Here is a 54516-nt window from a genome sequence, read left to right on the forward strand (position 1 = left end):
GCCATCAGGCAGACGATCAAAGCTGCCGGCGCCAGGCTTTGGTATCTGCCGCCCTACTCGCCGGACCTCAATCCGATCGAGCAGGCCTTCGCCAAGATCAAACACTGGATGCGACAAGCTCAGAAACGCACCGTCGAGGACACGTGGCGCCACATCGGCCACCTCGTCGAAACCATCGAGGCAGCCGAATGCAAGAACTACTTCGAAAACGCAGGCTACGCTTCCGTCAAAATATGAAACGCTCTAGCGCGGCGAGCTGACCCCCCAACGAAGAAGGCCGGCGAAACGCCGGCCTTCTTTTTACGGGATCCAAGGTCTGGACTATCGGCTCAGCCGACGATCTCGGTGTCCGAGAACCAGTACTTGATCTCTTCTGCCGCGGTCTCCGGTGCGTCGGAGCCGTGCACGGAGTTTTCGCCGATCGACAGCGCATGAACCTTGCGGATGGTGCCTTCGGCGGCGTTAGCCGGGTTCGTGGCGCCCATCACTTCGCGGTTCCTGGCAATGGCGTTCTCGCCTTCCAGCACCTGGACGACCGTCGGTGCCGACGACATGAATTCCACCAATTCGCCGAAGAAAGGGCGGTCCTTGTGGACGGCATAGAAGCCTTCCGCTTCGCGGCGGCTCATCCAGACCCGGCGCGAGGCGATGACGCGCAGGCCTGCCTCTTCCAGCATCCTGGTGATGGCGCCGGTGAGATTGCGCCGGGTTGCGTCCGGCTTGATCATGGAAAATGTGCGTTCGAGCGCCATGGGTCGTCCTTGTCTGAGAATGGAATTGAGAGTGGCGGGCTCTATACAAGCCGCCCGGCCCATTGCCAAGGGGTGAGGAACGGTCCGCGCGGCGGACGGAAAGCCAACTGCTTGGCTTTCCGAGTGACGAACGGTGAAAGCCCGGTCCGCCTTCGGGCGGATTGAAAGGTCCAGTGGACCTTTCAAAGGGTTTGAACGCCCGAAGGGCAGGGAGCGAGAGCGAAGGGCCGGACGGCTGCGCGTTTCTGCGGCAAGCCGGCCCCGTTCAGACGGCTGCACAGCAACGCTTTGCTTGCTATAGTCGCGTGTCGGCGCCGCGCTGAGGTCGGGCCGTATGGAGACACCATGACCATGACAGACGATCGTCAGGAACGCATTCGCAACCGCGCACACCAGATTTGGGTGCAGGAGGGCCAGCCGGCTGGCCATCATGAGCGCCATTGGCATCAGGCGGCCACCGATGTCGACCAGGAGGACGCCGCAGGCAAGTCGGCAGCCAAAAAGCCAACCAGGAAGGCAGCTGGCGCAGGCAAGGCAAAGGCCGCCCCCAAGGAGGCAAAGGCTGCCACGAAGGCCGGCAAGCCAAAGAAGGCGGCCAAGTAAGTTACTGCTTTACGGCGTCAAGCCGCGGCGGCGACCTTTCGTCCCAGCCCGCCATGCAGGTCGAGGCAGCGAACGAACCACTGCGCCACCACGTCGCCATCGTCGAGCAGTTGGTAGGGAGAGGCTATGCGCGCCCATTGCAAGGCGCCGAAGACGATATAGTCGCTAAACAGCGGCGACGCGCCGCCGATGAATGGCTGATAGCCGAGCATTGAACGCAGCGGCTCCAGCGCGGCGCGGAATGTCGCCAGCCCGGCGTCGCGCGCGGTGACGACGTCCTCCAGCGTCTTGCCAAAGCGTTGCTCGCGGCTCCGGCGGAAATAAGCGGCGTTCTCCTCGTCCTGCATGGTGTGGAGGTCGATGATCGCGGCGGTGGTCACGTAGGGATGGATGGTCAGTTGCGACCAGCGCTCGACGAAACGAGCCATCGCCTTGCCGCCTTCACCGCCAAACAGCGTCGGCCGGTCCGGATAGGCTTCATCGAGATAGAGGGCGATGGCGAAGGAATCCGCGAGGACCGTCTCGCCGTCGCGGATCACCGGGACGGTTTTCGAAACGCCGCCCTCGACAGCGGGCACCTCGAGAAAGCGCGTCGGCACGGTCGATATGTCGAGCCCCTTGTGGGCGACCGCCATCGCCACCTTCCAGCAATGCGGGCTGAACGGACGTGTGCTGTCGCGTCCGACGAGATCATAGAGCAGAATGGTCATTGGCGGCAGGCCCTTCAAGCGTTAGGTAGGCCCCGCATCGACGCGAGCCGAGGGGAAGCCATGAGACAGCATTTCATGATGTTTGCGGCCTATAATCAATGGGCCAATGGCCGCATCTATGAGGCCGCCGCCGAGCTCGATGATGAGGAATTCAACCGCGATGTCGGTGCCTTCTTCGGCTCGATGATGGGCACGCTCAACCACCTTTTGACGGCCGACCGCATCTGGATGAAGCGCTTCACCGGCGAGGGCGACGCGCCGACGACACTGGATGCCATCCTGCATCGGGGGTTGACCGGCCTGCGGGCGGCGCGTGAAGCCGAGGACAGGAGGATCATCGATTGGGTCGGCGGCCTCAATGACAAGGCGTTGACGGGCCGCTTCACCTACATGACCGTCTCGGATATGCGCACCGTCTCGCAAAGGCTGGCGCCGGCGCTGGACCACGTCTTCAACCACCAGACCCATCATCGCGGCCAGGCGCATACGATCCTGACCATCCTGGGACGGCCAAGCCTGGGGTTGGACCTGATGCTTTTCCAGCGGACCGAGGAGGGCAGGGCTTTCGCCTGATCCGGTGGCGTTTTGCGTAGTCGGTCCGGGGTTGAAGAGCTTGCGCCACTATCGCTGCATTTTGTGCTGCAGCATCGTCTTTACCTCGGGCCACTCGGAATCGATGATGCTGAACCGGACGGAATTGCGCTTCCGACCGTCCGGCATGATCCGCTCGTTGCGAACGATCCCTTCCTGCTTGGCGCCAATTCGCAGGATGGCTGCCCTTGACGCGTCGTTCAGTTCGTCTGTGGTGAATTGCACACGGACACATCCCATGAACTCGAATGCATGGGCCAGGAGAAGATACTTCGCCTCGGTATTGACCCCGGACCGCTGAACCGAACTGCTGAGCCAGCTATGCCCGATCTCCAGCTTTCTATTCGTGCGATCGATCTTCCAAAACCGCGTACTTCCGCAGATCACTCCCGTGCTGCGCATGACGATTGCATAAGGCATGACAGTGCCGGCCCGTCGTCCAGCCAGGGCATTGGCAATATATCCATCGATCGTGTCTGGCCCGGGGACCACGGTGGCCCTCAGGTTCCACAACGCACCATCCGCTGCCGCGCTCAGAAGCCCCGACGAATGTGCCTGCTGAAGTGGCGTGAGCTCAACAATCTTTCCGACCAAGGCGGGCTGTACGGATTGCACGTCCATTTCAGGCAGCCGTCGAAGCTTCGCCCCTGATTTCGCTGTCCAGCTGGCACTGCGTCAGAGCCGCTTCCGCCATCACCCACTGCTTGAACAACTGGACCTTGCGTGCGGCAAGGCCTTTCTGCGGAGAGACAAAATACCAGCCAGCCGTGTTGGGATGGTGGACGGCGAAGGGAGCCACCAGCCTTTCGGCGCGGATGTCGCTGGCCATATAGGCACGGTTGGCCACCGCAAATCCCATCCCGGAATTGGCTGCCTCGTAGGACATCATGCACGAGTCGAAATAGATGCTCTTGGTCTCGCTGAGCACGAAGCTGGCGCCGGCGAAACCAAGCCAGGATTGCCAATTCTGGGTGCAGGTGTCGGAATGCAGCAGGGTGAAGTGCTTGAGGTCGTCCGGTGTCACCTTCGACAGCCGCTTATCGCCGAGGACTTCGTGGAACAGCTTGCGGCTGCACACCGGTGTCAGGTCTTCGCGAAACAGCAGATCGGATTGCAGCCCGTGAAAGTGACCGTCGCCATAACGGATTTCGAGATCGAATTCCGAGGCCGTGAACTCATGCGTCGCGTAGGAGGTCGAGACCCGCATCACGATATCGGGATATTGCTGCTGGAACAGCGGCAGGCGTGGAAATAGCCAGCGTGCGGCAAAGGTCGGCAGCACCGATATTTTTAGCACATGCTCCTGCGATTGCCCGGTCGCTTCCATGCTGGCGGCGACGATTCGCTCCAGCGCCTCGCGAACGCGCGAGACATAGGTCTCACCCTCCGGCGTCAACGAGACCGCATTGCCGCCGCGCTGGAAAATCTTGAAACGAAGCTGATCCTCCAGGCTTTTCACCCGCTGGCTGACCGCTGAAGCGGTAATGAACTGTTCTTCGCCGGCACGCGTGAAATTACCGTGCCTTGCAGCACTTTCCACGATTTTAAGCGAATTGAGGTTGACCTGACTGAGCAGACGCACGGTTTCGACCTTAAGCTTGGCTTACACTAGCACCAGCATTCCTAATTTTACAGGGGTGGGTGAATTAATCGACTGTTTACCAAGTGTTGCCCCCATCCTGGAGAAGTACAATGAACGCCCATACCATTCCCGAACTGCGTTATGCGATGAGCCGCGAAGCCATTATAGGCCATGAAACCGCCTGGAAAGTGTCGAGTTTCGGTGTCGCGCAATATCTGCACGGCTATGACCCGGCACTGCTTGCCGCGATCGAGGAGGCTGCCCTGAAGCTCAAGGCCAGCCATGCCGTGCACAAGCACCTCGATCTGACCTTCATCACCGGGGCCGACCGTTTCATCCCCGAGATCAAGGAATTGCTGCATGACAAGCTGCGCCTGGAGCGGCTGTCCGACATGATGGGCACCAAGCTGGAGCCCTATCCGCTGTCGATCGTCGGCTCGACGGTCACCTTCATGAATCCCAAGGACGGCGCCGTGGAGTGGCATTGCGATGGCGTTCCGGTCACCGAGCTCATTCCATTGTCGATCAGCAATCCGCTGGTCGGCGGCCACCTCGAAATCTACTGCGACGACTCCGAAACCGGCCGCGCCATTCTCGAAGCCGGCCGCGAGATCCCGCGCAACAGTGTCATGCGCATCGATCACAAGATGAACTACGCGACGCTCGGGCAATTCCTGGGCGTCCTGCATCGCACCGCTCCGATCCGGTTCGGCGAGCGCGTCACGCTGGTGCTCAACCAGCGCTCGGTGGCCAAGCCCTATGTCGACGACAACAGAATGTTCTATCTCGCCGCCGACAATGACCACGACCGTGAGTGGGTCAGCGAACTGGCCGAAGATGTCTGGACCAACCAGTTGCCGGCCTATCGTCGGTTCGAGGCAGAGCATCCCGTGCCCGCGGCCGTCGATGCACCGGTTCCGGGCGGCGCCAGGGAATCATGGTAATGAACCAAGATCCCGAAAAGTCGGAACCGGTTTTCGGACAGGATCATGGTCGAACAGCAAAATAGAATCCCATGCCGATTGTTTCGGCAGGGATCCGGCTCGATATCCGCGTTGGTCTTCGCTGCCGGTGCGGTGGCGTTGTGGTCCACCAATGCGCTGGTCGGCAAATCCCTGCTGGCCAGCCACCCGGCGTCGCAGGTCCAGTTCCTGCAATTTGCAGGCGCTGCACTCGTCTTCGCCGCCATCCGATTGATGAGCCGGGAAAGAGTAGCACCGGTCACGGCCGGGGCGGCGCTCATCTCTGTCGCAGTCGGATTCATCGGTCTGGTCGGCACCATGGTGCTGCAATACATCGCCTTCGCTTCGATGCCGGTCATCGAGGCCAATCTGATGGCCTACACCTGGCCGTTGATGGTCGCGGTGGCAGTCATCGCCTTGGAAAATCCGCGGCATCCGGCCCTGTTGGGTCTCGCCACGGTGGTAGGCTTCATCGGCGTCGCACTGGTGATTTCGGGAGGGCGCAGCCAATCCTGGTTCCAGGGCGATCTGGTCGGCTATCTCGCCGCATTCGGGTCGGCGCTGTGCATGGCCTTCTACTCGATCATGGTGGGACGGGTCGCCACCCCAGCGGATCGCCTGTTGCTGCCATCGTCTTTGATTGGCGTCGCTTTGACGTTTCTATGGTGCGCTCGCGACGGTTTCACCTGGCCCGTCGGCGCGGACCTGGCTCTCGGCCTTTATCTCGGCGCCGGTCCGATGGGCTTGGGCTACTATTTCTGGTCGCGCGCCTTGAAGCTTGAAGGCAGCGGCAGGGTCGCGGTGGTCGCCTATCTCACGCCGATCGCCTCGACCCTGCTTTTGACCTTGTCCGGCGAGCGGCTGACGGTGACGGCCATTGTCGGAGCTATCCTCGTCATCGGCAGTTGTGTCGCGGTCGGTGTGGAACGTTCGGAGGCCGAAAACCATGTTTGACGAGAATGAGCGTCTGGCTATTCAGGAAGCGAATTGGCTGATCGATGAATTCGGCGCCGAGGCACCGCTTTACGCCGCGATGAGGGCCGAAAAGGCGATAGAACAAAAGGATTTCGCGCGTTGCGCCCGCTGGAAGCGTATTCTGGAGATATTGGACGAAAGTCCTGCCTCTAAGTCTGCTGGTTCCAAGTATTAGATTTTCTAATTTGCACAGCGTCGATTTTGCATGAATGCTATTTTTGCTGATTCTTGATTCTTTTATGAGGCTTGGCGGTCCGTTGGGGGACGCGGTTAAAGAGATACATCGACACAAGTCTTCGCTGGGGTGGATGATTTTGTCGCAAATAAGGTGAAAGAATTGTCAAATATCGATGATAAGACCGTTATCGAGCTGACGGCCGATATTGTCTCGGCCTATGTAGGCAACAATCCGCTTCCGGCTGCCGGCCTGCCCGAGCTGATTGCCAGCGTCAGCGCCTCGGTTCGCAAGCTGGCCGGTGCGGCTGTCGCGGAAGTCCCAAACCTGGTTCCGGCCGTCAATCCGAAGAAGTCGGTGTTTCCCGACTACATCATCTGCCTTGAGGACGGAAAGAAGTTCAAGTCGCTCAAGCGGCATCTGCGGACCGACTACGGCCTGAGCCCGGACGACTATCGGGCCAAATGGGGCTTGCCACCGGACTATCCGATGGTTGCACCAAACTACTCGGCGACGCGATCGGCGCTGGCAAAGTCGACGGGACTTGGCCGCAAGCCGGCAGCAGCGCCGGCCGCTGTCGCCAAGGCAACGAAGCGCAAGGCGACTGCCTGAGAGCAGGCAAGCCACTGTTCGGCTGCTTTGACGGCGCCCTAGCGGGCGTCGTTTCGAGGCCTTGTGCGGCCAACTGGCCCGCAAGGCCTTGCGAAGCGTTGATGTCCGGTGCAAAAGCGCGGCCATGCTGATCATCAACGACCTATCGCTCCGCATGGCCGGACGCTTGCTTCTCGACCATGCCTCGCTGACCTTGCCGGCCGGCACCAAGGCCGGCCTTGTCGGCCGCAACGGCACCGGCAAGACGACACTGTTCAAGGCCATCACCGGCGATTTCCCGTCCGAGACAGGATCGATCAGCCTGCCGAAGAGCACCCGCATCGGCCAGGTGGCGCAGGAAGCGCCGGGCACCGAGGATGCGCTGATCGAGATCGTGCTCAAGGCCGATCTCGAACGCACGGCGCTGCTCGAAGAAGAAAAGACGGCGACCGATCCGCACCGCATCGCCGACATCCATATGCGGCTGGCCGATATCGACGCGCACTCAGCCGAATCCCGCGCCGCCACCATTCTCGCCGGCCTCGGCTTCGACGACGCTGCCCAGAGGCGTCCGGCATCGTCCTTCTCCGGCGGCTGGCGCATGCGCGTGGCGCTCGCTGCGGTGCTGTTTGCCGAGCCCGACCTTCTGCTGCTCGACGAGCCGACCAACTATCTCGATCTCGAAGGCACGCTGTGGCTGGAAAACTATGTGTCGAAATACCCGCACACAGTGCTCTTGATCTCGCATGACCGCGACCTGCTCAACCGCGCCGTCAACTCGATCGTCCATCTCGACCAGAAAAAGCTGACCTTCTGGCGCGGCGGCTACGACCAGTTCGAGCGTCAATATACAGAGCAGAAGGAATTGCAGGAGAAGGGCCGGGTCAAGCAGGAGGCCGCCCGCAAGCACATGGAATCCTTCGTCGAGCGGTTCCGCGCCAAGGCCTCCAAGGCGAGACAGGCGCAGTCGCGCATCAAGGCGCTGGAAAAGATGAAGCCGATCGCGGCCCTCGTGAACGATTCGGTGCGGCCGTTCTCCTTCCCCGAGCCGGTGAAGACGGTGGCCTCGCCGATCGTGGCGCTGAACAACGTCAATGTCGGCTACACCGAGGGTCAGCCGATCCTCAAGAAGATGACGCTGCGCATCGACGCCGACGACCGCATCGCGCTGCTCGGCGCCAACGGCAACGGCAAGTCGACCTTCGCCAAATTGCTGTCGGGCCGGCTGAAGCAGGAGAGCGGCACCATGACGGTGGCGCCCGGGTTGAAGGTGGCGATCTTTGCCCAGCATCAGCTCGACGATCTCCGGCCGGACGAAAACGCCTACGAGCATGTCCGCCGGCTGATGCCGGAGGCCCCGGAATCGAAGGTACGCGGCCGCGTCGCCCAGTTCGGCCTCACGACAGAGAAGATGAACACCGCCGCCAAGGATCTGTCGGGCGGCGAGAAGGCGCGGCTGCTGATGGGGCTGTCGGCCTTCGAGGGCCCAAACCTGTTCATCCTCGACGAACCGACAAACCATCTCGACATCGACAGCCGCGAATCGCTGATCCATGCGCTGAACGAATTTCCCGGCGCCGTCATCCTGATCTCGCATGATCGCCATCTGCTGGAGGCAACCGCCGACCGGCTGTGGCTGGTCAAGGACGGCGCGGTCAACCCGTATGACGGCGACTTGGAAGACTACAAGTCGCTGGTCACCGGCGTCTCCGGCGACCGCCGCGGCAAGCGCGAGGCCGACAAGGCGTCAAAAGCCGACCGCCGCCGCGATGCAGCGGCACGCCGCGCCGCCTTCGAGCCGCTCGCCAAGGAGATCCGCGCCACCGAAGCGCTGATGGACCGCATTCGCAAGCGAATCGACGGCATCGAGGACGAACTGTCCAATCCGGCGGTGTACGAAAAGGATCCCTCGACGGCGACCCGGCTGGCCAAGGAGCGCTCGCAACTGGCCCAGACACTGGCCGGCCACGAGGAAAAATGGCTGACCATGTCGGCCGAGTATGAGGAAGGCACGGCGGAGTGAGCAGCCGGCTATGCAAGCGAATTCATCGTGCCAGCCGCACGATGAATTGCCTGTGAACGCCGGGACGGTGTAGAGTAGCGGCGGATCCGGCAGATGGCTGAAAGGCCTGTGGCACAGATGCACTTGCTGCGGCTATTTTGCTCGACCGGACGACGCTGCCCGGCATCTATTGCCGCCTTTGGCGTTTAGAAGCGGACCGCGGATCACAAACTCTTCCGCGACCATGCACGAGTTCCTGCTTTTTTCAGGCGGCTTTCCGCTCGTCTTTCCATGTCTCGTGCCGCTTTCCCCATGCCGACATAGCGGTGACCGCATCGTTCAGACTCATGCCCAGGGTCGTGACCGAGTATTCCACGCGTGGCGGTACCTCGTCATAGGCGCGCCGGCTGACGAGTCCGTCGGCCTCCATCTGTCGCAATTGTTGCGCGAGCATCTTCTCACTGATTCCAGGCAACCGCCGGTGCAGTTCGGCGAAGCGGTGCGGCCGCAGGTGCAATTCCCACAATAGCGAGGTTTTCCACTTTCCGCCGATTGCCTGCATCGCGGCGGCAAAGCCGCAACTGTCTGGCTCCTTGCTCCTCATGTGACAACTCCTGACATGATTCCAATAGCTTACCTCAAGGTGCGTACTTCTCAACACAGCAAGAATATATATCTTTGGATCAGCGCGCCAAACACAAACCAATCCCTCGTCGAGAGGGCTATCGGAGAAGTCACCATGAAATCCAATGTCTGCGTGCTCGGCGCGGGCCGCATGGGCTCGTCCATCGTTCGAACGTTGCTCGACCGAAATTATCCAACATCCGTGTGGAATCGCACTGCAGCCAAGTGCCAGCCCCTGGCTGCTCTTGGCGCGAGGTTGGCCTCTTCAGTAGAGGACGGAATCCGGTCGGCCGATGTCTTGATCATAAACGTTCTGCATTATGCCGCCAGCGATGCGCTGCTCAAGCAGCGCAATGTCGCTTCGGCGCTGGCCGGCAAAGCCGTCATACAACTCACCTCCGGCTCAGCGCGTTTGGCGCGGGAGGAGGCGCGCTGGATCGAAGCGCATGGCGCCGGCTATCTGGACGGCGCGATCCTGGCGACTCCGGATTTTATTGGCAAACCGGACACCGCATTGCTGTATTCAGGATCCCACGCCGTCTACGAAGCGAACAAGACCCTGCTTTTTGCCCTTGGTGGCGGCACGAGTTATGTCGGCGAGGTGCCTGGCCAAGCCTCCGCGCTTGACACCGCGCTGCTCACCCAGATGTGGGGCGGGCTGTTCGGCGCGCTCCAGGGCATGGCTGTCGCCGAGGCCGAAGGTCTCGATCTGGATACGTTCAGGAGCCATCTGTCCGCATTCAAGCCGGTTGTCGATGCCGCTTTGTTCGATGTGGTTGACCGGACAAAGGCGCGCCTCTTTGCCGGCGACGACGCAACGCTCGCGTCATTGGGCGCCCACTACAGCGCCTTCCGGCATCTTCTCGAAGCATGCCAGGAGCGAGGTCTTGACGCGGCCATGCCGCGCGCAATGGACGGGATTTTTCAGCAGGCGCTCTCGCGCGGGCGCGCGGATGATGATTTTGCATCTCTCTCACCCCTGTTTGGAAATGGCTCGCCCCGTCCGGGCAGGGAGCCCGCGAATGCGTGATGGCAAGACAGAGCGAAGGGCGACCTGCTCGTGTCGCGGCGCGGAACTGGTTCTCGCCGGAGAGCCTCGGCGCGTCTATGCCTGCAGTTGCCTGGAATGCCAGAGATGCACCGGGGCAGCGTTCTCATACCGAGCCATCTATGCCGACTCCGCCATAGTCGCCCAGAAAGGCGAGACGAAATCCTGGCGACGAACCGGTTCGTCGGGGCAATGGCTGGAGCAGTACCACATGCGGATCGATCGTCTTCATGCGTGCAGAAGGCCTGACGGAAGCGCTGTCGGTATCTGTCGGCTGTCTGGAGGACCTGGAATTTCCGGCTCCGGCAATTCTCCATTGGCCCAACAGGAAGCACAAATGGCTCTGCCTGGAAGGCGTGCCCCTGGCGGAAGTCTCCTGAAGCAGACTGCCCCAGCATTGAGTGGCCGATCGGCTTCTTCCAAAGAGGAGAAGGCAGGGGGCTTGCTCGCCGAGGCAAAACCGTGCGCCGCATCTGGCCCTACACGCGGCGTTCTGAACCCGTTAGTCTTGCAGAATGAACCAGCACGCGCACCTCCGCATCGGCCATTCGGCCTGTCCGCATGATTGCCCCTCGACCTGTGCGCTCGAGGTCGAGCTGCTCGACGGCAAGCGCATCGGCCGCGTCCATGGCGCCAAGTCCAACAGCTACACGGCCGGCGTCGTCTGCGCCAAGGTCGCGCGTTATGCCGACCGCGTCCACCACCCCGACCGTTTGCTGAAGCCGCTGATCCGCGCCGGCGCCAAGGGCGACGGCGCCTGGAAGGAAGCAAGCTGGGAGGCCGCGCTCGACCTCGTCGCCGAAAAATTCATCGCGGCCGAGGAGAAATACGGCTCGGAGACGGTCTGGCCTTATTATTATGCCGGCACGATGGGGCTGGTGCAACGCGACGGCATCGACCGGCTGCGCCACGCCAAGAAATACTCCGGCTTTTTCGGTTCGATCTGCACCAATCTCGCCTGGACCGGCTGGATGATGGGCGCCGGCGCCTTGCGCGGGCCGGACCCGCGCGAGATGGCGAAATCCGATTGCGTGGTGATCTGGGGCACCAATGCGGTGGTGACGCAGGTCAACGTCATGACCCACGCCATCAAGGCGCGCAAGGAGCGCGGCGCGAACATCGTCGTCATCGACGTCTACGAGAACGCGACGATGAAGCAGGCCGATCTCGGCCTGGTGCTGAAGCCGGGCACCGATGGCGCGCTGGCTTGCGCGGTCATGCATGTCCTGTTCAGGGAAGGCATGGCCGATCGCGCCTATCTCGAAAAATATACTGACGACCCGAAAGGGCTTGAAGCCCATCTCGTGACGCGCACGCCGGAGTGGGCGGCAGGGATCACCGGCTTGACGGTCGCCGAGATCGAGGCCTTCGCCCGCCTCGTCGGCACGACGAAAAAGACCTATTTCCGCCTCGGCTACGGCTTCGCGCGCCAGCGCAATGGCGCCGTCAACATGCATGCAGCGTCCTGCATCGCGGCTGTCACCGGCAGCTGGCAATATGAGGGCGGCGGCGCCTTCCATTCCAATTCCGGCATCTTCAAGCTCAACCAGGATGTGCTGGAAGGCACGAAGATGCGCGATCCTTCGATCCGCCATCTCGACCATTCGCGCATCGGCCCGGTGCTGATGGGAGCCAGCGACGCGCTCTATGGCGGCCCGCCGGTGACGGCGATGCTGATCCAGAACACCAACCCGGTGAATGTTGCACCGGAGCAGCGGCTGGTGACGCAGGGTTTTATGCGCGACGACCTGTTCACTTGCGTGCATGAGCAGTTCATGACCGACACGGCCAAGCTTGCCGATGTCGTGCTGCCGGCGACGATGTTCCTCGAGCACGACGACGTCTACAAGGGCGGCGGCAACCAGCACATCACGCTTGGCCCCAAGCTGATCGAGCCGCCGGAAGGGCCGCGCACCAACCATTTCGTCATCGAGCAATTGGCTGATCGCCTCGGCGTCGCCGATCGCCCGGGCTTCGGCCTGACCGAGCAGCAGCATATCGACATCATCCTGGGCAAGCGCGGGCTGGGCAGCTTCGACAGCTTGAAGGAAGAAAAGTGGGTCGACCTGCAGCCGGATTTCGACACCGCGCATTTCATCAGGGGATTTGGCCATGCGGATGGAAAATTCCGCTTCCGTGCCGACTGGACCGGACAGGCCGCGCCCAACCGGCCGCCCAAAAGCATGGGCCTGTTCGGCCCGGTGGCGCGGCTGCCGGAATTCCCCGACCATGTCGACCTGATCGAGGTCGCCGACGAAACCCACCCGTTCCGGCTGACGACATCGCCAGCGCGCAATTTTCTCAACTCGACCTTTTCGGAAACGCCGGTGTCGAAGGCCAGGGAGGGCCGCCCGGAACTGCTTCTGCATCCCGACGATGCCGCAGCCCTTGGGTTGGCCGACGGCGATCGCGTCGAAGTCGGCAACACGCGCGGCGAAGTCGTGCTGCAGGCGAAGCTGTTCGACGGCATCAAGCGCGGCGTGGTGATCGCCGAAGGCATCTGGCCAAACAGCGCCCATGAGCGCGGCGAGGGCATCAACGTGCTGACCGGCGCCGATGCGCCGGCGCCCTATGGCGGTGCTGCCTTCCATGACAACAAGGTCTGGCTGCGCGCGGCGGGGTGAGGGCGGCATAGCCGGTCAGGGATTTCCTGGTCGTGCATCTGGCGATGCGGCAACAATAGCAAGTATTGGCCGCGCGCCGTGCATAGCTGCGACGTTAATATTGTTGAGATTTCAGCGGGGGCTATGTATCGCGGAAGTTAGGAGGGATTCGAAATAATTTCGCTTTAGGATGGATGCACGTGAAGTTCATTTTCAAGAAATATTAGAATATTTTTTATTTGGTTGTTGAATGAAATCGAAATTATTAGGTGGAAAACCGCAAAAAATATGAGGTAGAAAAACATATCGGCCCCATTTTCATTGGTTACTAAGAAATATACCCATCCAAAAAAGGCTAAAATTAAAATAGGGTGTGATATCAATGTCCCACTATTAGTAAATGAGCCACGTATAAAGTTACCATTTTTGCCTTCAATAAACTGTGCCTTAAATGTTGTTATGTTTCTGTATACTCCAGCTTCAATCCAGAATTTCTTGTTAACTTTGTCTAAAAGCACACTGCTTACCAGGTTGCCGTGTTTTTCATTCGAATCAGAAATTTTAAAGAATAGATCTCTTTCTAATGTCTCATATTTAAAATCCCCAACCATTCTAGGGAGGACTAAAATTCTTAGGAAATTGCTATATCTGGGAGATTTCATGAAGCGCCGCTTGCTCTCTTTTACCAAATAAGAGGTTTCGCATAAAATCCCAATTTAAAGCCACGATTTTGTACCAGAGCTTTGCAACACCCTTTAGCGGGCTTTGCGTCATCTCACCACCATCACCCAATATTCTGGCTCTTCCGGCCGTGGCTGGCGTTTTTCCCATTCGACCGTAAATCCGGCTCCAGCTAGGGCCGCCCCCGCCCCAAACCAGGATCTCTAAAACACGATGGCGCTTGTCGCCGCCAAGCTGACGAAGGAGATTGCCAGCATGATGCTGACGACTGCGCTGGGATAGGCAGACCGCAGATCAAACCGGCAGGATTTCAGCCGCCTTGTTTCGGTCTCGTCGGAGGCTGATGTCGTCGGCGATCTGCTCTGCCTCGATCGAGATTTCGCGCAGCAATCCGGTGACCGGATTGTGAAACCCAATCAGATAAAGACCGAGGTCCGAAGCCCTCGCATTGACGCCGCTACCGCCTGGCTGGACGCCGGGCTCCAGCAATCTGGCATAGCCCGGCCGGAAACCGGTGGCGAAGATGATCGCATCGAACGCGCCATGCTGGCCATCGACAAAACGGGTGCCTTGTTCGGTGATCTCGGCAATATCGGGTGTGACCTTGATCGCGCCTTCGCGGATCTTGCCGACCGTACCGATATCGATCGTCGGGATGCGCGACGAGAGCGCGATCTGCTGCAGCATTCCTTGCCGCGGCCGCTTCAGCCCATATTTCCCCAGCCTGCCCAACGCCAGATCGAGAATGATGGGGAACAAGGCATCGTTGATGCGTTGCGGCATCAGGCGAGCCGCCATGCCGATCATCTGGATGGGCACGCCGAGCAGCTCGCGCGGCACGATATGGACGCCGCCGCGCACCGAAATCGTCGGTCGCGCACCGCCTTCCACCAGATCGAGCGCAATCTCGGCGCCGGTGTTGCCCATGCCGACGATCAGAACCGACTGGCCGGCAAAAGGCATGGCGTTGAGATAGTCGGCGCTATGCAGCCTTTTGCCCCTGAAGGCATCGGCGCCGGCAAATCCGGGCATCAGCGGCTCCGCGTTGTTGCCCGACGCGATCACCACGTTTGAAGCGTGCAGGGGGCCGGTTGTCGTGTCCACGAGCCAGCTTCTGCCTCGCCGGCTGATCGCCCGCACCGTTTCTCCAAATCTGGGCCGCAGATCGAAGCGTTGCGCGTAGGCATCGAGATATGAAGCGAACAGATCGCGCGGCACATAGCGCGGATACTCCCTGGGAAAGGGCACGAAGGGCAGCGACGAATAGCGTTTGGTCGTGTGCAAATGGACGCGCTCATAGTGGCGTCGCCACGCGGGTGCGGCCTGCTCCTCTTTTTCGAGCAGGACGAAATCCTGCCCTGCCTGCCGCAGGCACGCGGCAATGGCCAGGCCCGCCGGCCCGGCACCGATAATCGCAACTGGTGTGGTGTCGTCCAAACGCGCCTCCCCCGACAAATTCGCTTCCGGAGAATGGCAAAAGCATGGCAGCCGGAGCCTGCCATGCCTGCAACGCTCAGCCGGGCAAGGGCACCGTCAACCCGACCTTGACCCTGTCCATCGCAACAAACGTGCGGAACTTGCGGACATTGTTGCTGTCGAAGAACAGTTTTCGCGTCAGCGCTTCATAAGCGCCCATGTCGGCCACGGTGATGACCAGGATGAAATCGGCCTCGCCGGTGACATAGTAGCATTGCTGGATTTCAGGGGTCGCCGAGAATTGCCGCTTAGCCGCGTCGATCAGTTCGGCGCGTTCGCTCTCGAGTTCCACCTCGACGAAGATGGTGATCGGCTGGCCGACCGCCGCCGGCTCGATCACCGCGACATTGCCGGCGATGACGCCGGTCTGCTCCATGCGCTTGATGCGGCGCTGCACCGCCGGCGCCGACAGGTTCACAGCTTCGCCGATCAGCCGCTGCGGCGTCGTGTTGTCGCGCTGCAGGATGGCAAGGATGGCGAGATCGAAACTGTCGAGCGAGGGCGGGATTGCAGGCAATGAATATTCCTGACGAAACAAATTTGCATTCGGGAGGCCATATTACAGCGCTCCTTGCGCCGATCCTGCAATATATTCTCGCTGAATGCCAAGGAGGCCGCCAGTGTTTGTGCTCAACTGTAATGCTTTGCATCGCCTGCCACTCGATCCAACCGATGCCGAAACCCTTGGCGTGGCCGGCGCTGACACGGTCGAGCGTTTTCTCAGCCATCGCGACAATCACCTGATGACGCCGCTGCATGCGCTGCCGGCGCTCGCCGCCGAATTCGGACTTGGCGCCGTCCACATGAAGGATGAGGGCTTTCGCCTCGGCCTTGGCAGCTTCAAGGCGCTTGGCGGCGCCTATGCCGTCTTCCGGCTGGTGCTGGAGGAGGCAGGCAGCCGGCTTGGTCGCCCCGTCGACGTGGCCGATCTCGATCGCTCTGATGTGCGGGCCGTCGCCGCGGCGATGACATTTGCCTGTGCGACCGACGGCAACCATGGCCGCTCCGTCGCGCAAGGCGCGCAACTCCTCGGCGCGCGGGCGGCGATCTTCGTCCACGCCGGCGTCAGCGAGGAGCGCATCGCCGCGATCGCCCGTTATGGCGCCGAGATGATCCGCGTTGACGGCAACTATGATGATTCGGTCAGGCAAGCTGCCCAGGTTTCGGCCGAGAAGGGCTGGACCGTTGTGTCCGACACCTCGTGGCCCGGTTATGAACGGATTCCTGGCCTGGTCATGCAGGGCTATACGGCGATCGTGCGCGAAGCCTTGCGCCAGCTCTCTCGGACGCCAACCCACGTCTTCGTGCAGGCCGGTGTCGGTGGCATTGCCGCCGCGCTGGCCGGCCATCTGGCCATCGTGCTCGGTGACGCCAGGCCGACCTTCATCGTGGTCGAGCCGGCGCGTGCCGGCTGTGTTTTTGCAGCCGCCCAGATTGGGCACCCGGTCAAAGTCGCGCACGGCCAGCCGACGGTGATGGCCATGCTTGAATGCTACGAGGCGTCGCCCGTCGCCTGGCGGGTGCTGGCGCGCGCCGCCGATGCCTTCATGACGGTGGATGAGGACGACGCCGTCGCGGTCATGCGGCGGCTGGCACGGCCGGCCGCCGGCGATCCGGCGATCGTCGCCGGCGAAAGCGGCGGTGTTGGTCTTGCCGGGCTGATCCGGGCGATGGCCGACAACCCGACCGAGCTTGGACTGGACGGCAAATCGCGGGTGCTGGTGATCAACACCGAAGGTGCCACCGACCCGCATCGCTATGCCGAGCTGGTTGGCATGAGCCCGGCCGATGTGCTGGAAGGCAAGATGAAAGCCGAGGCAACGGCATGACCGCGATCGATGCACAGCGCCTGCTTGGCCGTATCCGCGAACTCGGTGCCGTCGGTCGCGACGGCGAGGGCAGGCTGATCCGGCTGGCCGCCTCCGACACCGACAAGCAGGGCCGCGATCTCTTCGTCGGCTGGCTGCGGCAGGTGGGGCTCGATGTCGCCATCGACCGGGTCGGCAATATTTTCGGCATCTGGCAAAGCCCGGACAACAGGGAGCAGGCGCCGCTGCTCATCGGCTCCCACATCGACACTGTCATCGATGCGGGCATCTATGACGGCTGTTATGGCGTGCTTGCCGGGCTGGAGGTGATCGAGACGCTCAAGGCATCAGGCTTTTCGCCGTCGCGTCCGGTCGCGGTCGCCGCTTTCACCAATGAAGAGGGCGTGCGCTACACTCCCGACATGATGGGCTCGCTGGTCCATGCCGGCGGCATCGATGCCGAAACGGTGCTGGCGGCTGTCGGCACCGACGGCAGCGTGCTGGGCCAGGAGCTCGCCCGCATCGGCTATGCCGGCGACCGGGAACCCGGGTTCCTCAAACCGCATGCTTATCTCGAACTGCATATCGAACAGGGGCCGGTGCTGGAGCGTGAAAGCGTGCCGATCGGCGCGGTGGAGAATCTGCAAGGCATCTCCTGGCAGCGTATCACCATAGACGGCGTCGCCAATCATGCCGGCACCACGCCGATGTCGATGCGCAACGATGCCGGCCATGCCGCCGCCCGGACCATCACCTTCCTGCTCGACCGGATCAAAGCCTCGAACGCGCCGACGGTGGCGACCGTGGGTACGATCCGCTTCGAGCCGAATGCCATCAACGTCATTCCCTCACGCGCCGTCTTCACCATCGATCTGCGCGATCCCGACGAACAACGCCTGCAGGCGGAGGAGGCGGCGCTTGCCGCCTATCTCGATCAGCTTGCCACCGAGAACCTGACGGTTTCGGTCGAGCAGCTGGCCCGCTTCGAGCCGGTGATCTTCGACCTTCGCATCGTCGAGCTGATCGAGGCCGCCGCGAAGAACCGTGGCCTCGGCGTCCGGCGCATGACGTCCGGCGCCGGCCACGATGCACAGATGCTGGCGCGCATCGCACCCGCAGCGATGATCTTCGTGCCGAGCACCGGCGGCATCAGCCACAGTCCGCGCGAGCACACCGATGACGCCGAGCTTGTTGCCGGTGCCAACATCCTGCTTGATGTGGCCGCGCAACTTGTGAAGTAACAGGGCGAAAAATGTCTGAACTCGATCGCGACGCGCTGAGGCGCGAGATGATTTTCTGGCGGCGCGATTTGCACGCGCACCCCGAATTCGGCTTCGAGGAGAAGCGCACCGCAGCCTTCGTCGCCGCCAAACTGCGTGAGTTCGGCCTCGACGACGTCAGCGAAGGCGTCGGCGGCACCGGCGTCGTCGGCACGTTGAAGCGCGGCAGCGGCAACCGGGCGATTGCGCTCAGGGCCGACATGGATGCGCTGCGCATATCAGAGCGGTCGGACGCATCCTACCGTTCCTGCAATCCCGGCATCATGCATGCCTGCGGCCATGACGGCCACACCACCATGCTGCTGGGCGCGGCAAAGCTGCTGGCGGAGCAAGGCGGTTTCGACGGCACCGTGCGCTTCGTCTTCCAGCCAGCCGAGGAATGGGGCAGGGGCGCGCTCGCCATGCTCGACGATGGGCTGATGCAGCGCTTTCCCTTCGACGAGATCTTCGGCCTGCACAATATGCCCGGCCTGCCGATCGGGCATTTCGAGACCCGTGCCGGCCCCATCATGTCGGCCGAGGATATCTTCGAGATCGTGCTCACAGGGCTCGGCGGCCATGCCGCGCGGCCGCATGCGGGCAACGAGACGCTGGTCGCCGCCTGCGCGCTGGTCACCAATCTGCAGACCATCGTCTCGCGCCGGCTGAGCCCGGCCGACATATCGGTGGTTTCGGTGACCGAGCTGATCACCGACGGCACCCGCAACGCTCTGCCCGGCCTTGCCCGCATCCTCGGCGATGCGCGCAGCTTCCGCCCCGAGGTCAGCACCGAGATCGAGCGGCAGATGCGCATCATTACGCAGGGCACCGCCGCCGCCTACAATGTCGCGGCCGAGGTCAATTACAGCAGGGAGTTCGTGCCGCTGCGCAACGATGCCGAACTGGTCGATGCGGCATTTGCCGCCGCAAGGCACGTCTTCGAACCCGGCAACATCGCCGTCGCCCGCGAGCCGATGACCGCCTCCGAGGATTTCGCCCGCTTCCTCGACCATGTGCCGGGTTGCTTCGTCTTCCTCGGCAATGGCGAGGCTTCCGCGCCGTTGCACAATTCCAGCTACGACTTCAACGATGAGGGGCTGTTGTTCGGCACGGACTTCCATGTCGCCGTGGTCAGGCAAAGGCTGGGTGGCGAGGCGGGAAGATGATCGCGTTTTGATCGCCAACTCCCGGGTTTATTGAGATTGCGGGGATGATGGTCAAGACAAGCTTGTGACGGATCGGCGACCGATAGGGGCCGTGCGCATCGGTACGTTTTTAACAAAGATATTCCCCCAATGACGCAGGGGAAAGACTCAGCTAGCCTCACCTGTGCGGCGGACCTAATTATCCGCTTGGCCGGCGCTTCATTCCTCCTCCCAAGCGGCGCCGGCCTTCTTCCCCAAAAGCCTGTCCGGGACGCCACAGCGGCATGCGGCAGGACACGAGCCCCGCAAACGCCAAGTTCCGCCTCCGGTGCCCCGAGAATGCATCGGGAAAGCGCTGGCGAAACCCATAGCCGTCCTCCAACTTCGACTGCGCGCGTGGACGATTGGCAAGGGAACCAAAGGCGGTTTCCCCGGTTGGTTCTGCTCCAAAGGAGTGTTGCACCATGTTCCGTCTGCTCGTCGTCGGCGCCTTCGCCTATGTCACCTATCGTATCGCCAGGAAGATGGTCGAAAACGTGCCCGATACGGTCGACCCGCTGCTGTTGCCGCCGTCGCAATATGATCGCGAGACCTTGCGGCGGCAGTCGGCCGACATGGGTGTCGATCCGCAACGCTAAAGACACGGACGTCACGCTTCGGCCTGTCGAGCACGAGGCCAGCCTCGCATCGACGTTGCGAACAAAGCAGAAACGATGCTTGATGGGCGATGAACCTCGCCACTGCTGATTCGACCTTTCGGGACCCGACCGTCAAGCCTGCCTATCTCGCCCGGCTCAACGATGCCCAGCGCCAGGCAGTCGAGCACGGCGACGGCCAAATAGCCGGTCCGCTGCTGGTCATTGCCGGCGCGGGTTCGGGCAAGACCAACACGCTGGCTCACCGCGTCGCCCATTTGGTCGTCAAGGGGGCCGACCCGCGCCGCATCCTGCTGATGACTTTCTCGCGCCGCGCCGCGTCCGAAATGGCCAGGCGCGTCGAGCGTATCGCCGGCGAAGTGCTCGGCCGCGATGCAGCTGTCATCACCGATGCGCTGACCTGGGCGGGAACCTTTCACGGCATCGGCGCGCGGCTGCTTCGCGACTATGCGCTGGAGATCGGCCTCGACCCTGCCTTCACCATCCATGATCGCGAGGATTCCGCCGACCTGATGAACCTGGTCCGCCACGAACTCGGCTTCTCGAAGACGGAAGCGCGCTTCCCCACCAAGGGAACCTGCCTTGCCATCTATTCGCGCGCCGTCAACGCACAGGCGCCGCTCAACGAGGTCTTGGGTTCTGCCTTTCCCTGGTGCGCCGGCTGGGCGGAGCAACTGAAAGAATTGTTCGCCGGTTATGTCGAGGCAAGCAGGCACAGAACGTGCTCGATTACGACGATTTGCTGCTCTACTGGGCGCAGATGGCGGCGGAGCCCGAGATAGCGGCGCATCTGGGCGGGCGTTTCGACCATGTGCTGGTCGACGAATACCAGGACACCAACCGCTTGCAGGCTTCGATCCTGATGGCACTGAAACCCGACGGCGCCGGGCTGACGGTGGTGGGCGACGATGCACAGTCGATCTATTCGTTCCGTGCCGCCGAGGTGCGCAACATCCTCGACTTCCCCAACCAGTTCGCGCAAGCCGCCGACGTCGTGATGCTGGAGCGCAATTACCGCTCCACCGAAACCATCCTGGCGGCCGCCAATGCGGTGATCGGCGAAGCCTCGGAGCGCTTCACCAAAAACCTGTGGTCGGAGCGCAAGTCGACCGACAGGCCAAAACTGGTGAGCGTGCGCGACGAGGTCGAGCAGGCCAATTTCGTCTGCGATACCATCCTGGCCGAGCGCGAGGCCGGCACGGCACTGAAATCTCAGGCGGTGCTGTTTCGCGCCTCGCACCACAGCGGCCCGCTGGAGATCGAGCTGACGCGGCGCAACATTCCCTTCGTCAAGTTCGGCGGGCTGAAATTCCTCGATGCAGCCCATGTCAAGGACGTGCTGGCGGTGCTGCGCTTCGCCGAGAACCCGCGCGACCGCGTCGCCGGCTTCCGCGTGCTGCAGCTGATGCCAGGCATCGGCCCTTCGGCTGCCGCGCAGATCGTCGAGACCATGACGACGGCGCTGGACGAGGCCATGGGGCTGGCCGGCTGGCGTCCGCCGCAACGCGCGGCGGATGACTGGCCGGGCTTTGTCTCGCTCTATTCCGGCCTGCGCGCCGGCGCCAAATGGCCTGCCGAACTCGAACAGATCAGGCTGTGGTATGAGCCGCATCTGGAGCGCATCCACGAAGATGCGACGACGCGGCGCGCCGATCTCTTGCAACTTGAGCAGATCGGTTCGGGCTATGCTTCGCGCGAACGCTTCCTGACAGAATTGACGCTCGATCCGCCCGACGCCACCAGTGACCAGGCCGGGCCGCCGCATCGCGACGAGGACTATCTGATCCTGTCGACCATCCATTCGGCCAAAGGCCAGGAATGGAAGAACGTCTTCGTGCTCAACACGGTCGACGGCTGTATCCCGGCCGATCTCGGCGTCGGCACCAAGGAAGACATCGAGGAGGAGCGCCGGCTGCTCTACGTGGCGATGACGCGGGCCAAGGACAATCTCAACCTGGTCATGCCGCAACGCTTCTTTCCGCACGGCCAGGCGGCGCGCGGCGACCGCCATCTCTATGCCTCGCGCACCCGCTTCATCCCGGCTTCGATCCTTGCCGCGTTCCAGCAGGTGTCGTGGCCGAGCGCACAGGTGGCACAGGGCAGGGCGGCCCGGCCGGAGGTGCGCGTCGACATCGGCGCGCGCATGCGCGGCATGTGGAAATAAACAGCCGCGGGATAGCGCCATGTCGAAACCACCGGTCAGGGTCGCCATCGCGGGTGCGCTGGGCCGCATGGGCCGCGAGATGGCGGCGGCCGTGCAGGGCGACGCGCGGCTGGCGCTCGCCGCCCGCTTCCACCGGCCGGGCAGTATCGGCGAAGGGCTGGTGAGCCGCGACGAGGCGCTTGCCGTGGCCGACGTGGTCATCGACTTTACCACGCCGGCTGCCTCGGCTGATCTGGCCAGCATTTGCGCCGAACGCGGCGGGCCGGCCCTGGTCATCGGCTCAACGGGCTTCGATGCTGATGAATCGGCTGCGATCGCCGACGCCGCGAAAACAATTGCCATCGTGCGCTCCGGCAGCTTTTCGCTCGGGCTCAACATGTTGATCGGACTGGTCGAGCAGGCGGCGCGGGCACTCGATCCCGATGACTGGGACGTGGAGATTGTCGAGGCGCATCATCGCCACAAGGTCGATGCGCCATCGGGGACGGCGTTGATGCTGGGCCATGCCGCAGCCGGCGGACGCGGCATCGATCTGAAGACGGTCGCAAGGCGTGCACGCGATGGCACCATTGGCGCGCGGCCTCCCGGTGAGATCGGCTTTGCGGTGCTGCGTGGCGGCAGCATCATCGGCGAACACAGCGTGAGCTTCTGCGCCGACGGCGAGCTTGTGACCCTGTCGCATGCGGCCGGCGACCGCGTCATGTTCGCCCGTGGCGCCATCGCCGCCGCGCTCTGGCTCGAGGGACGCCCGCCAGGCGAATACGATATGCGCGACGTGCTGGGCCTGAACGGCTCATAGCAGGGCCGATTTGTCGCCCCGGGTGGATGTCCGGACCCATACCTCGTCCACCTTCTCCACCCTAAAAGATCGCCTGACGCGGCCAGACTGCTTCAAACCGAACCGTTCAGTTCGATTTCTGTTGACGCGCTGTGTAGCAGATGGTGAACGCCGGCCTGGTGAATGGTCGCAGCCGGTGATGAGTGTTTTCGGGTAAATATCTGATTTTAAATAGTTAAATTATGACCGCCGAGACCCTGTGTCAAATTTCAAGGCCTGGATTCGAGCCGCGGGGGAACATCTTCGTGATTGGAATCCGCGACAGGGCAAGCCCATCTCGGGGTGGTCCGAGCGACGCGAAATTCCTCCCAAGGGCACGCCACTAGACGGACATGACAAATACTGGAGTAATTAAAATGACCAAGATCGCTCTTACCGCCGCCGCCATCCTCGTTGCCACGGGCACCGCTTTTGCCGGCAGCGACAATTATGGCTCTTACAATGCCAACCAGCCGGTTGCGAACCAGTCCGTGTCCAACATCGACACCACGCACACCGGCTCGATCCCGAAGTCCGTGAAGACGCAGGGTGATGCCAATGCCAACGTGCCGGCTCAGTCGGGCCAAGGCATCTGGGGTCGTTGATTTTCTGAAGTCTGCGACCACAAAGAGCGGTGGGCTTTGCCCGCCGCTCTTGTTTTTATGCATGAGCAGGATTTCGGCCGACGGCGCCAGTGTCGGGCGCCGACCGTAATCGAACCAACTGGTTCAATTTATGTTGACGAATCGTGAACGGATGGCGAGCGCTGGCTCGACGAACCGCCGCACCGTGCGTCAGGTATCCCCCTTATAAGCGTTTGAGATCAATTGATAAAACAGGGTGAGCTCAACACCTTGGCCCACGTTCGAGGTCCGGATTTCGCGCGTGAGGGAACGTCTTCGTGATTGGAAGTCGGCGCACGAAAAACCCAGATCGAGGCTGTCCGAGCGACGCGAAATTCCTCCCAAGGGCACGCCACTAGACGGACAGGAACAGGAATACCGGAGTAAATAAAATGACCAGGATCGCTCTTACCGCCGCCGCCATCCTCGTTGCCACTGGCACCGCTTATGCCGGCAGCGACAACTATGGTTCGGACAATGTCAATCAGCCGGCCGTCACCTCGCGCGCGGTCAATGTCGACCACAGTTACACGGCTTCGACCCACAGGCTGGTCAAGCACCGCGACCTCACGCCGACGCCCGATTCGGCCCAGCCGGAATCCGGCCAGGGCAACTGGGGAAACTGACGGCTCAAGCGGGCGTGCGGTTGGGCTTTGCCTGCCGCACCTGCCATGGTCGCTAGCCCAGGTCCTTCGGCCGCAGGCAATGTGTCAGCCGGGCGGGGGACACGACGGACCAATCGCCTTCGAAGACCACCCGGGCGAGAGCTGCCGTCGGGAATTTTTCCTCAAGTCTCGCGAGCGCCTCGGCGTCTGACCCCGGCCCGGCAAGCTGTCTGGCCACAAGTTCCAGGCCCGGATTGTGGCCAATTACCAGCACGCTGCCGCTTGAAGCGTCGGTTTGACCAATCTGGCTCAGAATGTCCGCCGCCGAAGCATCGTACAGCGCCTCGAATGCGATCCGGGGTGGCACGGGCAGCTCCGCCGCCACAAGCCGCCAGGTGTCGCGGGTGCGCAGTGCCGGCGACACCAGCGCCAGGTCCGGCAGCCAGCCGCGCGCTGCAAGCTCGCGTCCCATCAAGCACGCCGCCTTAACCCCGCGTTCGGCCGAAGGCCGGTCGAAATCATCGAGATCAGGGTCGTCCCAGCTCGATTTGGCGTGACGGAGGAGGAGTAGTTGTCTCATCGATGTCGGTCAGGACCAGGGAGACTGGTCAGACGAGTGCGGGCCTTTTGTTTGATCGCTTCAATGTCGAAGGGATCTAACGGGCCGCTTTCCAATCCTTCCAGCCAAGCTCTGCGCAGCCGGTCCGTTTCGGCCTGGCACCGAGTCTGATTTGGCGGTTCCAGGCTAAGTGCCGTTGTCATTCCCGATCTAGGTTCAAGGCGTGATGCGCGCCAGATGCTCGAGGTCGGCTTCCTCGCGCAGCGGATCCGGGGCCATCACCACCGAGGTGCCGTTGTCGGCATCGTCGGCAAAGTGGGCAAGCACGGTGCGGCCGGCCTCCATGCGCGCCTTGCCTTCGGCAACCAGTCCCAGCGCCAGCGGATAGAGCCGGTGTTCGGTCTTCAGCACGCGGGCTGCCAATGTATCGGCGGTGTCGCCGACCATCACCGGTACGGCCGCCTGTGCGATGATCGGACCGTCGTCCATCTCGGAGGTGACGAAGTGCACGGTGCAGCCATGGATGCGGATGCCGGCGGCCAGTGCGCGCACATGGGTGTCGAGCCCCTTGAACGCCGGCAGCAGGGCAGGGTGGATGTTGATCATGCGGCCCTGCCATCTCTGGACGAAGCCGGGGGTGAGGATGCGCATATAGCCGGCCAGCGCCACGATCTCGGCGTTGAAGGCCGCGAGCGCCGCGTCTATTGCCGCGTCATGCGCCTGCTTGCTGCCATGGTCGGCACGCGAGACGACCTGCGTGGCGATGCCGCGCGCCCTGGCGATGCCGAGCCCGGCGGCATCCGCCTTGTCGGAAATGACACCGACGATCTCGGCCGGGAACGCCGGGTCGCTGGCCGCGGCAATCAGCGCGGTCATGTTGGAGCCGCGTCCCGAGATCAGGACAACGGTGCGTTTCCTCTGCGCGCTCATAGGCCGATCGAGCCCCGATAGATGACCCCGGCGTCGCGGCGCGGCACGATGCGGCCGATCGGCGTCACCGTCTCGCCGGCCTCCTGCAGCACGGCGGCGACCTGTGCTGCCTGGCCGGATGCGACGGCCAGAATCATGCCGATGCCGCAATTGAAAGTGCGCATCATCTCTTCCGGCGCCACGCCGCCGGTCTTGGCCAGCCACGAAAACACGGCAGGAACGTCGATCGCTTCGAGGTCGAGTTCGGCCGAAAAATCCTTGGGCAGCACGCGCGGGATGTTTTCCGGGAAGCCGCCGCCGGTGATGTGGGCGAGCGCCTTGATACCATGCGTGTTGCGGATCGCCTTGAGAATCGACTTGACGTAGATGCGGGTCGGCTCGAGCAGCGCCTCGGCCAGCGTGGCCTCGTCGTTGAACGGCGCCGGATCGCTCCACGACAGACCGCTGACGGCGACGATGCGGCGCACCAGCGAATATCCGTTCGAGTGCAAGCCAGAGGAAGCCAGGCCCAGCAGCACGTCGCCTTCGACAATATCGTCGGTGGGCAGCAATTGGCCGCGTTCGGCGGCGCCCACCGCAAAGCCGGCCAGGTCGTAATCATTGCCGTGATACATGCCGGGCATCTCGGCCGTCTCGCCGCCGATCAGCGCGCAGCCGGCCTGGCGGCAGCCCTCGGCAATGCCGCCGACGATCGCGGCACCCTGGTCGGGATCGAGCTTGCCGGTGGCGAAATAGTCGAGGAAGAACAGCGGTTCGGCACCTTGCACGACGATGTCGTTGACGCACATGGCGACGAGGTCGATGCCGATTGTGTCGTGCTTGCCGGCATCGATGGCGATCTTGAGCTTGGTGCCGACGCCGTCATTGGCCGCCACCAGCACCGGGTCGGTAAAGCCCGCGGCCTTGAGGTCGAACAGGCCTCCGAAACCGCCGATCTCGCCGTCGGCGCCCGGCCGGCGCGTCGCGCGCACCAGCGGCTTGATCTTCTCGACCATGAGATTGCCCGCGTCGATATCGACACCGGCCTCGGCATAGGTGAGCCCGTTCTTGCGCTTGTTCACGTCGCGCTTGCTCATTTCTGGTGCCCGTTCAACAATTTTCCTTGTTGCGGGCTCTTCGCATGAACGGTTTCTGTCCGCAAGGATAACGGCCATCTCGGCCTACAAAACCGTGGACAGGGCGCGCGTATAGGGGCTCGTGATTGGCGAAAGCCAGGCTGAAAGCCGCTCTCCCGTGCGGGAGATCGGCAGCTTCTCCCTTGTTGCCACCCGCCATCTTCATCATCTATCTCCGACCAAGAGGAGGTGCCAAGCATTTGACCATCCCCAACCTGATCACCATCCTGCGCCTTGTCCTGGTGCCGGCGGTGGTGCTGGCGATGCTGCAGGCGCGCTGGGACTGGGCTTTTGCCGGGTTCCTCGTCGCCGGTATATCCGACGGCGTCGACGGGTTCATCGCCCGCCGTTTCAACCAGCAATCCACCCTCGGCGCCTACCTCGACCCGGTGGCCGACAAGCTGCTGCTGGTTTCGGTGTTCGTTGTCATGAGCTTCATCGGGCAATTGCCGCTGTGGCTTGTCGTCATCATGGTGTCGCGCGACGCGTTGATCGTCTGCGCGGTGGTGTTGTCCGCCGTCATGACCCATCCGGTCGAGATGAAACCGTTGTTCGTGTCGAAGGCCAACACCGCGATCCAGATCGTGCTGGCCGCGCTTGTGCTGGGAGAACTTGCCCTTGCCGTTCACCTCGACCCGCTGAGGTCAGTTCTCATATTGCTGTCCGGGGTCTTGACCGTGGCTTCGGCCGCAGCCTATCTCGTGACTTGGCTGAGGCACATGAGCGGCTATGGCGAAGGCTCCACTCCGGACATCTGAGACAGAAGCGGCAGCGATCGAGGCCGCGGCCGCCGACACCGCCGCGTCCGCGACCTTTCGCCGCCAGATCTTCTTCTGGCTGGCCGGTGCCGCGCTGCTGGCGCTTTTCCTCTATGTTTTCAGCGCCATCCTGCTGCCCTTCGTCGCCGGCATGGTGCTTGCCTATTTCCTCGATCCCGTTGCCGACCGGCTGCAGCGGCTCGGCCTGTCCCGTTTCATGGCGACGGTGGTCATCCTCATCACCTTCCTCATCGTGCTGGTGCTGGCCTTTGTCATCCTCATTCCGGTTCTGGCCACGCAGATGGCCGATTTCGCCGGCAAATTGCCGGAATATCTGACCCGGCTGCAAAGCCTGATCACCTCGTTCGATCCGAAATGGCTGGAACAGAAGTTCGGCGTCAACGCCAATAGCTTGCGCGACGGGCTGAATTCGCTGCTGACCTCGGGCTTCGGCCTGATCACCGCCGTCTTCACCTCACTGTGGAGTTCCGGCATGGCGCTGGTCTCGGTGGTCAGCCTGTTCGTGGTGACGCCGGTGGTCGCCTTCTACATGCTGCTCGACTGGGACCGCATGGTGGCGGTCATCGACGGTTGGGTGCCGCGCGACAACGTCGCGACCGTGCGCGCCATCGCGCGTGACATCAACACCGCCACAGCCGGCTTCGTGCGCGGCCAAGGCACGCTGTGCCTGGTGCTGGGCGCCATTTATGCCACCGGGCTGACGCTGACCGGACTGAATTTCGGCATCCTCATCGGCCTGTTCGCCGGGCTGATTTCCTTCATCCCCTATGTCGGCTCGCTGACCGGGCTGGTGCTGGCCGTCGGCGTCGCCTTCGTCCAGTTCTGGCCGGACTGGACGATGATCGTCGCCGTCGCGGTCGTGTTCTTCATCGGTCAGTTCATCGAGGGCAACATCCTGCAGCCGCGGCTGGTCGGCAAAAGCGTCGGCCTGCACCCGGTATGGCTGATGTTTTCGCTTTTTGCCTTCGGTGCGCTGTTCGGCTTCGTCGGCTTGTTGATCGCGGTGCCGGCTTCTGCGGCCGTCGCCGTGCTGGTGCGGTTCGCCATTGCCCGCTATCTCGAATCGCCGCTCTACAAGGGCCGCGGCGCGGCACCTGTGCCGCAGCTTCCGGCCGATCGCGGCGGCGGCCACCGCACGCAACCGCGTCGCTGAAGTGACTGCCCAGCCAACCGACCCGCCACGCCAGTTGCCGCTCGATCTCGGCCATGGCACCGGCTATTCGCGCGACGAACTCGTGGTCTCCGGCACCAACAACCAGGCGGTGGCGCTGGTCGACCGCTGGCCGGACTGGCCATCGCCGGTGGTGGTGCTGGCCGGTCCCGCGGGTTCGGGCAAGACGCATCTGGCCTCGATCTGGCGCGCGCGTGCCGATGCGGTGGCGGTCGACGCCAGGCGCATCGGCGACAGCATTGCCAATCTCGGCGCGCGGCCGGCACTGATCGACGATGTCGATACCGGCGCGGTCGATGAACAGGGCCTGTTCCATCTGATCAATGCGGTGCGTGGTGCCGGGTCGGCGCTGCTCCTGACGGCGCGCCGCTTCCCGTCCGCCTGGGGCGTCACGCTGCCTGATCTCGCCTCACGGCTGAAAGCGGCGGCGACAGTGGAAATTCATGAGCCCGACGATCTCCTGCTCGCCGGCGTCATCACAAAACTCTTCGCCGACCGTCAGATCGAGGTCGAACCGCATGTCGTGCAGTATCTGGTCCGCCGTATCGAGCGCTCGCTGGCGACAGCGATGCGCGTGGTTGAACGGCTCGACCGGACCGCGCTCGAACGCAAGACCCCGATCACCAGGGCGCTGGCAGCCGAAACCGTCAACGCCATGGACGAAGGGCAGGGCGAATTCGAGATTTAGCCTGAGAGGCCAGTCTCAGAGCCACATTCTGGCGAAATGACGCACCGCGAGGTAGACGGCAGAGTCAGCGGCGATATAGCCGGCGGCGACCAGCACAAACATTCCGATACTGATACGCCAGGAGCGGGAGACGACAGCGCCTGGGGCCTGCCTCGCCTGTCTGCGGCTTTCACGGTTGTTCCACATCGCCAGTGCGGCGCAGGCAATTGCCCACGTCACCATGAACGGAACGGTGATGCCGGCATAGGCAAAGTAGGCCGGTCCGAAAAGCGACACCCAGGCATCGATTCCAAGCATCTGAACCCCTGTTTGCCGAACCGGCCCGCGGCTGCCGGATGCACGACCGGAGCCGGAGCAAGTGAGCATATGGCTGCGCCGGGCATTGGGCTGTGAGGGGATGGTCGGAGTGGAGAGATTCGAACTCCCGACCCTCTGGTCCCAAACCAGATGCGCTACCAGGCTGCGCTACACTCCGAACGGTCTGTTGCCTATTCATTTCGGTGGTGCATGGCAAGTGCAAAAACCTGCGAGAGCAAAAACCTTGCCGCCATGCGCATTGCGCAGTAATGACGGGCAAAGGGTGGCGATGCTGCCTTGCACAAGAACGAGGTGGCCATGTCCGCGCGCATTTTCAGCCCAGCCAAAACCGCGATGCAGTCCGGCAAGGCCAAGACCGGCCACTGGGTGCTGGAATTCGATCCCGAGTCGCGCAAGAAGATCGACCCGCTGATGGGCTATACGACGTCGGCAGACATGAGAAGCCAGATCAGGCTTAGCTTCGACACGCGCGAAGAGGCGGTGGCCTACGCCGAAAAGCAAGGGCTCGCTTTCCGCGTCGAAGAGCCGAAAGAGACCAAGCGCCGCCAGATTTCCTATGCGGAGAATTTCCGCTATGACCGCAGGACGCCCTGGACGCATTGAACGGCGGCCAGCGCCAAAATATCCAGCCGGCCCAAAGGCCGGCCAGCGGTCCCGTAGCTCAGCTGGATAGAGCACCGGCCTTCTAAGCCGATGGTCACAGGTTCGAATCCTGTCGGGATCGCCAAAGCCTTTCGGGTCCATTCCGGACACTTAGGTCACGGTTTATACCAGAGACATGGGCTTTCAGAGAGCGGCACCAGGCCTCGTGCGCTCAAACCGCCGCCGCCAGAAGCAGCGTTACCCCCAGGACCGTCGACGCATAGATCGTGGCTAGAAGCACGATCGGGCGAGGATATTCGGCGGGTGTCGCGAGGCCGGCAAAGTGGGGATTTCGAAATGTTTCGGTGCCGGGCGACGGGCCGTCGGCGGCAGCGGGAGTGTTGTCATTGCAAGCGAGCAGAGAAAGACGCTGGGCAATATCGGCGGCGATCAGAGGATCGTCCGCCACCAATTTCGACCAGTCCGAAACAATGCCGATTTCACCTTTGAACATCGCGCGCCTCCCGTTTGGGATCTAACAGCGATATCTAAATTATGTTCCGCCGATAGTTTGACGAGGCGGACCGCTCTTGGTCCTTGCAACCTTCTGATCGATGAAAACCACGCCCGCTGCCTCCAACCCTCGACGGATGGCAGCCAGCTTGGCCGAACTCGGAATCCTTCGTCCGCTCTCGAAACTGCCGATCGTTCCTTCGCTAAGGCCGCACTTCGCGGCGAGTCGCACCTGCGACCATTTCAGCATCGCTCGTGCGGCTCTGCACTGCTGGGACGTAAGGGGCTGGATCCCTGAGACGGTGGAGCTTCGCGTGTTCACATCCTCAGATCCCTTCGCTTCGGCGGGAGGTGGCTTTGCACCAGGTGCACCTTGTCCAGATCCACGGTGACCATTGTCCGAACGACACCGTGACCTTGTCGCCCTCGATCTGCGTAACGTCGCCGGATAATTCCATCGGCTGGCCCTCGGTCAGCTTGGTCGCTGGACCAATGACCGAATGCGAAAAATCGTAACCGGGGATCGACACGCTGACGCGGTCTTCCGTGACGCGCTTCAGCACCGTCGCCATGACCGCCACTTCGTCGCCGACCTTTATTGCCATGCTTCTGATTCTGGGGCGGCATCCGGCTGGCGTCAAGGATTAGCTATGCCTTATATAGCAAGTCACGGAATCACCTCTTTCCATCCAGGAACGCCACGACAGCGGTAAATACCGCAAGCTGTTCAGCTCTATCATGGTGATGAGGGGATTTAGCGTGGCCGGGCAGTCGGCTGGGGCCAGCGTATTATTTCGTTACTCTGCCTTTTCGGAACCTTCCCGCGCACGGCGCGTTCGGCCCGCTGTATTCGCGGACCCTCATATAAAAGTGGACAGGCGGGAGGCAAACAAGGGTGGGGAGGAGTGTTGCCATGTCGAAGCGAGAAATAGGCATATCTTCGGCTCTGGATCGGCGCATCGCCGACCTCAAGGCCAGGATGCAGGACGCCCGGATCACGGAATATGAAATGAAGACCTTTCAAAAAGTGGCTTCAGCCATGGGAGGCGACGGAGGCTCCCTGCGCCTCGATGCCGACGACCTGATCGCGGCATCCTTTGTCGTCGATGCGCTGAGTGAGCCGACGCTCAACTGACGACGAGCGGTCTGGCTTCGCGCGCCGTTTTGCCCTTGCTCGGCCGGCAATTGGCCCACGCCTTCAAGCTCTGAAACAGGATGGCTGCTTTCCAGCGGCCGTCTTGTGGCGTCTGTCGCAAGTCATCGACAGGGCCGGCGGGTTGGTTCCGCCGCCCGATATCGAATTGGAGGGAAAGTCTTATCAATTTGTTGGGGTTGGTGCGTCATAGTAGCGACGGCTAACGGAGTTGAACGCGATGAAGCTCGATCTGTCGCCGACGAGCTGGGGCAGGGTGATCGCTGTCACGGCAGTCGGTACGGCATTCTTCATTGCCGTGGCGTTCTTCGTCGATTCCTTCAATTTTCCCTATCTTTCGCCCGAGGCCGTGTGGCGGGCGCAGATGACCGACCTGATGCTGCCTTTGGTGCTGGGCGGCTCCTTTTTGTTTTTCCTGATGTGGAAGATTCGCCAGCTGGCCATCGCGCAGCGCGACCTCAGCGTCATCGCCGCGACCGACAGCCTGACGGCGGTGCTGAACCGTGGCGCTTTCTCGATGCTGGTCGAAGCCTATCTCGAGCAGACCCGAAAGCAGGAGCAGACCCGTTCGGGTGCGTTGCTGATCATCGACGCCGACCACTTCAAGTCGATCAATGACCGCCTGGGCCATGACTGCGGCGACCAGGCGCTCAAACTGATAGCGCAGGCGATCAAAGGGCAACTGCGTGGCGGCGATATCGTCGGCCGCATCGGCGGCGAAGAATTCGGCGTGTTTCTGCCCGGCGTGGATCCCTCGCAATCCTGGATGGTTGCCGAAAGCATCCGCCGGCGTATCAGGGAGATGGAATTCTCACCCGGCGGCAGGCCTTGTCCGCTTTCCGTCAGCATCGGCGGCACAAGCTTTACCGGCCCGATCACCTACGAGGAAATCTTCTCCGCTGCCGACAAAAGGCTTTACACGGCCAAGTCGAACGGACGCGATCAAGTCAGCTTCGATCCGGCCGGAACGTCTCCGGCGCCTCCGCCGGGGGTCGCCACCGTGCATTGACGGCATAAACTTGCGGATGGCTGATCGGGAAGCTCTCGAAATCGACGCAGGCCGCTTTCTCGACGCTTCAATGCTTACAGTCATATGCCGGGATTCCGATCTTTATGGATAGCATGCCGGCTCGATAGGCCATGGACTGCAACCGCTTACCGGTATACTCCCCCCGCGTTGGCGATGTTTCGTTGTCCGCAGAAACGGTTCTCACTCCTGAGTTTCCAAGGGTTACGGCCGACGTGCGATCATGATTTTTCACGCCGGCGAACAATGGCGGAAACGGTCAGGTAAGCACAGCTATTATGATCCATTTGTTCAACGGCTTTCAGGATCCTTTCGGTGGCAGTGACCTCAAGACTTTGGAACTCTATCGGCTGTTGAGCGCCGATTCGGAGGTGCGCCTTTGGGCTGCGTCATCGCGGGCTTCAGATGAATTAATGCGGCAATTCCCGATACGTCGTATTTCCCCGCTTACGCGAAAAGTTCCGGATGGCGGCACTTACGTTTTTCTCGGAGCGCATTGGCGCAACAAGGTGTGGCCTTACCTGATCCCGCGGCCGCGCCGGCTGATTTACGACTTCAACACCCTTCATCCGAAGGTTCTCAACCTCACCACGCGCATGCCTCGGAGCTTGGGATGGCCCGCCGCCGAGATAGTGCTTGTTTCCGACTTTCAGAAGCGATTGCTCCAAATCGACGGCACGGTGCACCCCTCTCCGATCGAGATCGAACGTTTTTCACCACGGCGTCTGGATTCGGATCGTCCGTTCACCGTCGGACGCTTGAGCCGCGATGGGCCGGGCAAACATCATCCCGATGACATACCCCTTTACGAGACATTGCTGGCCGAAGGTACAGCCTTGCGGATTCAGGGAGGGACAGGGCTCAAGGGCAGCCTCATGCCGCATCCGCAACTCGAGCTGTTGCCACCCGGCCAATTTTCCGCCGAAGCGTTTCTGCAGACGCTCGACGTGTTTTATTATCGCACCGGTTGGCATGTGGAAACCTTCGGTCGCGTCGTGTTCGAGGCGATGGCCTGCGGGTTGCCCGTGGTCTGCCATTCATATGGAGGCTATTCCGATCATATCAGGCATGGCGAAAACGGCTTCTTGTTCGAAACGACGCAGCAGGCGGCGCGGATCCTGGCCGATCTCAAAGCCGATCCGGCGCTGCGGGCGGCAGTGGGCCTCAAGGCACGGCAGACCGTCGAGCAGCTGTTTTCACCGCAGGCACTGCGACAAAGGCTGGATTTTTATCTGCGTTAGCGGCACGTCATCCCTTGGGCGGTGCTTGACGCAACAACATGCCTGGCTGTCTGTCATCGATCTCGACATCGCGCTAAAGCAGGCACGCAAATCAGCCCATTGGGGCTGACAGGCAGCGGCGCGCCACAGGGCAGGACTTCTTATCGATGACATTGATGGGCGCGGCGGCACTGCTGATCCTGATCCTGACTTACGCCGGTGTCGCCATCGGCCGCATCCCCGGCCTGCGCCTCGACCGGGCGGGGATCGCGCTTCTCGGCGGGGCCGCGATGATCGCCATCGGCGCGCTCAGCATGGAGGATGCCTACCGGGCGATCAATTTCGACACCATCACGCTTCTGCTCGGCATGATGATCGTGGTGGCGCATCTGAAAGTGTCGGGCGCCTTTCGCGGCCTTGGCGCCATCGCCATCGAGCACGCGCACGCGCCCTTCATGCTTTTGGTGATGGTGACGCTGCTGACCGGCGTGTTGTCCGCCTTCCTGGTCAACGACGCCATCTGCCTCGTCATGGCGCCGATCGTCGTCCACGTCACCCGCATCATCAAGCGCAACCCGATCCCTTATCTGATCGCCACCGCCACCGCGTCGAATTGCGGCAGTGTCGCCACCATCACCGGCAATCCGCAAAACATGGTCATCGGCGCGCTGTCGGGCATTTCCTATCCGGCCTTTTCCGCAGCGCTCGCTCCGGTCGCCCTGTTCGGCCTCGTCGCGGTCGTCATCATCATCCGTATCGTCTTCCGGGCCGAATTCGCCCGCACTGTCCAACTGACGCCCGAAGTCTCGCGTGGCCGCATGCACAAGGGGCAGGTGCTGAAGGCGGTGGTGGTCTGCATCGGACTGGCAATCGCCTTCTTCGCCGGCGTGCCCGTCGCCAAGGCCGCACTCATCGGCGGCGCCATCCTCTTGCTCACCCGGGCGATCAAGCCGGAACGCATCTACCGCGAGATCGACGGTCCGCTGCTGTTCATGTTCGCCGGTCTGTTCGTTGTGGTCGCCGGCGCCGAAAAGACGCTTCTTTCGCCCGACATGATCGCTTCGGCCAAGAACCTCGGGCTGGGCGACGTCTGGCGCCTGTCCGGTTTCACCGCGGTGCTCTCCAACATCATGAGCAATGTCCCGGCCGTGCTGGCGCTTCGACCCTTCATACCCGGCCTCGAAAATCCCGAGCGCGCCTGGCTGGTCGTCGCCATGAGTTCGACGCTGGCCGGCAATTTCACGCTGCTGGGTTCGGTCGCCAATCTGATCGTCGCCGAACAGGCACGGGCCGCCGGCACGACGCTGTCGTTCGGCGCTTTTTTCAAGGTCGGCTTGCCGCTGACGCTGATAACGCTGGCCGCCGGCACGGCATGGCTGGCGTTTGGGTTCTAATGCATGTCGCCCAAAAGTGGCCCCGATTTTGGGGCAACGATATGCATAAAACCAAAGGCTTAAAGCGCGTCGCGCTTTAGGCCTGGCTGCCTGAAATTCGCGCCCGCACAAGCGTTGCCGCGGCGCGGCCGGCGGCCTCGATGTAATCGGGGTTGCGGTGGATCAGCATGATCGAAAAGCAGCCGTCGATCAAAAGCACGATCTCGCGTGCCAAGGCAGGCGGCTCGCCGACGCTATGGTCCGACAAGGCGCCGGCCAGCCATGTTTCGAAATTCAGCTTGTGCCGCGCGCCGACCTTGACCGCCGGATGTCCGGGCATCGAGGCGAGTTCGGCGGCCGTGCGCAGGAAGCCGCATCCTTTCCATTTCGGGTGACGAGCGGACCTCGCCAGATTGGTGAAGATCGCCTCGACCTTGCGATCCGCGCCGCCTTCGGCAGCATCGAACCAGCCAGCCATCCGCTTCAGATTGGGTTGGTCGCGGCCATCGAGATAGGCGGCGATGAGGTCGTCCTTGCTCTTGAAATGGTAGTAGAGCGTGCGCTTGGTGAGACCCGCTTCCTCGGCGACGGCATCGACGCTGACGCGACCGATTCCTTCGGCATAGAAGAGCCTGGTCGCGGCATCGACAATGCGTTTGCGGGTAGGACTTTGCGTGTCAGGCATGAGCTTAGGTATACCGACTAGTGAATATACACAAGCGGAAAGAGGCATAGTCTTCCGGTCATCAGCATGATGAAGAAGGAAGAGCCAATGACCGATCTTGTCCTTAACGAAACCCGGGATGGGATTGCCATCCTCACCCTCAACCGGCCGGAGAAGCTGAACGCGTTGAACTATGCCCTGATCGATCGCCTGCTTGCGATCCTCGACGACATTGACGTCGATGACAGCGTCCGCGCAATCATTCTGACCGGAGCAGGGGAGCGGGCGTTTTCGGCCGGCGGCGACATTCATGAGTTCTCGGCCAGCGTGGCGGTCGGCGTCGATGTCGCGATGCGTGATTTCGTCATGCGCGGGCAACGGCTGACGGCGAGGCTGGAAGCGTTTCGCAAACCCGTCATCGCTGCCGTCAACGGCATTGCCTTTGGTGGCGGTTGCGAAATCACCGAGGCGGTGCCGCTCGCCATCGCCAGCGACCGCGCTTTGTTCGCCAAGCCGGAAATCAACCTCGCAATGCCGCCGACCTTTGGCGGAACCCAACGCTTGCCCAGGCTTGCCGGGCGCAAGCGGGCGCTCGAACTGCTGTTGACCGGCGACTGGTTTGCGCCGCCGCGGGCGCTTGAGCTGGGTCTCGTCAACGAGGTTGTGCCGCATGCCGAGTTGATGCCGGCCGCGATCGGCCTGGCCAGGCGTATCCTGCGGCACTCCGATCTGGCGATTGCCGGCATCCTCACGGCAGTGGCGCGCGGCCTCAACCAGAGCATCGCCGAAGGCTTGGCTGTCGAGGCCGAGCAGTTCGCCCGCATGGCCCCGACCGCTGATCTGCGCGAAGGGCTGGATGCCTGGATCGCACGCCGCGAGCCGGGCTATGACGACTCGTGGACGCATATCGCCCGGCCGGATGAAGCCAGGCGAGCGTCGCTGGCGCTGGATCAGGGGGCCACCACCAAACGGCCTTTCATGTTGGGGTGAAAGCGGCAGAAATAGTCGACCGGTCCCGCGGCCTTCAATGTCAGGCTTGCGGATTTCTTCGGCGGGATCATCACTTCCCAGCCGCCTTTCACGGTGGCCGTGTGGGCGAACACATCCTTGTTCACCCACTCGATCGTGTCGCCGACCTTGGCCTCGACGGTGGCTGGCGAGAACACCAGCCTGTCGATGATGACCTGGATGGTTTCTGCTCGCGCCGGAACGGTACCGACGGCCAGCGCCAACGCAATCCACAGATGGCGTTTCGGCATGCTCCCGGTCCTTACTTGAGCATGCCGGCGAGGTGCTCGGCGTGCTGCCCATGGCCCTGGAAAATCTTCAGGCCGGTTTCCAGCAGGCTCTTCAGTTCGGCATTCTGCGCCGACGGGATCAAAAGGGTTTCGAGCGCGCCGTTGACCTGCTTGTGGTAGGCGACCTCATTGTCGACATAGGCCTTGTCGAAGGCAGCGCCGTCGAGTTTGGCGAGCTTGGCCCGCTCCTCCGCCGCAGCTTTGGTCAGCGCCTGGCTGGTGGCGTTGTCTTCCGGCGTGACCTTGAGCTTCTTCACCAGGTCGAGCGCCTGAACATTTACAGCCTCGTGATCCCGGACCATGTCCTTGGCGAAATCGACAACCTCCTTGTTCTTCGATTTCTCGATCGCCAGCTTGGCCGCTTCGACGTCGATGACCCCGGCCGTGTAGGCGATGTGGGCGATCTGCGGATCGGTTGGCTTGTCGGCGGCTTGTGCGAATGGGGCAGTGCCAAGCAGCAGCAGGGCGGCGAGCGCGGCAGTGTGTCGGATAGACATGGCATCTCCTTCGTCCGGACGCTGAAATCGCGCCGGACTGTGTTTTTCGGTTGACGTTCATTGGATGCTGGTCAGCGGCAAACGTTCCCGCTGAAATGAACTGAAATCCGGTGAGGCTCAGCTTTCCAGCCCGAGCCGCCGCATCACGGCGCTGGTCAGTCGTTCGCAACGCCGGCCGGCGAAGGGGAAGGCATCGAGCAGCACCGGTCCGATCTGGTCGTCCAGCGCCTTGCGCACGAGGGCGCGCGCGCGGTGCAGCCTCGTCTTGACGGTTTGCGGCCGCACGCCGAGGAGATCGGCGGTCTCCTCGATGCTCAGCCCCTCGATCACCCGCGCCACGAACACCGTCCGGTAGACGTCGGGAAGGCTGTCGGTGGCCTGTTCGACCAGTTGGAGGATCTGCCTTTGCGCCATCGTCCGTTCCGGATCGTCGCTGGGGTTGAGAGGGAACCGGATGATCTCGGCTTGCGGATTTTCCAGCAGTGCCACCGTTCTGCGCCTGTTGCGCAGGCGGCCAAGCGCCTCGTTGATGACGATGCGCGACAGCCATGTGGCGAGCGAGGAGTCGCCGCGAAACGCATCGAGATGGGCGAAAGCCTTGACGTAGGCCTCCTGCACGATGTCCTCGGCCTCGCTGTCATTGCGCACGACGCCGCGCGCGACCCGGTAGAGCCGCTGATTGTGTGTCTTGATGATGGTGCGGAAGGCATCGCCGTCGCGCGCCAAGGCGCGGCGCACAAGCTGCATCTCGCCTGGCACAGCAGAAGGCACGGCCGTCAAGACAGCAGGCATGGCCAGTTTCCTCAACCCAATCTCCGGACCGAACCTCGATTGAGAGATTGGACGCTGTCGCCGGCAAAAGGTTCCCGAAGACTTTTCGCGGGGCCCGGCGGCGGTACCCTACCGCGCGAGTGAAGGCTTGTCAGGCAGCCTGCAGGCGCGCCGTGGCCGCCAACAGATCGGTCTGGGTGATCAGCCCGAGAATCCGTTTGTCGTCGTCGACGATGATGACCGCATGGCTGCGGCCGTCGGTGAGCACCGGCAGCAGACCCATGGCGGCGAAGCCGGCGGCGGCTGTTGCCGCGGGCGATATGACGGATCCGACCGTCCCGGAGGCCTGGGTGAGTTCGCGCAACCCCACGGTGCCTGCCAGCCTGGCCTCCGCATTGACGACCGGCAAGGTCCGGATGTTGTGGTCAAGCAGCAATTGGCGCGCTGCCTCGGTGGAGGTGTGAGTATCGACCGAGATCACATCGCGCGACATGATGTCCTCGCACAGAAGCGTCTTGTGCGCGCGCACCATCGCCTGCAATTCGACCTGCCGCAGCAGCCGGTCGAGATCGTTGCGATCGATATCGAACGTCTCGTCAAGTGCGCCAAGCGCGGCATCGATGTCTTCGGACCGGAAGCCCACGCGCAGCTGCGCCGGCGGGTCGCCGGTGCCGTGGCTGTTCGCCGGCGCTGCAACCGGTACATGCGGATAATTGCGCCGGGCCAGCCTGTGGAAGCCGTAGCCGAGCGTCACCAGCAGGATCGAGTTCAGCGCCACCGGCACGAATGGAAACAGGAAGCCGGCGCTGATGACGGCAGGCCCTCCCAGCACCGCGGTCAGCGCGGCCGCTCCGCCCGGCGGATGCAGGCAGCGCGTGAACGACATGGCGGCGATGGCCAGTGCCACCGCGATGCCGCTGGCAAGGGCGGTTTCGTGGATGAAATGCGCCACGATCACGCCGACCAGGGCCGATATCGTGTTGCCGCCGATGATCGACCATGGCTGTGCCAGCGGACTGGCGGGCACGGCGAACAGGAGCACCGCCGACGCCCCCATCGGCGCCACCAGCAGCGGCACATGCGGGCCGTTGCCGAGCACAAGGCTGGCGATCACGCCGGTGAGTGCAATCCCGATCGTCGCGCCGATACAGGCGACGAGACGCTCGCGCAGCGTTGCGCCGGCAAGAATGGGAACAAAAAGGCGGAAAGCCATGGGGTCGAAAACTCTGCCGGTATTCCAGGGGAAGTCGAAAATGTGCTGATCGCACCGCAATGACGCGGCAGCGCTGAATTTGAAAGCCAAACTGATCCGGGAAACCGCAATTTGAGGGAATAGAATTTCGCTAGCGCATGTCGCCCAAATGTGACCTCGGTTTTGGGAGAACGACATGCACAAAAACAAAACCTGAAGCGGGTCGCCTGAAAATCTTCAGGCGCGACACGCTTTAGGCCGCTGCTGCGGCGGTCAGGCCGCGCGAAATATCGGCCTTCAGGTCGTCGACATCCTCGAGGCCGATCTGCAGGCGGATCAACGGACCCTCATAGGGGGCTTTTGCAACGACACGGTCGCCAAGCCAGACCGGCACGGCAAGGCTCTCATAGCCGCCCCAGGAATAGCCGAGGCCGAAGATCCGCAGCGCGTCGAGGAAGGCGTGCTGCTGCTTCTGGCCGCCACCGGCAAGAACGATGGAAAAGATGCCGCTCGAGCCGGAAAAGTCGCGCTTCCACAGAGCGTGATCCGGATGGCTGGGCAGGGCCGGGTGGAGCACGCGCGCCACGCCCTTCTGGCCCTCGAGCCAGGAGGCGATCGCAAGCGTACTGCGCTGATGGTGTTCGAGGCGCACGCCCATGCTGCGCAGGCCACGCAGCACCTGGTAGACGTCGTCGGGCCCGGCGCAACAGCCAAGCGTGCAGAAGCTTTCGTAGAGGTGCGTCCAGCAACTCTCATTGGCCGACACCGTGCCAAGCAGCACGTCGGAATGGCCGGCCGGGTATTTGGTCGCCGCATGGATAGATATGTCGACGCCGTGGTCGAGCGGGCGGAAATAGAGTGGCGTCGCCCAGGTGTTGTCCATCATGACGATGGCGCCCGCGGCGTGCGCCGCCTTGACGATGGCCGGGATGTCCTGCACCTCGAACGTGTTGGAGGCTGGCGATTCCGTGAACACCACCTTGGTGTTGGGCTTGATCAACGCCGCGATGCCGGCGCCGACATCGGGGGCGTAATACTCGACCTCGACGCCCAGCCGCTTCAGCATCGTGTCGGCGAAATTGCGCGTCGGATGATAGACGGTATCGACGATCAGCAGATGGTCGCCGGCCGAGACGAAGGCGAGCAGCGGCACCGTCACCGCCGCAAGGCCCGACGGCACCAGGATCGTGCCTGCCGAGCCTTCCAGCGCGTCTATGGCATGGGCAAGCGCATCGGTCGTCGGTGTGCCGCGCGTGCCGTAAGTGTATTTCTGGGTTCGCGCCGCCATCGAAGCCGCGTCGCGGAAAAGCACGGTCGAAGCATGCACCACCGGCGGATTGACGAAGCCGAAATAGTCGTGCGGATTGTTGCCCGAATGGGCAAGCCGCGTGTTGATGCCCATCCCGCCGTGCTCGCTGCCGTCTTTCGCCATTCTGCGTCGCCTTGTTTGATAAGCCGCTAGCCATAGTGCGGCGCTATGGACCGTGCAACAGCCACCGCCCGCCAGGAGGCGGACTTCGAATATGCCAATTCGTCGCGGCAAAAACAGCGATGCGGGGACGGAGTATTAAACGAAAAACCCGCCTGTGCGGCGGGTTATCGGCGCAAACCAGCACCATGGACGAATATGTACCATAGCTGAGGGCAGGGAGTCAAGAAAAAATTCCTATCAAGAAAAGCGACAGGCACAAAAGCTACCGGCACAAAAAGCTGCTGCCGCCGCCGAACTGGTTGTCGTCAGGTCTTTTGTTGACCTGCGTTCGGAGCCCTTGTCCCCGCCGATCGTTCTATTGTGGGCAGCGGTGAATGGTATATGATCGTCGGCTAATATTAATCGCCGGATTGCTTCGATCAGATGCTGCCGGATGGTTGCTGCCGGTTGACTTCTGGTCCTCCACGATCCGGATCGCGCTCACGAAGCGTGAGCGCGGCAAGGGAGGAATGCCATGCCGGACGTCAAATGGGCCATGAGGGCGAGCGAATTCATCAACTGCAACTGCGCCTATGGCTGCCCGTGCCAGTTCAACGCCATGCCGACATACGGATTCTGCCAGGCGGTCGCCGGCATGGAAATCGAGAGCGGCCATCACGGCGACACCAAGCTCGACGGGTTGCGGTTCGTCGGGATTTTCAGCTGGCCCGGCGCCATACACCAGGGCGGGGGTGAAGCCGCGGTGGTCATCGACGAGAGGGCGACGGAAGCCCAACGTGGCGCGCTGCTTCGCATATTGGGTGGTCTGGACACCGAGCCAGGTGCAACGATATTTCAGGTCTTTTCGACCACTCTGGAGAAATTCCACGATCCGATCTTCGCGCCGATCGAGTTCAAGATCGACGTCGACGCGCGAACCGGTCAGTTGCATGTCGAGGGTATAACCGACGGTCGCGGCGAGCCGATCCGGAATCCGGTCACCGGCGCCGCGCACCAGGCGCGCATCGACTTGCCGCACGGCTTCGAATACGCGATCGCCGAGGTCGGGCGCGGCTGGACCAAGGCGACGGGCCCGATCAAGTTCGAGCTGGCCGATACGCACAGCCATTTCGCCAATCTGCATCTCACGCAGAGCGGCATCGTGCATTGACCTGATCCAATGGGCGATACGGCCCTCGAGGCGGTGCTGAGGCGCGATCGCGCGGTCGTGACGGTCGCGCTCGTCGTGATTGCCGTGCTCGCCTGGGCCTATGTGCTGTGGCTCGCCGCCACCATGGTCATGCCCGGCTCCCCCTTGCCGGACGGCGGAGGCGGCGACATGGCCGGCATGGATATGTCCGGCATTGATATGGGCGCCGCCATGGCGCCCGGCTTCCGGCCCTGGGCATTGGGCGATTTCGCCTTCACCTTCACGATGTGGGCGGTGATGATGGTCGGCATGATGACGCCGTCGGTCGCGCCGATGTTGCTGCTTTATGCCGGGGTCGGCCGCAAGGCGCGGGCGGATGGCCGGCCCATCGCTTCGACGGGATGGTTTTTTGCCGGCTATCTCGCCGTCTGGGTCGTCTTCAGCCTCCTGGCGACCGGTGCGCAATGGCTTCTCGCCCGTCTAGCCTTGCTCGATCCCTCGATGGCGACCGGCAGCGCGATCCTCGGCGGCCTCGTTCTGATCGCCGCCGGTCTCTATCAATGGACGCCGATGAAGGGCGTCTGCCTGCGCCAATGTCAGGCGCCGATCGCGTTCCTGGCCGGCCGTGGCGGATTCCGCTCCGCTCCGCTCGGCGCGCTTCGGCTCGGCATGGATCACGGCGCTTATTGCCTGGGGTGCTGCTGGGCGCTGATGGCTCTGTTGTTCGTCGGTGGCGTCATGAACGTGCTGTGGATCGCCGGCATCGCCATCCTTGTTCTGCTGGAGAAGACGGTGCCGACCGGGCAGCTGATTCCGCGCGTTTCAGGTGCGTTTATGGCTGCCATCGGGATCTGGATCGTCTTTCAAGCCCTTTGAGAACAGTCTTCGTCGGCGGTCTGTATTGGTATGCAGCCGTCAGTAAATTGTCAGATGACAATCTTGGGACCTGGTAGTTCGTCGCACGCGGAGGTCAACAACGACGAGGTATTGCCCGGGATGGATTTCGCTGCCGCGGCCCGTATTGGCCCGGCGTTGGCGTTGCATGAGATTTGCCGCCTTTATTAGCCCTGCTGGCTAAATCGCGGGCGTGTTTGTCTGTAAATCGGGCATTTGCGGCAATCGGTTTTCAAACTCTTTGGGTTTCGGTCATTTCCCTTGACCTCACAGGAATTATCGCCTTCGATGACATTTGTGAACGGGAGGCGGCGCGTCGGTTACGATGCGGGGTTCCGGGATGGGCCGGGATGGGAGCCGCGTTCACACGGGAGAAAAAAATCAGGATTTACTCCTGAAAAACAGAGAAAAGGGTCTGTGGGTCATGAAACATATTGCTATCGGCATTCTAGGCGCCGCCACGCTTGGATTGATGGCGTCCGCCGCGTCGGCGGCCACGCTCGACACCGTCAAGGCGAAGGGCTTCATCCAGTGCGGCGTCTCCACCGGCCTGGCCGGCTTTTCGGCGCCGGACGACAAGGGTGACTGGCAAGGCATCGATGCGGATTTCTGCCGCGCTGTCGCGGCCGCCGTCTTTGGTGACGGCTCCAAGGTCAAGTTCACGCCGCTCAGCGCCAAGGAGCGGTTCACCGCGCTGCAGTCGGGCGAGATCGACATCCTGTCGCGCAACACCACCTGGACCATCAACCGCGATACGGCACTCGGCCTGAATTTCATCGGCGTCACCTACTATGACGGCCAGGGTTTCATGATCAACGCCAAGAAGCTGCCGGGCGTCAATTCGGCATTGCAGCTTTCGGGCGCCGCTGTCTGCGTGCAGAGCGGCACCACCACCGAGCTGAACCTCGCCGACTACTTCAAGGCCAACAAGATGGAGTACAATCCCGTCGTCTTCGAAAAGCTGGAAGAGGTCAACGCCGCCTATGATGCCGGCCGCTGCGACGTCTACACCACCGATCAGTCGGGCCTCTATGGCATCCGCCTGACGCTGGGAGCGCCGGCCGACCATGTCGTGCTGCCCGAGATCATCTCCAAGGAGCCGCTCGGACCGGCCGTTCGCCAGGGCGACGACCAGTGGTACCACATCGTCAAGTGGACCTATTTCGCGCTGCTGCAGGCTGAAGAGCTCGGCATCACCAAGGCCAATGTCGATGAGATGAAGAACTCGGCCAGCCCCGAGATCAAGCGCGTGCTCGGCCAGGAAGCCGATACCAAGATCGGTACCGATCTCGGCGTCTCCAATGACTGGGTGGTCAACATCGTCAAGGCAGTCGGCAATTATGGCGAAATGTTCGAGCGCAATGTCGGCTCGGGCAGCCCGCTGAAGATCGCGCGCGGCATCAACGCGCTGTGGACCAAAGGCGGCCTGCAATACGCGCCGCCGATCCGCTGATCGAAATGTGATCCGGGAGGCAGATCATCTGCCTCCCGGTTTCTCTTTCCAGGGGACGGTCGAATGGCATCGCAGGACGTACTTCGCGAGGAGCCCAGCCGCGGTTCCTTCATCAACGATCCGAAAATCCGGGGCATATTCTTCCAGGTGCTGGTCGTCGTGCTGCTGGTGGCGGGCGTCTGGTGGATTGCCCACAACGTCATCGACAACCTGACGCGGCTGCGCATCGCTTCAGGCTTCGGCTTCCTCAAGGGCCGCGCCGGCTTCGACATCAGCGAGAGCGCGATCGCCTATTCGTCGGATTCGACCTATGGCCGCGCGATTCTGGTCGGCCTCATCAACACCTTGATCGTCGCCATCGTCGGCATCATCACCGCGACAATCATCGGCTTCGTCATCGGCATCGGCCGGCTCTCGCAGAACTGGCTGATCAGGAAGATCTGCACCGTCTATGTCGAGGTCTTCCGCAACATCCCGCCGTTGCTGGTCATCTTCTTCTGGTATTCCGGCGTGCTGGCCGTGTTGCCGGCGCCGCGCGACAGCATCGGTTTGCCGTTCGGCTCCTTCCTCAACCAGCGCGGTTTCTATTTTCCACGCGCCGTGTGGGGCGACGGCTCATGGCTGATCTTCGTCGCCCTGCTCGTCGGCATCGCCATGGCGTGGTTCGTCGCGCGCAGGGCGCGGCAACGGCAGATGGCGACCGGCCAGCAATTTCCAGTGTTTTGGACGTCCACCGCGCTGATCGTCGGGCTTCCGCTGCTCGCCTATGCGCTGAGCGGCTTTCCCCTGAGCTTCGACTACCCGAAGCAGTCGACTTTCAACCTGGCCGGCGGCTTTCAGGTCCGGCCGGAGTTCCTGTCGCTTTATCTGGCGCTGTCCTGCTATACCGCCGCCTTCATCGCCGAGATCGTGCGCGCCGGCATCAGGGGTGTCAGCGCGGGCCAGACGGAAGCTGCCGGTGCGTTGGGCTTGCGGTCCGGATCGATCCTGCGGCTGGTCGTCGTGCCGCAGGCCATGCGCATCGTCATTCCGCCGCTGACCAGCCAGTATCTCAACCTGACCAAGAACTCGTCGCTGGCTATCGCCATCGGCTATCCGGACCTGACGGCGACCGCCGGGACGGTGCTGAACCAGACCGGCCAGGCCGTCGAAGGCGTGGTGATCATGATGGTGATCTATCTGGCCATCAGCCTCCTGACCTCGCTTGTGATGAACTGGTTCAACGCCAAGATGGCGCTGGTGGAGAGGTGAGGTAAGGACATGCAAGAACATGATATGTCCTGGGTGCGAACCGAAATGGTGCTGGCGCAGCCGGCGCCCGCCAGCGTCACCGGCCTCGGCGCATGGGTGCGCAAGAACCTGATCGCTTCTGCCGGCGACACCATTTTGACCATCGTCGGCATCGCCCTGGTGGCGATGATCCTGCCGCAAATCATCAATTGGGCGTTCATCAACGCCGTGTGGACGGGACCGGACCGGACCGTATGCGCCACGGTGGCGCAAGGCGGCATCCAGCCGGATGGCTGGACCGGCGCCTGCTGGGCTTTCGTCAACGCCAAATTCGGCCAGTTCATGGTCGGACGCTATCCCATCGAGGAGCGCTGGCGGCCGATTTTGGTCGCCATACTGTTCGTGGCACTGCTGGTGCCGATGCTTATCCCGAAAGTGCCGCGCAAAGGGCTGAATGCGGTTCTGCTGTTCTTCGTGCTGCCGGTCGTCTCCTTCGTCCTGCTGGTCGGCGGCATGTTCGGCCTGCCGCATGTCGAGACCTCGCTGTGGGGCGGGCTCTTGGTAACGCTCAGCCTGTCTTTCGTCGGCATTGCCGTGTCGCTGCCGCTCGGCATCGTGCTGGCGCTCGGCCGCCGTTCCAAGATGCCGATCATCAAGACGCTGTGCGTCGTCTTCATCGAGACGGTGCGCGGCATCCCGCTGATCACCGTGCTGTTCTTTGCCAGCGTCATGCTGCCGCTGTTCCTGCCGGAGGGTGTCTCGTTCGACAAGTTCCTGCGCGCTTTGATCGGTGTGTCGCTGTTTGCCGCCGCCTATATGGCCGAAGTGGTGCGCGGCGGCCTGCAGGCGATTCCCAAGGGCCAGTATGAAGGTGCCGATTCGCTCGGTCTCGGCTATTGGCAGAAAATGTATTTCATCGTCATGCCGCAGGCGCTGAAACTGGTCATCCCGGGCATCGTCAACACCTTCATCGGCATGTTCAAGGACACCAGCCTGGTCATCATCATCTCGATGTTCGACCTGCTCGGCATCGTCAAACAGAATTTCTCCGATGCAAACTGGGCAACCGCGCAGACGGCGAGGTCCGGCCTGATCTTCGCGGCCTTCGTCTTCTGGCTGTTCTGCTTCGGCATGTCGCGCTATTCAATGTACACCGAACGCCGGCTCGACACCGGCCACAAACGTTAAACAAAAGAACAAGGGGTCCCCCTGTCATGGCCACCGAAAATGCCGTCAGCGCCGAAGAGATCAAGGTCAACGCCGCCAAGATGCAGATTTCCACCACCGATGTCGCCATCGACATCATCGCCATGCACAAATGGTATGGCGAGTTCCATGTGCTGAAGGACATCAACCTGAAAGTGATGCGCGGCGAGCGCATCGTCATCTGCGGCCCCTCCGGCTCCGGCAAATCGACGATGATCCGCTGCATCAATCGCCTGGAGGAGCACCAGAAGGGCAAGATCATTGTCGACGGCAAGGAATTGACCAATGATCTCAAGAAGATCGACGAGGTGCGCCGCGAGGTCGGCATGGTGTTCCAGCACTTCAACCTGTTTCCGCATCTGACCATCCTGGAGAACTGCACGCTGGCGCCGATCTGGGTGCGCAAGACGCCGAAGAAGCAGGCCGAGGAAATCGCCATGCATTTCCTCAAGCGCGTCAAGATCCCGGAACAGGCCAACAAATATCCCGGCCAGCTTTCCGGCGGCCAGCAGCAGCGTGTGGCGATTGCCCGCTCGCTGTGCATGAACCCGCGCATCATGCTGTTCGATGAGCCGACCTCGGCGCTCGATCCGGAGATGATCAAGGAAGTGCTGGAGACCATGGTTGGCCTGGCCGAGGAAGGCATGACCATGCTGTGCGTCACTCACGAGATGGGTTTTGCCCGCAAGGTCGCCAACCGGGTGATCTTCATGGACCAGGGCCAGATCGTCGAGCAGAACACGCCGGCCGAGTTCTTCGACCACCCGCGCCACGAGCGCACGAAGCTGTTCCTGTCGCAGATCCTGCACTAGGCCTCGACGGCCACGAAGAGCCCGGCTGAAACACTGCCGGGCTCTTTTGCGTATGGGATAACAGGCGGGCGTTCGTGTCGCGCCGGAGCGCGTTTGCAGGGCCGCCTTTCATGAAAAGACTGGGACGTTTTCTAGGTCTTCTGTTGGTTGTCGTCGCACTCGCCGTGACGACGGGCACCTTCGTGCCACGGCCGCTGTGGCCGGCGGCCGCCGCCCTGCCCGCCGCGACGCACCACATCCTGGTGCTGAACAATCCGATCCACACCGATATCGCCATCCCGGTCGATGACGCCGTGCGCCGGCGTTTCCATTTCCTGGTCGACGCGGGCATACCGGCCGACAGGCCGGAGGTCCGCTACATCGTCTTCGGCTGGGGCGGCCGCGCCTTCTACCTGGAGACGCCGACATGGTCCGAGTTGAAGGCGGTGCCGGTGATGAAGGCACTGACACTCGACGCCTCGGTCATGCATGTCGATGTCGCCGGTGACATCGTCGAACCGCGCCCTGATATCGCGGGGTTCGACATCACTGAGGATCGGTTCACGGCGTTGCTCGATTTCATCGATGCGAGTTTCCAGCGGGGACCGGAAGGCCCGATCCTCGTTCTGGACGCAGCCTATTCCAGGTTCGACGCCTTCTACGAAGGCAATGGCCATTTCAACGCACTGGTCGGCTGCAACACCTGGACGGCGGCGGCCTTGCGCATCGCCGGCCTGCGCACCGGCTGGTGGAACCCGCTGCCTGTATCGCTCGGGCTGTCGATGAGCTTGTATAATTAGCGTGAGCATTCCGCGAATTGGCGTCGCGTTCCTTCACACCCCCCTCTGTCCTGCCGGACAGAGGGGGGTGCTGTCCCACCAACCGATTGTGCTTGTACGCTCAGCGTCGAATGATCTTCTGAGCCTGCCACCCATAGAGCCAGTCCAGATCCGCCGCGAGTTTTTCCGACGAGCGCACCTTCAGGAACACATTGCGCGCAATCGCCACTGGACCCACGGCATGCCAGGCCAGCCGGTTGACAGCGCCGCGTCGGGCGACCTGCGCGACACGCGGCCGCCGTGACTGCTCCCAGACGGCAAGCGCGGCCAGAGGATCGGCAGGGAAGTCGGCGATGATGTCGGCAAGCGTCGCAGCATCCTCGATCGCCATCGCCGCACCTTGCGCCGCGAACGGGGTCATCGCATGCGCGGCGTCGCCGATCAGCGCGATGTTGCCGGTCGTCCAAGGTTGTTTGCTGTCGACCGTGTGGATCGGCCATGCGGTCCACGGGCCGGCCTGCTCGACCAGGCGGGCAAGTTCTGCCGCGGTGCCGCGCAGGGCGCTGCTCAGGATCCCGGCGTCGGCGTTGCCGGACCAGCCCTCGGCAATGCGGTCGCCCCTGGTGAAGGCCGCGAGATTGAAGGCCGCACCCTTGCTGACGGAATAAGCGACCATATGGAAGCCAGGATGCAGGAAGGTGGTGACGCAGTCCCTGGCGCCGATGGCGGCAAAGCTCTGACCGGCGGCGCTCTCGGCCGCGACGGTGGCGCGCCAGGCCAGTTCGCCGGAGAAATGGTTTCTTCGCGAAGCCGACCCCTTGGCCGAATCGACAAGTGCGCGCACCGACGACCAGACGCCATCGGCCCCAACCAGCAGGAAGCCCTCCGCCTCGACGGTTTTGCCACCGATCTCGGCCGTCGCGGTGATGCCGTGCGGGCCGGTGTCAACGCCGCCCATGCGGGCGCCGGTGGTGAGATGGATATCCGGTATCTCGGCAGCGCGCGCGGTCAGTGCGCGCTGCAGATCGGCCCTGTGCGCGACGAGATAAGGTGCCTGCCAGCGCGTTTCGGCGGCTTGCCCCAGCGGCACGCGCGCCAGTTCGCGCAAGGTCGCGGCCTCCTTCAGCACCACGGCTTCCGGCCGCACCGCCGCCGGCAGCAGCCGGTCGAGTACGCCAAGCTGGCGAAGGATGCGGGTCGCGTTGGGAGAAAGCTGAATGCCGGCGCCTGCCGCTTCCAGGCGCTGCGCCTGTTCGAACACCCGTACCGAGTAGCCGCGTTCGGCGAACGCCAGCGCTGCGGTCAATCCGGCGACACCCGCCCCGGCGATGACAATTTGCCGGGAGCGCGTGTCGTTCATCGGGCTGGTCGCGAAAGACTCAGGCGGCCTGTTCTATGTAGATGCAGCCGGCCGGCAGCGTTTCGGTTGCCTTCAGCTTCGGCGAATAGCGGTAGAGCGTCGAGCAATAGGGACAGACTTTTTCGTTGTCGTCGCCCATGTCCAGAAACACATGCGGGTGGTCGAAAGGCGGATTGGCGCCCGTGCACATGAATTCCTTCACGCCGATGTCGATTGCCTGATAGCCCGCATCGTTCTGAAAATGGGGAATGGAACCGCCTGCCATCGTCGTCTCCTTAACGCAGTCTCGTGTGCATCTGGATCATATCAGGCCTCTTTGCAAGTTCGATGAAATCAAACTGTCGCAAAAGCCTGTCAGAGGATAAGTTAAGCCGGTTAACGCATGGCCCCGAAGACCGACACCGGTTTTCGGCAAGGACCATGCGTCGCCTTGGAGTGGTAGAGCGTCCTTTGCGCGTCCTGAATGACGCGCGGCGCTTTAGCTGGCTGACGGTGTGGAAGAGCGGGAATCATGAACGAACTGAAGCCGGTGCAGAACGAATTCGTGGATGTCGAGGTGGCTCGTCCGGAGGGCGGCAACCCGGACCGGTTTGTCAACCGCGAGTTCTCCTGGCTGCAGTTCAACCGGCGCGTTCTCGAGGAGTCGCTGAACCTCAATCATCCGCTGCTGGAGCGCGTCCGCTTCCTGTCGATCTCGGCCGCCAATCTCGACGAGTTCTTCATGGTGCGCGTCGCCGGCCTCGCCGGCCAGGTGCGCGAGGGCATCACGCTGAAGAGCCCTGACGGCCGCACCCCCGAACAGCAGCTCGAACAGCTGCTGCGTGAGGTCGAGCGGCTGCAGGAAGACCAGCAGAAGAGCCTTTCGGCGCTCACCGTGCTGCTCAACAAGGAAGGCATCGAGAGCATCACCCGCGATGCGCTGACCAAGGACGAGAAAATCTGGCTGGAAGACCATTTCCAGGGGCAGGTGTTCCCGGTGCTGACCCCGCTGTCGATCGACCCGGCGCATCCGTTCCCGTTCATTCCCAATCTCGGCTTCTCGATGGCGCTGCAATTGCGCCATCGCAAGAACGGCGAAGAGATGAGCGCGCTGCTGCGCCTGCCGGTAGCGCTGAAGCGCTTCATCCGTCTGCCGGACCGCAAGCATCACGTCCGCTTCATCCCGCTGGAAGAGGCGGTCGGCCTCTATATCGGCAAGCTCTTTCCCGGCTACGAAGTCAAGGGCTCCGGCACGTTCCGCATCATCCGCGACAGCGATATCGAGGTCGAGGAGGAGTCCGAGGATTTGGTGCGCCTGTTCGAAACGGCGCTGAAGCGGCGGCGGCGCGGTTCGGTGATCCGCATCGAATTCGACAGGCTGATGCCTGGCGAATTGCGCGACTTCGTCGCCGGCGAGCTTGGCGTGTCGTCCAGCCGCATCAGCGTCTTGACCGGTCCGTTGGCGCTCAGCCAGATTTCCGAGATCGTCGCCGTTCCCCGCGACGACCTGAAATTCACGCCCTACAATCCGCGTTTTCCCGAGCGCATCCGCGAGCATGGCGGCGATTGTTTTGCCGCCATCCGCGAGAAGGACATCGTCGTCCATCACCCCTACGAATCGTTTGACGTCGTGGTGCAGTTCCTGCGCCAGGCGATGGCCGATCCGGAAGTGGTGGCGATCAAGCAGACGCTTTACCGCACCTCCAACGACAGCCCGATCGTGCGTGCGCTGGTCGACGCGGCCGAAGCCGGCAAGTCGGTCACCGCACTGGTCGAGCTCAAGGCGCGCTTCGACGAGGAAGCCAACATCCGCTGGGCGCGCGACCTGGAGCGTGCCGGCGTGCAGGTCGTGTTCGGCTTTCTCGAGCTGAAAACCCATTCGAAAATGTCGCTGGTGGTGCGGCGCGAGGACGGCAAGCTGCGCAACTACGTGCACCTCGGCACCGGCAACTACCATCCGGTAACGGCGCGCATCTACACCGACCTGTCCTTCTTCACCACCGATCCGACGATCGCCCGCGATGTCGCCCAGCTGTTCAATTTCATCACCGGCTATGCCGAGCCGACGGATGAAATGCGGTTGGCGATCTCGCCGTTCACGCTGAGAAGCCGCATCCTGAAGCACATTGCCGACGAGATTGCCTACGCGGTCCAGGGGAAACCGGCGCGCATCTGGATGAAGATGAACGCGCTCGTCGATCCGATCATTATCGACGCGCTCTACGATGCCAGTCGGGCCGGCGTCGAGGTCGACCTGGTCGTGCGCGGCATCTGCTGCCTGCGGCCTCAGGTTCCGGGCCTGTCGGAAAACATCCGCGTAAAATCGATCGTCGGCCGTTTTCTCGAGCACAGCCGCATCTATTGCTTCGGCAACGGTCACGGCCTGCCGTCGGACGAGGCGATCGTCTACATCTCCTCGGCCGATCTGATGCCGCGCAATCTCGACCGCCGCGTCGAAACCATGGTGCCGATCACCAATCCAACTGTGCATGAACAGATCCTTGGCCAGATCATGCTGGGCAACATCATGGACAATCAGCAAAGTTTCGACGTATTGGCTGATGGAACCTCCCGGCGCGTCGTGCTGGAGGAGGGCGAGGAACCGTTCAACGCGCAGGAATATTTCATGACCAATCCGAGCCTGTCGGGACGGGGTGACGCGCTGAAGTCGCATGCGCCCAAGCGCATTGCGCAGTTCAAGCGCCGCAAGAAGAACGCAGCAGCGTCCGGCTGATGCTGTCTGATTCCCAGGGCCGGTTGCAGGACCGCCGACCGCTGTCCATCATCGACATCGGATCGAATTCGATCCGTCTCGTCGTCTATGAGGGGCTGGCGCGTTCGCCGACCATGCTGTTCAACGAAAAGATGCTGGCCGGTCTCGGCCGCGGCATCGTGTCGACCGGCAAGCTCGACCCCGAGGCGGTGACGCGCTCGATGGAGGAGTTCCGCCGCTTTCGCGCGCTCTCCGACCAGGCCGGCGCCGAGCATATGTATGTGCTGGCCACCGCCGCCGCCCGTGAGGCTATCAACGGTCCCGATTTCATTCACCGCGCCGAGGACGTGCTGAAGACCGAGATTCGTGTCATCAGCGGCCGTCAGGAAGCCTATTATTCCGCGCTCGGCGTCATTTCCGGCTTCCACCCGGCCAATGGCATCGCCGGCGATCTGGGCGGCGGCAGCCTCGAACTGGTCGACGTCAGCGGCGAAGCGATCGGTGACGGCATCACGCTGCCGTTGGGCGGCCTGCGCCTGCAGGACATGGCGAAGAACTCGCTGGCTCAGGCGGCGAAGATCGCGCGTGACGAACTGGCGAAGGCGAAGCTGTTGAAAGGCGGGCAGGGCCGGCCCTTCTACGCCGTCGGCGGCACCTGGCGAAATCTTGCCCGGCTGCACATGGAAATGACCAACTATCCGCTTGGTGTCATGCACCATTACGAGATCTCGGCCGAAAGCGCGGCGAATTTCCTCAAGCAGGTGGCCAAGGCCGAGATCGAGAAGGTCAAGGGCATCGAAGGCGTTTCCAAGAACCGCCGTTCGCTGCTGCCCTATGGCGCCGTCGTGCTGCAGGAGATCATGGCGGCGATGCAGCCGTCGAAGATCATCGTTTCGGCTCTGGGTGTACGCGAAGGCTTTCTCTATTCGCTGCTCGACGAGGCGGAGCAGAAGGCCGATCCGCTGATTTCGGCCTCGGAGGAACTCGCCCGCCTGCGCTCACGCTCCGTCGCCCATGCGCATGAGCTCGTCGACTGGACCGCCAAAACCTTTGCTGCCTTCGGCATCGACGAGACCGAGGACGAGGCGCGCTACCGCCACGCGGCCGCATTGCTGGCCGACATCGGCTGGCGCGCGCATCCCGAATATCGCGGCAAGCAATCGCTCAACATCATTGCGCACGCCTCCTTCTTCGGCGTCGACCATCCCGGCCGTGCTTTCCTGGCCATGGCCAACGCCTATCGTCACG

General features: G+C 62.4%; 59 protein-coding genes, 2 tRNA genes and 2 pseudogenes (1 of these 63 only partly in view). 39 read left to right on the forward strand and 24 right to left on the reverse strand.

Annotated features, from left to right (window positions below):
• On the forward strand, positions 1 to 237 hold a 237-nt coding region (locus tag NKJ00_RS10265), incomplete at its 5' end, for a transposase (RefSeq protein ID WP_352629614.1).
• Between the two features lie 92 nt (positions 238 to 329).
• Here NKJ00_RS10265 and ndk read toward each other — a convergent pair.
• A complete protein-coding gene (gene ndk / locus NKJ00_RS10270; RefSeq protein ID WP_013532476.1) occupies positions 330 to 752 on the reverse strand; it encodes a nucleoside-diphosphate kinase in 423 nt (140 codons plus the stop codon).
• Positions 753 to 1097: 345 nt separating this feature from the next.
• On the opposite strand from ndk, the gene NKJ00_RS10275 reads away from it, so the two are divergent.
• Positions 1098 to 1355 (forward strand): DUF2934 domain-containing protein, encoded by a 258-nt coding sequence (locus NKJ00_RS10275; RefSeq protein ID WP_023812624.1) that lies wholly within the window; start codon positions 1098 to 1100, stop codon positions 1353 to 1355.
• 17 nt (positions 1356 to 1372) lie between these two features.
• Here NKJ00_RS10275 and NKJ00_RS10280 read toward each other — a convergent pair whose 3' ends face one another.
• Entirely contained in the window at positions 1373 to 2065 is a 693-nt protein-coding gene (locus NKJ00_RS10280) for a glutathione S-transferase family protein (RefSeq protein WP_128305352.1), read from the reverse strand.
• Positions 2066 to 2125: 60 nt separating this feature from the next.
• Between NKJ00_RS10280 and NKJ00_RS10285 the strand changes: the two genes are divergently transcribed.
• Positions 2126 to 2638, forward strand: a complete 513-nt coding sequence (locus tag NKJ00_RS10285; RefSeq protein WP_023812622.1) for a DinB family protein — start codon at positions 2126 to 2128, stop codon at positions 2636 to 2638.
• A gap of 48 nt (positions 2639 to 2686) precedes the next feature.
• Here NKJ00_RS10285 and NKJ00_RS10290 read toward each other — a convergent pair whose 3' ends face one another.
• Both NKJ00_RS10290 and NKJ00_RS10295 read right to left on the reverse strand, forming a co-directional pair.
• A complete protein-coding gene (locus tag NKJ00_RS10290) occupies positions 2687 to 3277 on the reverse strand; it encodes a GNAT family N-acetyltransferase (protein WP_206535255.1) in 591 nt (196 codons plus the stop codon).
• 1 nt (position 3278) lies between these two features.
• The gene (locus NKJ00_RS10295) at positions 3279 to 4238 is read right to left on the reverse strand and encodes a LysR substrate-binding domain-containing protein (RefSeq protein WP_023812620.1); all 960 of its coding nucleotides are present in this window, start codon (positions 4236 to 4238) and stop codon (positions 3279 to 3281) included.
• A 110-nt stretch (positions 4239 to 4348) separates the two neighbouring features.
• Here NKJ00_RS10295 and NKJ00_RS10300 point away from each other — a divergent pair, with 110 nt between their 5' ends.
• The 5 genes from NKJ00_RS10300 (at position 4349) to NKJ00_RS10320 (ending at position 8964) form a co-directional block, all read left to right on the forward strand.
• Positions 4349 to 5182 carry a hypothetical protein gene (locus NKJ00_RS10300; RefSeq protein WP_023812619.1) on the forward strand — a complete coding sequence of 278 codons (834 nt, stop codon included), beginning with the start codon at positions 4349 to 4351 and terminating at the stop codon, positions 5180 to 5182.
• A gap of 45 nt (positions 5183 to 5227) precedes the next feature.
• Positions 5228 to 6154 carry a DMT family transporter gene (locus NKJ00_RS10305; protein ID WP_023812618.1) on the forward strand — a complete coding sequence of 309 codons (927 nt, stop codon included), beginning with the start codon at positions 5228 to 5230 and terminating at the stop codon, positions 6152 to 6154.
• Entirely contained in the window at positions 6147 to 6350 is a 204-nt protein-coding gene (locus tag NKJ00_RS10310; protein WP_023812617.1) for a hypothetical protein, read from the forward strand. The genes NKJ00_RS10305 and NKJ00_RS10310 overlap by 8 nt, the downstream gene beginning before the upstream one ends.
• Before the next feature lie 162 nt (positions 6351 to 6512).
• Positions 6513 to 6962 carry a Ros/MucR family transcriptional regulator gene (locus tag NKJ00_RS10315; protein WP_023812616.1) on the forward strand — a complete coding sequence of 150 codons (450 nt, stop codon included), beginning with the start codon at positions 6513 to 6515 and terminating at the stop codon, positions 6960 to 6962.
• Between the two features lie 124 nt (positions 6963 to 7086).
• Positions 7087 to 8964: an ABC-F family ATP-binding cassette domain-containing protein gene (locus NKJ00_RS10320; RefSeq protein ID WP_023812615.1), complete on the forward strand. Its 1878-nt coding sequence runs from the start codon at positions 7087 to 7089 to the stop codon at positions 8962 to 8964.
• 244 nt (positions 8965 to 9208) lie between these two features.
• Here NKJ00_RS10320 and NKJ00_RS10325 read toward each other — a convergent pair whose 3' ends face one another.
• Positions 9209 to 9547 carry a winged helix-turn-helix transcriptional regulator gene (locus NKJ00_RS10325; protein WP_023812614.1) on the reverse strand — a complete coding sequence of 113 codons (339 nt, stop codon included), beginning with the start codon at positions 9545 to 9547 and terminating at the stop codon, positions 9209 to 9211.
• 135 nt (positions 9548 to 9682) lie between these two features.
• Between NKJ00_RS10325 and NKJ00_RS10330 the strand changes: the two genes are divergently transcribed.
• The 4 genes and pseudogenes from NKJ00_RS10330 (at position 9683) to NKJ00_RS10345 (ending at position 13239) form a co-directional block, all read left to right on the forward strand.
• Positions 9683 to 10597, forward strand: a complete 915-nt coding sequence (locus NKJ00_RS10330; RefSeq protein WP_128305354.1) for an NAD(P)-dependent oxidoreductase — start codon at positions 9683 to 9685, stop codon at positions 10595 to 10597.
• Positions 10590 to 10760, forward strand: a pseudogene (locus NKJ00_RS10335) (GFA family protein); the annotation flags it as partial. The gene NKJ00_RS10330 and the pseudogene NKJ00_RS10335, both read left to right, overlap by 8 nt.
• 85 nt (positions 10761 to 10845) lie before the next feature.
• Positions 10846 to 10995 (forward strand): hypothetical protein, encoded by a 150-nt coding sequence (locus tag NKJ00_RS10340; RefSeq protein ID WP_023812611.1) that lies wholly within the window; start codon positions 10846 to 10848, stop codon positions 10993 to 10995.
• A 135-nt stretch (positions 10996 to 11130) separates the two neighbouring features.
• The gene (locus tag NKJ00_RS10345; protein ID WP_352629619.1) at positions 11131 to 13239 is read left to right on the forward strand and encodes a molybdopterin-containing oxidoreductase family protein; all 2109 of its coding nucleotides are present in this window, start codon (positions 11131 to 11133) and stop codon (positions 13237 to 13239) included.
• A gap of 164 nt (positions 13240 to 13403) precedes the next feature.
• On the opposite strand, the gene NKJ00_RS10350 is transcribed toward NKJ00_RS10345, so the two are convergent.
• From NKJ00_RS10350 to NKJ00_RS10360, 3 genes are all read right to left on the reverse strand, one after another.
• Positions 13404 to 13880 (reverse strand): hypothetical protein, encoded by a 477-nt coding sequence (locus NKJ00_RS10350; RefSeq protein WP_352629621.1) that lies wholly within the window; start codon positions 13878 to 13880, stop codon positions 13404 to 13406.
• A 313-nt stretch (positions 13881 to 14193) separates the two neighbouring features.
• Positions 14194 to 15336: a flavin-containing monooxygenase gene (locus NKJ00_RS10355; protein WP_352611874.1), complete on the reverse strand. Its 1143-nt coding sequence runs from the start codon at positions 15334 to 15336 to the stop codon at positions 14194 to 14196.
• Positions 15337 to 15412: 76 nt separating this feature from the next.
• Positions 15413 to 15892, reverse strand: a complete 480-nt coding sequence (locus tag NKJ00_RS10360) for an Lrp/AsnC family transcriptional regulator (RefSeq protein WP_023812608.1) — start codon at positions 15890 to 15892, stop codon at positions 15413 to 15415.
• A 103-nt stretch (positions 15893 to 15995) separates the two neighbouring features.
• Here NKJ00_RS10360 and NKJ00_RS10365 point away from each other — a divergent pair, with 103 nt between their 5' ends.
• From NKJ00_RS10365 to NKJ00_RS10400, 8 genes and pseudogenes are all read left to right on the forward strand, one after another.
• Entirely contained in the window at positions 15996 to 17204 is a 1209-nt protein-coding gene (locus NKJ00_RS10365; RefSeq protein ID WP_352629623.1) for a diaminopropionate ammonia-lyase, read from the forward strand.
• Positions 17201 to 18424, forward strand: coding sequence for a Zn-dependent hydrolase (locus NKJ00_RS10370; protein WP_352629625.1), 1224 nt, complete (start codon positions 17201 to 17203; stop codon positions 18422 to 18424). The genes NKJ00_RS10365 and NKJ00_RS10370 overlap by 4 nt, the downstream gene beginning before the upstream one ends.
• Positions 18425 to 18435: 11 nt before the next feature.
• Positions 18436 to 19608, forward strand: coding sequence for a M20 aminoacylase family protein (locus NKJ00_RS10375; protein ID WP_352629627.1), 1173 nt, complete (start codon positions 18436 to 18438; stop codon positions 19606 to 19608).
• Positions 19609 to 20051: 443 nt separating this feature from the next.
• Positions 20052 to 20225, forward strand: coding sequence for a hypothetical protein (locus NKJ00_RS10380; protein ID WP_023812604.1), 174 nt, complete (start codon positions 20052 to 20054; stop codon positions 20223 to 20225).
• 89 nt (positions 20226 to 20314) lie between these two features.
• A pseudogene (locus NKJ00_RS10385) lies at positions 20315 to 22291 on the forward strand (ATP-dependent helicase); the annotation flags it as partial.
• A 135-nt stretch (positions 22292 to 22426) separates the two neighbouring features.
• Complete coding sequence (dapB, locus tag NKJ00_RS10390) at positions 22427 to 23206, forward strand: 4-hydroxy-tetrahydrodipicolinate reductase (RefSeq protein ID WP_352629629.1); 780 nt, start codon at positions 22427 to 22429, stop codon at positions 23204 to 23206.
• Between the two features lie 395 nt (positions 23207 to 23601).
• Complete coding sequence (locus tag NKJ00_RS10395; protein WP_023812599.1) at positions 23602 to 23829, forward strand: DUF680 domain-containing protein; 228 nt, start codon at positions 23602 to 23604, stop codon at positions 23827 to 23829.
• A 410-nt stretch (positions 23830 to 24239) separates the two neighbouring features.
• Entirely contained in the window at positions 24240 to 24473 is a 234-nt protein-coding gene (locus tag NKJ00_RS10400) for a DUF680 domain-containing protein (RefSeq protein ID WP_352629631.1), read from the forward strand.
• 52 nt (positions 24474 to 24525) lie between these two features.
• Here the strand turns inward: NKJ00_RS10400 and NKJ00_RS10405 are convergent, their stop codons facing one another.
• The 3 genes from NKJ00_RS10405 to purM all read right to left on the reverse strand — a co-directional run bounded on the left by NKJ00_RS10405 (position 24526) and on the right by purM (position 27017).
• Complete coding sequence (locus tag NKJ00_RS10405; RefSeq protein ID WP_352629633.1) at positions 24526 to 25032, reverse strand: SixA phosphatase family protein; 507 nt, start codon at positions 25030 to 25032, stop codon at positions 24526 to 24528.
• A gap of 195 nt (positions 25033 to 25227) precedes the next feature.
• Positions 25228 to 25941 carry a phosphoribosylglycinamide formyltransferase gene (purN, locus tag NKJ00_RS10410; RefSeq protein WP_023812596.1) on the reverse strand — a complete coding sequence of 238 codons (714 nt, stop codon included), beginning with the start codon at positions 25939 to 25941 and terminating at the stop codon, positions 25228 to 25230.
• A complete protein-coding gene (gene purM, locus NKJ00_RS10415) occupies positions 25938 to 27017 on the reverse strand; it encodes a phosphoribosylformylglycinamidine cyclo-ligase (protein ID WP_027037916.1) in 1080 nt (359 codons plus the stop codon). Before purM ends, purN begins: the two co-directional genes overlap by 4 nt.
• Positions 27018 to 27256: 239 nt before the next feature.
• Between purM and NKJ00_RS10420 the strand changes: the two genes are divergently transcribed.
• Genes NKJ00_RS10420 through hdaA form a run of 3 tightly spaced genes read left to right on the forward strand, consistent with a single transcriptional unit; the run spans position 27257 to position 29694 of the window.
• Positions 27257 to 27814: a CDP-alcohol phosphatidyltransferase family protein gene (locus NKJ00_RS10420; RefSeq protein ID WP_127289150.1), complete on the forward strand. Its 558-nt coding sequence runs from the start codon at positions 27257 to 27259 to the stop codon at positions 27812 to 27814.
• Positions 27786 to 28988: an AI-2E family transporter gene (locus tag NKJ00_RS10425; RefSeq protein ID WP_352629636.1), complete on the forward strand. Its 1203-nt coding sequence runs from the start codon at positions 27786 to 27788 to the stop codon at positions 28986 to 28988. Before NKJ00_RS10420 ends, NKJ00_RS10425 begins: the two co-directional genes overlap by 29 nt.
• Position 28989: 1 nt before the next feature.
• Positions 28990 to 29694, forward strand: coding sequence for a DnaA regulatory inactivator HdaA (gene hdaA, locus NKJ00_RS10430; RefSeq protein WP_352555346.1), 705 nt, complete (start codon positions 28990 to 28992; stop codon positions 29692 to 29694).
• A gap of 15 nt (positions 29695 to 29709) precedes the next feature.
• On the opposite strand, the gene NKJ00_RS10435 is transcribed toward hdaA, so the two are convergent.
• Together NKJ00_RS10435 and NKJ00_RS10440 are read right to left on the reverse strand one after the other, a co-directional pair.
• Positions 29710 to 29991 (reverse strand): hypothetical protein, encoded by a 282-nt coding sequence (locus NKJ00_RS10435; RefSeq protein ID WP_352629638.1) that lies wholly within the window; start codon positions 29989 to 29991, stop codon positions 29710 to 29712.
• 101 nt (positions 29992 to 30092) lie between these two features.
• Positions 30093 to 30169 (reverse strand) — tRNA-Pro (locus tag NKJ00_RS10440).
• A 140-nt stretch (positions 30170 to 30309) separates the two neighbouring features.
• On the opposite strand from NKJ00_RS10440, the gene NKJ00_RS10445 reads away from it, so the two are divergent.
• Positions 30310 to 30615 (forward strand): ETC complex I subunit, encoded by a 306-nt coding sequence (locus NKJ00_RS10445; RefSeq protein ID WP_127260675.1) that lies wholly within the window; start codon positions 30310 to 30312, stop codon positions 30613 to 30615.
• A 47-nt stretch (positions 30616 to 30662) separates the two neighbouring features.
• Positions 30663 to 30739, forward strand: a tRNA-Arg gene (locus tag NKJ00_RS10450).
• A gap of 87 nt (positions 30740 to 30826) precedes the next feature.
• Here NKJ00_RS10450 and NKJ00_RS10455 read toward each other — a convergent pair.
• Genes NKJ00_RS10455 through NKJ00_RS10465 form a run of 3 tightly spaced genes read right to left on the reverse strand, consistent with a single transcriptional unit; the run spans position 30827 to position 31712 of the window.
• A complete protein-coding gene (locus tag NKJ00_RS10455) occupies positions 30827 to 31108 on the reverse strand; it encodes a hypothetical protein (RefSeq protein ID WP_023812589.1) in 282 nt (93 codons plus the stop codon).
• Between the two features lie 39 nt (positions 31109 to 31147).
• Positions 31148 to 31429, reverse strand: coding sequence for a helix-turn-helix domain-containing protein (locus NKJ00_RS10460; protein WP_031213538.1), 282 nt, complete (start codon positions 31427 to 31429; stop codon positions 31148 to 31150).
• Positions 31430 to 31433: 4 nt separating this feature from the next.
• Complete coding sequence (locus NKJ00_RS10465; RefSeq protein ID WP_352629640.1) at positions 31434 to 31712, reverse strand: hypothetical protein; 279 nt, start codon at positions 31710 to 31712, stop codon at positions 31434 to 31436.
• Positions 31713 to 32020: 308 nt separating this feature from the next.
• On the opposite strand from NKJ00_RS10465, the gene NKJ00_RS10470 reads away from it, so the two are divergent.
• From NKJ00_RS10470 to NKJ00_RS10485, 4 genes are all read left to right on the forward strand, one after another.
• Positions 32021 to 32242: a hypothetical protein gene (locus NKJ00_RS10470; RefSeq protein ID WP_023814103.1), complete on the forward strand. Its 222-nt coding sequence runs from the start codon at positions 32021 to 32023 to the stop codon at positions 32240 to 32242.
• Positions 32243 to 32480: 238 nt separating this feature from the next.
• Entirely contained in the window at positions 32481 to 33269 is a 789-nt protein-coding gene (locus tag NKJ00_RS10475) for a GGDEF domain-containing protein (RefSeq protein ID WP_352555350.1), read from the forward strand.
• A 296-nt stretch (positions 33270 to 33565) separates the two neighbouring features.
• Positions 33566 to 34528 carry a glycosyltransferase family 4 protein gene (locus tag NKJ00_RS10480; protein WP_352629642.1) on the forward strand — a complete coding sequence of 321 codons (963 nt, stop codon included), beginning with the start codon at positions 33566 to 33568 and terminating at the stop codon, positions 34526 to 34528.
• 146 nt (positions 34529 to 34674) lie between these two features.
• Positions 34675 to 35901: an anion transporter gene (locus NKJ00_RS10485; protein WP_352629644.1), complete on the forward strand. Its 1227-nt coding sequence runs from the start codon at positions 34675 to 34677 to the stop codon at positions 35899 to 35901.
• 76 nt (positions 35902 to 35977) lie between these two features.
• Here NKJ00_RS10485 and NKJ00_RS10490 read toward each other — a convergent pair whose 3' ends face one another.
• Positions 35978 to 36565, reverse strand: a complete 588-nt coding sequence (locus NKJ00_RS10490; RefSeq protein WP_352611860.1) for a TetR/AcrR family transcriptional regulator — start codon at positions 36563 to 36565, stop codon at positions 35978 to 35980.
• An 87-nt stretch (positions 36566 to 36652) separates the two neighbouring features.
• On the opposite strand from NKJ00_RS10490, the gene NKJ00_RS10495 reads away from it, so the two are divergent.
• The gene (locus tag NKJ00_RS10495; RefSeq protein WP_352629646.1) at positions 36653 to 37534 is read left to right on the forward strand and encodes a crotonase/enoyl-CoA hydratase family protein; all 882 of its coding nucleotides are present in this window, start codon (positions 36653 to 36655) and stop codon (positions 37532 to 37534) included.
• Here the strand turns inward: NKJ00_RS10495 and NKJ00_RS10500 are convergent.
• The 5 genes from NKJ00_RS10500 to NKJ00_RS10520 form a co-directional block, all read right to left on the reverse strand.
• A complete protein-coding gene (locus tag NKJ00_RS10500) occupies positions 37495 to 37803 on the reverse strand; it encodes a cupredoxin domain-containing protein (protein ID WP_352555360.1) in 309 nt (102 codons plus the stop codon). The two genes, NKJ00_RS10495 and NKJ00_RS10500, sit on opposite strands and share 40 nt — an antisense overlap.
• Before the next feature lie 11 nt (positions 37804 to 37814).
• Positions 37815 to 38339: a DUF4142 domain-containing protein gene (locus tag NKJ00_RS10505; protein ID WP_352629648.1), complete on the reverse strand. Its 525-nt coding sequence runs from the start codon at positions 38337 to 38339 to the stop codon at positions 37815 to 37817.
• 117 nt (positions 38340 to 38456) lie between these two features.
• Positions 38457 to 39131, reverse strand: coding sequence for an RNA polymerase sigma factor (locus tag NKJ00_RS10510; RefSeq protein WP_352442914.1), 675 nt, complete (start codon positions 39129 to 39131; stop codon positions 38457 to 38459).
• 130 nt (positions 39132 to 39261) lie between these two features.
• On the reverse strand, positions 39262 to 40323 hold the full coding sequence (locus tag NKJ00_RS10515; RefSeq protein ID WP_352629650.1) for an HPP family protein: 1062 nt from the start codon (positions 40321 to 40323) through the stop codon (positions 39262 to 39264).
• A 232-nt stretch (positions 40324 to 40555) separates the two neighbouring features.
• Positions 40556 to 41734 carry a cystathionine beta-lyase gene (locus tag NKJ00_RS10520; RefSeq protein ID WP_023814116.1) on the reverse strand — a complete coding sequence of 393 codons (1179 nt, stop codon included), beginning with the start codon at positions 41732 to 41734 and terminating at the stop codon, positions 40556 to 40558.
• 514 nt (positions 41735 to 42248) lie between these two features.
• Between NKJ00_RS10520 and NKJ00_RS10525 the strand changes: the two genes are divergently transcribed.
• From NKJ00_RS10525 to NKJ00_RS10555, 7 genes are all read left to right on the forward strand, one after another.
• Positions 42249 to 42884: a DUF1326 domain-containing protein gene (locus NKJ00_RS10525; protein ID WP_352629652.1), complete on the forward strand. Its 636-nt coding sequence runs from the start codon at positions 42249 to 42251 to the stop codon at positions 42882 to 42884.
• A gap of 9 nt (positions 42885 to 42893) precedes the next feature.
• Positions 42894 to 43739 (forward strand): DUF2182 domain-containing protein, encoded by an 846-nt coding sequence (locus NKJ00_RS10530; protein WP_352555370.1) that lies wholly within the window; start codon positions 42894 to 42896, stop codon positions 43737 to 43739.
• Between the two features lie 442 nt (positions 43740 to 44181).
• On the forward strand, positions 44182 to 45210 hold the full coding sequence (locus NKJ00_RS10535; RefSeq protein ID WP_023814120.1) for an amino acid ABC transporter substrate-binding protein: 1029 nt from the start codon (positions 44182 to 44184) through the stop codon (positions 45208 to 45210).
• A 63-nt stretch (positions 45211 to 45273) separates the two neighbouring features.
• Complete coding sequence (locus NKJ00_RS10540; RefSeq protein ID WP_128305379.1) at positions 45274 to 46461, forward strand: amino acid ABC transporter permease; 1188 nt, start codon at positions 45274 to 45276, stop codon at positions 46459 to 46461.
• 9 nt (positions 46462 to 46470) lie between these two features.
• On the forward strand, positions 46471 to 47628 hold the full coding sequence (locus NKJ00_RS10545; protein WP_127289116.1) for an amino acid ABC transporter permease: 1158 nt from the start codon (positions 46471 to 46473) through the stop codon (positions 47626 to 47628).
• An 80-nt stretch (positions 47629 to 47708) separates the two neighbouring features.
• Positions 47709 to 48458, forward strand: coding sequence for an amino acid ABC transporter ATP-binding protein (locus tag NKJ00_RS10550; RefSeq protein WP_031213892.1), 750 nt, complete (start codon positions 47709 to 47711; stop codon positions 48456 to 48458).
• A gap of 110 nt (positions 48459 to 48568) precedes the next feature.
• Positions 48569 to 49237: a TIGR02117 family protein gene (locus tag NKJ00_RS10555; protein ID WP_352629655.1), complete on the forward strand. Its 669-nt coding sequence runs from the start codon at positions 48569 to 48571 to the stop codon at positions 49235 to 49237.
• 100 nt (positions 49238 to 49337) lie between these two features.
• On the opposite strand, the gene NKJ00_RS10560 is transcribed toward NKJ00_RS10555, so the two are convergent.
• Entirely contained in the window at positions 49338 to 50576 is a 1239-nt protein-coding gene (locus NKJ00_RS10560; protein WP_352629657.1) for an FAD-dependent monooxygenase, read from the reverse strand.
• 19 nt (positions 50577 to 50595) lie between these two features.
• Positions 50596 to 50841 (reverse strand): zinc-finger domain-containing protein, encoded by a 246-nt coding sequence (locus NKJ00_RS10565; protein ID WP_027037845.1) that lies wholly within the window; start codon positions 50839 to 50841, stop codon positions 50596 to 50598.
• A gap of 246 nt (positions 50842 to 51087) precedes the next feature.
• Here NKJ00_RS10565 and NKJ00_RS10570 point away from each other — a divergent pair, with 246 nt between their 5' ends.
• The gene (locus NKJ00_RS10570; RefSeq protein WP_352629659.1) at positions 51088 to 53289 is read left to right on the forward strand and encodes an RNA degradosome polyphosphate kinase; all 2202 of its coding nucleotides are present in this window, start codon (positions 51088 to 51090) and stop codon (positions 53287 to 53289) included.
• Positions 53289 to 54516 carry the 5' portion of an exopolyphosphatase gene (ppx, locus tag NKJ00_RS10575; RefSeq protein ID WP_352629660.1) on the forward strand. 308 nt of this gene lie beyond the right edge of the window, so only the first 1228 of its 1536 coding nucleotides appear in the window; its start codon is at positions 53289 to 53291; the stop codon falls past the right edge of the window. The genes NKJ00_RS10570 and ppx overlap by 1 nt, the downstream gene beginning before the upstream one ends.

It is taken from the genome of Mesorhizobium sp. M0227 (genome assembly GCF_040321855.1).
Classification (GTDB): Bacteria; Pseudomonadota; Alphaproteobacteria; order Rhizobiales; family Rhizobiaceae; genus Mesorhizobium.

Bases quoted from the DNA above. Each gene is read 5' to 3' on its own strand.
- ndk (WP_013532476.1), bottom strand. From the start codon at position 752: ATGGCGCTCGAACGCACATTTTCCATGATCAAGCCGGACGCAACCCGG.
- NKJ00_RS10275 (WP_023812624.1), top strand. From the start codon at position 1,098: ATGACCATGACAGACGATCGTCAGGAACGCATTCGCAACCGCGCACAC.
- NKJ00_RS10280 (WP_128305352.1), bottom strand. From the start codon at position 2,065: ATGACCATTCTGCTCTATGATCTCGTCGGACGCGACAGCACACGTCCG.
- NKJ00_RS10285 (WP_023812622.1), top strand. From the start codon at position 2,126: ATGAGACAGCATTTCATGATGTTTGCGGCCTATAATCAATGGGCCAAT.
- NKJ00_RS10290 (WP_206535255.1), bottom strand. From the start codon at position 3,277: ATGGACGTGCAATCCGTACAGCCCGCCTTGGTCGGAAAGATTGTTGAG.
- NKJ00_RS10300 (WP_023812619.1), top strand. From the start codon at position 4,349: ATGAACGCCCATACCATTCCCGAACTGCGTTATGCGATGAGCCGCGAA.
- NKJ00_RS10305 (WP_023812618.1), top strand. From the start codon at position 5,228: ATGGTCGAACAGCAAAATAGAATCCCATGCCGATTGTTTCGGCAGGGA.
- NKJ00_RS10310 (WP_023812617.1), top strand. From the start codon at position 6,147: ATGTTTGACGAGAATGAGCGTCTGGCTATTCAGGAAGCGAATTGGCTG.
- NKJ00_RS10320 (WP_023812615.1), top strand. From the start codon at position 7,087: ATGCTGATCATCAACGACCTATCGCTCCGCATGGCCGGACGCTTGCTT.
- NKJ00_RS10325 (WP_023812614.1), bottom strand. From the start codon at position 9,547: ATGAGGAGCAAGGAGCCAGACAGTTGCGGCTTTGCCGCCGCGATGCAG.
- NKJ00_RS10330 (WP_128305354.1), top strand. From the start codon at position 9,683: ATGAAATCCAATGTCTGCGTGCTCGGCGCGGGCCGCATGGGCTCGTCC.
- NKJ00_RS10340 (WP_023812611.1), top strand. From the start codon at position 10,846: ATGCGTGCAGAAGGCCTGACGGAAGCGCTGTCGGTATCTGTCGGCTGT.
- NKJ00_RS10345 (WP_352629619.1), top strand. From the start codon at position 11,131: ATGAACCAGCACGCGCACCTCCGCATCGGCCATTCGGCCTGTCCGCAT.
- NKJ00_RS10350 (WP_352629621.1), bottom strand. From the start codon at position 13,880: ATGAAATCTCCCAGATATAGCAATTTCCTAAGAATTTTAGTCCTCCCT.
- NKJ00_RS10370 (WP_352629625.1), top strand. From the start codon at position 17,201: ATGACCGCGATCGATGCACAGCGCCTGCTTGGCCGTATCCGCGAACTC.
- NKJ00_RS10375 (WP_352629627.1), top strand. From the start codon at position 18,436: ATGTCTGAACTCGATCGCGACGCGCTGAGGCGCGAGATGATTTTCTGG.
- NKJ00_RS10380 (WP_023812604.1), top strand. From the start codon at position 20,052: ATGTTCCGTCTGCTCGTCGTCGGCGCCTTCGCCTATGTCACCTATCGT.
- dapB (WP_352629629.1), top strand. From the start codon at position 22,427: ATGTCGAAACCACCGGTCAGGGTCGCCATCGCGGGTGCGCTGGGCCGC.
- NKJ00_RS10395 (WP_023812599.1), top strand. From the start codon at position 23,602: ATGACCAAGATCGCTCTTACCGCCGCCGCCATCCTCGTTGCCACGGGC.
- NKJ00_RS10400 (WP_352629631.1), top strand. From the start codon at position 24,240: ATGACCAGGATCGCTCTTACCGCCGCCGCCATCCTCGTTGCCACTGGC.
- NKJ00_RS10405 (WP_352629633.1), bottom strand. From the start codon at position 25,032: ATGAGACAACTACTCCTCCTCCGTCACGCCAAATCGAGCTGGGACGAC.
- purN (WP_023812596.1), bottom strand. From the start codon at position 25,941: ATGAGCGCGCAGAGGAAACGCACCGTTGTCCTGATCTCGGGACGCGGC.
- purM (WP_027037916.1), bottom strand. From the start codon at position 27,017: ATGAGCAAGCGCGACGTGAACAAGCGCAAGAACGGGCTCACCTATGCC.
- NKJ00_RS10425 (WP_352629636.1), top strand. From the start codon at position 27,786: ATGGCGAAGGCTCCACTCCGGACATCTGAGACAGAAGCGGCAGCGATC.
- NKJ00_RS10435 (WP_352629638.1), bottom strand. From the start codon at position 29,991: ATGCTTGGAATCGATGCCTGGGTGTCGCTTTTCGGACCGGCCTACTTT.
- NKJ00_RS10445 (WP_127260675.1), top strand. From the start codon at position 30,310: ATGTCCGCGCGCATTTTCAGCCCAGCCAAAACCGCGATGCAGTCCGGC.
- NKJ00_RS10455 (WP_023812589.1), bottom strand. From the start codon at position 31,108: ATGTTCAAAGGTGAAATCGGCATTGTTTCGGACTGGTCGAAATTGGTG.
- NKJ00_RS10465 (WP_352629640.1), bottom strand. From the start codon at position 31,712: ATGGCAATAAAGGTCGGCGACGAAGTGGCGGTCATGGCGACGGTGCTG.
- NKJ00_RS10470 (WP_023814103.1), top strand. From the start codon at position 32,021: ATGTCGAAGCGAGAAATAGGCATATCTTCGGCTCTGGATCGGCGCATC.
- NKJ00_RS10475 (WP_352555350.1), top strand. From the start codon at position 32,481: ATGAAGCTCGATCTGTCGCCGACGAGCTGGGGCAGGGTGATCGCTGTC.
- NKJ00_RS10480 (WP_352629642.1), top strand. From the start codon at position 33,566: ATGATCCATTTGTTCAACGGCTTTCAGGATCCTTTCGGTGGCAGTGAC.
- NKJ00_RS10485 (WP_352629644.1), top strand. From the start codon at position 34,675: ATGACATTGATGGGCGCGGCGGCACTGCTGATCCTGATCCTGACTTAC.
- NKJ00_RS10490 (WP_352611860.1), bottom strand. From the start codon at position 36,565: ATGCCTGACACGCAAAGTCCTACCCGCAAACGCATTGTCGATGCCGCG.
- NKJ00_RS10495 (WP_352629646.1), top strand. From the start codon at position 36,653: ATGACCGATCTTGTCCTTAACGAAACCCGGGATGGGATTGCCATCCTC.
- NKJ00_RS10500 (WP_352555360.1), bottom strand. From the start codon at position 37,803: ATGCCGAAACGCCATCTGTGGATTGCGTTGGCGCTGGCCGTCGGTACC.
- NKJ00_RS10505 (WP_352629648.1), bottom strand. From the start codon at position 38,339: ATGTCTATCCGACACACTGCCGCGCTCGCCGCCCTGCTGCTGCTTGGC.
- NKJ00_RS10510 (WP_352442914.1), bottom strand. From the start codon at position 39,131: ATGCCTGCTGTCTTGACGGCCGTGCCTTCTGCTGTGCCAGGCGAGATG.
- NKJ00_RS10515 (WP_352629650.1), bottom strand. From the start codon at position 40,323: ATGGCTTTCCGCCTTTTTGTTCCCATTCTTGCCGGCGCAACGCTGCGC.
- NKJ00_RS10520 (WP_023814116.1), bottom strand. From the start codon at position 41,734: ATGGCGAAAGACGGCAGCGAGCACGGCGGGATGGGCATCAACACGCGG.
- NKJ00_RS10525 (WP_352629652.1), top strand. From the start codon at position 42,249: ATGCCGGACGTCAAATGGGCCATGAGGGCGAGCGAATTCATCAACTGC.
- NKJ00_RS10530 (WP_352555370.1), top strand. From the start codon at position 42,894: ATGGGCGATACGGCCCTCGAGGCGGTGCTGAGGCGCGATCGCGCGGTC.
- NKJ00_RS10535 (WP_023814120.1), top strand. From the start codon at position 44,182: ATGAAACATATTGCTATCGGCATTCTAGGCGCCGCCACGCTTGGATTG.
- NKJ00_RS10540 (WP_128305379.1), top strand. From the start codon at position 45,274: ATGGCATCGCAGGACGTACTTCGCGAGGAGCCCAGCCGCGGTTCCTTC.
- NKJ00_RS10545 (WP_127289116.1), top strand. From the start codon at position 46,471: ATGCAAGAACATGATATGTCCTGGGTGCGAACCGAAATGGTGCTGGCG.
- NKJ00_RS10550 (WP_031213892.1), top strand. From the start codon at position 47,709: ATGCAGATTTCCACCACCGATGTCGCCATCGACATCATCGCCATGCAC.
- NKJ00_RS10555 (WP_352629655.1), top strand. From the start codon at position 48,569: ATGAAAAGACTGGGACGTTTTCTAGGTCTTCTGTTGGTTGTCGTCGCA.
- NKJ00_RS10560 (WP_352629657.1), bottom strand. From the start codon at position 50,576: ATGAACGACACGCGCTCCCGGCAAATTGTCATCGCCGGGGCGGGTGTC.
- NKJ00_RS10565 (WP_027037845.1), bottom strand. From the start codon at position 50,841: ATGGCAGGCGGTTCCATTCCCCATTTTCAGAACGATGCGGGCTATCAG.
- NKJ00_RS10570 (WP_352629659.1), top strand. From the start codon at position 51,088: ATGAACGAACTGAAGCCGGTGCAGAACGAATTCGTGGATGTCGAGGTG.